Origin of the sequence: Streptomyces ficellus (genome assembly GCF_030406405.1) — a bacterium.
Taxonomy (GTDB): Bacteria; Actinomycetota; Actinomycetes; order Streptomycetales; family Streptomycetaceae; genus Streptomyces; species Streptomyces ficellus_B.
In genome coordinates this window covers 1-57101 of sequence record NZ_JAUEPL010000009.1, presented here as the reverse complement: position 1 = coordinate 57101, position 57101 = coordinate 1, and the positions used below count along the sequence as shown (strand labels likewise).

49 protein-coding genes and 3 pseudogenes (1 of these 52 running past the window's edge) are annotated in these 57101 nt (G+C 71.8%); 34 read left to right on the top strand and 18 right to left on the bottom strand.

Features of this window, described 5'->3' with window-relative positions:
- The 3 genes from dprA to QWM81_RS09215 all read left to right on the top strand — a co-directional run.
- Window positions 1-478, top strand: the end of a protein-coding gene (gene dprA, locus QWM81_RS09225; protein WP_290111264.1) for a DNA-processing protein DprA. The gene continues 692 nt to the left of window position 1, outside the view; only the last 478 of its 1170 coding nucleotides appear in the window; the start codon falls outside the window, past its left edge; the stop codon is at window positions 476-478.
- Between the two features lie 277 nt (window positions 479-755).
- Window positions 756-1592, top strand: coding sequence for an RNA polymerase sigma factor WhiG (whiG, locus tag QWM81_RS09220; RefSeq protein WP_290111263.1), 837 nt, complete (start codon window positions 756-758; stop codon window positions 1590-1592).
- Window positions 1593-1645: 53 nt separating this feature from the next.
- A complete protein-coding gene (locus QWM81_RS09215) occupies window positions 1646-2206 on the top strand; it encodes a TetR/AcrR family transcriptional regulator (RefSeq protein WP_290111341.1) in 561 nt (186 codons plus the stop codon).
- 156 nt (window positions 2207-2362) lie between these two features.
- On the opposite strand, the gene QWM81_RS09210 is transcribed toward QWM81_RS09215, so the two are convergent.
- Window positions 2363-2893 (bottom strand): murein hydrolase activator EnvC family protein, encoded by a 531-nt coding sequence (locus QWM81_RS09210; RefSeq protein WP_290111262.1) that lies wholly within the window; start codon window positions 2891-2893, stop codon window positions 2363-2365.
- A 252-nt stretch (window positions 2894-3145) separates the two neighbouring features.
- Between QWM81_RS09210 and rpsB the strand changes: the two genes are divergently transcribed.
- The 9 genes from rpsB to QWM81_RS09165 all read left to right on the top strand — a co-directional run bounded on the left by rpsB (window position 3146) and on the right by QWM81_RS09165 (window position 13014).
- On the top strand, window positions 3146-4066 hold the full coding sequence (rpsB, locus tag QWM81_RS09205; protein ID WP_290111261.1) for a 30S ribosomal protein S2: 921 nt from the start codon (window positions 3146-3148) through the stop codon (window positions 4064-4066).
- 99 nt (window positions 4067-4165) lie between these two features.
- Window positions 4166-5002 (top strand): translation elongation factor Ts, encoded by an 837-nt coding sequence (gene tsf / locus QWM81_RS09200; protein ID WP_290111260.1) that lies wholly within the window; start codon window positions 4166-4168, stop codon window positions 5000-5002.
- 159 nt (window positions 5003-5161) lie between these two features.
- Entirely contained in the window at window positions 5162-5944 is a 783-nt protein-coding gene (gene pyrH / locus QWM81_RS09195; RefSeq protein WP_290111259.1) for a UMP kinase, read from the top strand.
- 136 nt (window positions 5945-6080) lie between these two features.
- Window positions 6081-6638: a ribosome recycling factor gene (gene frr / locus QWM81_RS09190; RefSeq protein WP_290111258.1), complete on the top strand. Its 558-nt coding sequence runs from the start codon at window positions 6081-6083 to the stop codon at window positions 6636-6638.
- Window positions 6638-7798 (top strand): phosphatidate cytidylyltransferase, encoded by a 1161-nt coding sequence (locus tag QWM81_RS09185; RefSeq protein WP_290111257.1) that lies wholly within the window; start codon window positions 6638-6640, stop codon window positions 7796-7798. Before frr ends, QWM81_RS09185 begins: the two co-directional genes overlap by 1 nt.
- Window positions 7799-7936: 138 nt before the next feature.
- A complete protein-coding gene (rlmN, locus tag QWM81_RS09180; protein ID WP_290111256.1) occupies window positions 7937-9049 on the top strand; it encodes a dual-specificity RNA methyltransferase RlmN in 1113 nt (370 codons plus the stop codon).
- Between the two features lie 217 nt (window positions 9050-9266).
- Window positions 9267-10361: a thiamine ABC transporter substrate-binding protein gene (locus QWM81_RS09175; protein ID WP_290111255.1), complete on the top strand. Its 1095-nt coding sequence runs from the start codon at window positions 9267-9269 to the stop codon at window positions 10359-10361.
- A 26-nt stretch (window positions 10362-10387) separates the two neighbouring features.
- Window positions 10388-11995: an ABC transporter permease gene (locus tag QWM81_RS09170; RefSeq protein WP_290111253.1), complete on the top strand. Its 1608-nt coding sequence runs from the start codon at window positions 10388-10390 to the stop codon at window positions 11993-11995.
- A 2-nt stretch (window positions 11996-11997) separates the two neighbouring features.
- On the top strand, window positions 11998-13014 hold the full coding sequence (locus tag QWM81_RS09165) for an ABC transporter ATP-binding protein (RefSeq protein WP_290111252.1): 1017 nt from the start codon (window positions 11998-12000) through the stop codon (window positions 13012-13014).
- A 101-nt stretch (window positions 13015-13115) separates the two neighbouring features.
- On the opposite strand, the gene QWM81_RS09160 is transcribed toward QWM81_RS09165, so the two are convergent.
- From QWM81_RS09160 to QWM81_RS09130, 7 genes and pseudogenes are all read right to left on the bottom strand, one after another.
- On the bottom strand, window positions 13116-14321 hold the full coding sequence (locus QWM81_RS09160; RefSeq protein ID WP_290111251.1) for a sensor histidine kinase: 1206 nt from the start codon (window positions 14319-14321) through the stop codon (window positions 13116-13118).
- Between the two features lie 37 nt (window positions 14322-14358).
- Window positions 14359-15270: a DMT family protein gene (locus tag QWM81_RS09155; RefSeq protein ID WP_290111250.1), complete on the bottom strand. Its 912-nt coding sequence runs from the start codon at window positions 15268-15270 to the stop codon at window positions 14359-14361.
- A 92-nt stretch (window positions 15271-15362) separates the two neighbouring features.
- Entirely contained in the window at window positions 15363-16478 is a 1116-nt protein-coding gene (locus tag QWM81_RS09150) for an LOG family protein (protein ID WP_290111249.1), read from the bottom strand.
- A 213-nt stretch (window positions 16479-16691) separates the two neighbouring features.
- Window positions 16692-17870 (bottom strand): hypothetical protein, encoded by a 1179-nt coding sequence (locus QWM81_RS09145; protein ID WP_290111248.1) that lies wholly within the window; start codon window positions 17868-17870, stop codon window positions 16692-16694.
- Window positions 17852-18496 (bottom strand): annotated as a pseudogene (locus tag QWM81_RS09140) (ABC transporter ATP-binding protein); the annotation flags it as partial. The pseudogene QWM81_RS09140 and the gene QWM81_RS09145, both read right to left, overlap by 19 nt.
- Before the next feature lie 316 nt (window positions 18497-18812).
- Window positions 18813-20192 carry an aspartate aminotransferase family protein gene (locus tag QWM81_RS09135; protein ID WP_290111246.1) on the bottom strand — a complete coding sequence of 460 codons (1380 nt, stop codon included), beginning with the start codon at window positions 20190-20192 and terminating at the stop codon, window positions 18813-18815.
- Window positions 20177-20683, bottom strand: a complete 507-nt coding sequence (locus QWM81_RS09130) for an Lrp/AsnC family transcriptional regulator (protein ID WP_290111245.1) — start codon at window positions 20681-20683, stop codon at window positions 20177-20179. Before QWM81_RS09130 ends, QWM81_RS09135 begins: the two co-directional genes overlap by 16 nt.
- Window positions 20684-20864: 181 nt before the next feature.
- Between QWM81_RS09130 and QWM81_RS09125 the strand changes: the two genes are divergently transcribed.
- Both QWM81_RS09125 and QWM81_RS09120 read left to right on the top strand, forming a co-directional pair.
- Window positions 20865-22301 (top strand): gamma-aminobutyraldehyde dehydrogenase, encoded by a 1437-nt coding sequence (locus QWM81_RS09125; protein WP_290111244.1) that lies wholly within the window; start codon window positions 20865-20867, stop codon window positions 22299-22301.
- Window positions 22302-22422: 121 nt separating this feature from the next.
- Window positions 22423-22656 carry a hypothetical protein gene (locus QWM81_RS09120; RefSeq protein ID WP_290111243.1) on the top strand — a complete coding sequence of 78 codons (234 nt, stop codon included), beginning with the start codon at window positions 22423-22425 and terminating at the stop codon, window positions 22654-22656.
- A 247-nt stretch (window positions 22657-22903) separates the two neighbouring features.
- On the opposite strand, the gene QWM81_RS09115 is transcribed toward QWM81_RS09120, so the two are convergent.
- From QWM81_RS09115 to QWM81_RS09105, 3 genes are read right to left on the bottom strand one after another with little or no spacing between them, the layout of a single operon-like run.
- Window positions 22904-23689 (bottom strand): SAM-dependent methyltransferase, encoded by a 786-nt coding sequence (locus QWM81_RS09115; RefSeq protein WP_290111241.1) that lies wholly within the window; start codon window positions 23687-23689, stop codon window positions 22904-22906.
- Window positions 23686-24378 (bottom strand): glycerophosphodiester phosphodiesterase, encoded by a 693-nt coding sequence (locus QWM81_RS09110; protein WP_290111240.1) that lies wholly within the window; start codon window positions 24376-24378, stop codon window positions 23686-23688. Before QWM81_RS09110 ends, QWM81_RS09115 begins: the two co-directional genes overlap by 4 nt.
- A complete protein-coding gene (locus tag QWM81_RS09105; RefSeq protein ID WP_290111239.1) occupies window positions 24378-25403 on the bottom strand; it encodes an adenosine deaminase in 1026 nt (341 codons plus the stop codon). The genes QWM81_RS09110 and QWM81_RS09105 overlap by 1 nt, the downstream gene beginning before the upstream one ends.
- Before the next feature lie 87 nt (window positions 25404-25490).
- On the opposite strand from QWM81_RS09105, the gene QWM81_RS09100 reads away from it, so the two are divergent.
- Window positions 25491-26168 carry a DUF4190 domain-containing protein gene (locus QWM81_RS09100; RefSeq protein ID WP_290111238.1) on the top strand — a complete coding sequence of 226 codons (678 nt, stop codon included), beginning with the start codon at window positions 25491-25493 and terminating at the stop codon, window positions 26166-26168.
- 59 nt (window positions 26169-26227) lie between these two features.
- On the opposite strand, the gene ybiA is transcribed toward QWM81_RS09100, so the two are convergent.
- Complete coding sequence (gene ybiA, locus QWM81_RS09095) at window positions 26228-26779, bottom strand: riboflavin biosynthesis intermediates N-glycosidase (protein ID WP_290111237.1); 552 nt, start codon at window positions 26777-26779, stop codon at window positions 26228-26230.
- A gap of 175 nt (window positions 26780-26954) precedes the next feature.
- On the opposite strand from ybiA, the gene QWM81_RS09090 reads away from it, so the two are divergent.
- The 7 genes from QWM81_RS09090 (at window position 26955) to QWM81_RS09060 (ending at window position 34813) form a co-directional block, all read left to right on the top strand.
- On the top strand, window positions 26955-28460 hold the full coding sequence (locus tag QWM81_RS09090; RefSeq protein WP_290111236.1) for a gamma-aminobutyraldehyde dehydrogenase: 1506 nt from the start codon (window positions 26955-26957) through the stop codon (window positions 28458-28460).
- A 105-nt stretch (window positions 28461-28565) separates the two neighbouring features.
- Window positions 28566-29813 carry a polyamine ABC transporter substrate-binding protein gene (locus QWM81_RS09085; RefSeq protein WP_290111235.1) on the top strand — a complete coding sequence of 416 codons (1248 nt, stop codon included), beginning with the start codon at window positions 28566-28568 and terminating at the stop codon, window positions 29811-29813.
- Window positions 29814-29853: 40 nt separating this feature from the next.
- Entirely contained in the window at window positions 29854-31011 is a 1158-nt protein-coding gene (locus QWM81_RS09080) for an ABC transporter ATP-binding protein (protein WP_290111234.1), read from the top strand.
- The gene (locus QWM81_RS09075) at window positions 31008-31934 is read left to right on the top strand and encodes an ABC transporter permease (RefSeq protein WP_290111233.1); all 927 of its coding nucleotides are present in this window, start codon (window positions 31008-31010) and stop codon (window positions 31932-31934) included. The genes QWM81_RS09080 and QWM81_RS09075 overlap by 4 nt, the downstream gene beginning before the upstream one ends.
- A complete protein-coding gene (locus tag QWM81_RS09070) occupies window positions 31934-32731 on the top strand; it encodes an ABC transporter permease (RefSeq protein WP_290111232.1) in 798 nt (265 codons plus the stop codon). The genes QWM81_RS09075 and QWM81_RS09070 overlap by 1 nt, the downstream gene beginning before the upstream one ends.
- 22 nt (window positions 32732-32753) lie before the next feature.
- Window positions 32754-34172, top strand: coding sequence for an NAD(P)/FAD-dependent oxidoreductase (locus QWM81_RS09065; RefSeq protein WP_290111231.1), 1419 nt, complete (start codon window positions 32754-32756; stop codon window positions 34170-34172).
- Between the two features lie 185 nt (window positions 34173-34357).
- Window positions 34358-34813, top strand: a complete 456-nt coding sequence (locus QWM81_RS09060) for a hypothetical protein (protein ID WP_290111230.1) — start codon at window positions 34358-34360, stop codon at window positions 34811-34813.
- A gap of 85 nt (window positions 34814-34898) precedes the next feature.
- On the opposite strand, the gene QWM81_RS09055 is transcribed toward QWM81_RS09060, so the two are convergent.
- Both QWM81_RS09055 and gabT read right to left on the bottom strand, forming a co-directional pair.
- Window positions 34899-35660, bottom strand: coding sequence for a phosphatase PAP2 family protein (locus QWM81_RS09055; protein WP_290111229.1), 762 nt, complete (start codon window positions 35658-35660; stop codon window positions 34899-34901).
- Window positions 35661-35763: 103 nt separating this feature from the next.
- Window positions 35764-37098 (bottom strand): 4-aminobutyrate--2-oxoglutarate transaminase, encoded by a 1335-nt coding sequence (gene gabT, locus QWM81_RS09050; protein ID WP_290111228.1) that lies wholly within the window; start codon window positions 37096-37098, stop codon window positions 35764-35766.
- A 288-nt stretch (window positions 37099-37386) separates the two neighbouring features.
- Here gabT and QWM81_RS09045 point away from each other — a divergent pair, with 288 nt between their 5' ends.
- The 12 genes from QWM81_RS09045 (at window position 37387) to QWM81_RS08990 (ending at window position 54622) form a co-directional block, all read left to right on the top strand.
- Window positions 37387-39429, top strand: coding sequence for a type IV secretory system conjugative DNA transfer family protein (locus tag QWM81_RS09045; RefSeq protein ID WP_290111227.1), 2043 nt, complete (start codon window positions 37387-37389; stop codon window positions 39427-39429).
- A gap of 108 nt (window positions 39430-39537) precedes the next feature.
- The gene (locus tag QWM81_RS09040) at window positions 39538-41100 is read left to right on the top strand and encodes a PucR family transcriptional regulator (protein ID WP_290111226.1); all 1563 of its coding nucleotides are present in this window, start codon (window positions 39538-39540) and stop codon (window positions 41098-41100) included.
- 176 nt (window positions 41101-41276) lie between these two features.
- On the top strand, window positions 41277-42233 hold the full coding sequence (locus QWM81_RS09035; protein WP_290111224.1) for an EamA family transporter: 957 nt from the start codon (window positions 41277-41279) through the stop codon (window positions 42231-42233).
- Between the two features lie 108 nt (window positions 42234-42341).
- Entirely contained in the window at window positions 42342-43784 is a 1443-nt protein-coding gene (locus tag QWM81_RS09030; protein WP_290111223.1) for an aldehyde dehydrogenase family protein, read from the top strand.
- A gap of 161 nt (window positions 43785-43945) precedes the next feature.
- On the top strand, window positions 43946-45874 hold the full coding sequence (locus tag QWM81_RS09025; protein WP_290111221.1) for an acyl-CoA dehydrogenase family protein: 1929 nt from the start codon (window positions 43946-43948) through the stop codon (window positions 45872-45874).
- Window positions 45875-46007: 133 nt separating this feature from the next.
- Window positions 46008-47237 (top strand): 3-phosphoshikimate 1-carboxyvinyltransferase, encoded by a 1230-nt coding sequence (gene aroA, locus QWM81_RS09020; RefSeq protein WP_290111219.1) that lies wholly within the window; start codon window positions 46008-46010, stop codon window positions 47235-47237.
- Between the two features lie 47 nt (window positions 47238-47284).
- On the top strand, window positions 47285-48535 hold the full coding sequence (gene dxr / locus QWM81_RS09015; protein WP_290111218.1) for a 1-deoxy-D-xylulose-5-phosphate reductoisomerase: 1251 nt from the start codon (window positions 47285-47287) through the stop codon (window positions 48533-48535).
- Window positions 48532-49833, top strand: a complete 1302-nt coding sequence (locus tag QWM81_RS09010; RefSeq protein WP_290111217.1) for a M50 family metallopeptidase — start codon at window positions 48532-48534, stop codon at window positions 49831-49833. The genes dxr and QWM81_RS09010 overlap by 4 nt, the downstream gene beginning before the upstream one ends.
- 177 nt (window positions 49834-50010) lie before the next feature.
- On the top strand, window positions 50011-51165 hold the full coding sequence (ispG, locus tag QWM81_RS09005; protein ID WP_290111216.1) for a flavodoxin-dependent (E)-4-hydroxy-3-methylbut-2-enyl-diphosphate synthase: 1155 nt from the start codon (window positions 50011-50013) through the stop codon (window positions 51163-51165).
- 120 nt (window positions 51166-51285) lie between these two features.
- A complete protein-coding gene (locus QWM81_RS09000) occupies window positions 51286-52131 on the top strand; it encodes a GNAT family N-acetyltransferase (protein ID WP_290111215.1) in 846 nt (281 codons plus the stop codon).
- 29 nt (window positions 52132-52160) lie between these two features.
- A complete protein-coding gene (locus QWM81_RS08995) occupies window positions 52161-52697 on the top strand; it encodes a GNAT family N-acetyltransferase (protein ID WP_290111214.1) in 537 nt (178 codons plus the stop codon).
- A 230-nt stretch (window positions 52698-52927) separates the two neighbouring features.
- On the top strand, window positions 52928-54622 hold the full coding sequence (locus QWM81_RS08990) for a proline--tRNA ligase (protein ID WP_290111213.1): 1695 nt from the start codon (window positions 52928-52930) through the stop codon (window positions 54620-54622).
- 125 nt (window positions 54623-54747) lie between these two features.
- Here the strand turns inward: QWM81_RS08990 and QWM81_RS08985 are convergent, their stop codons facing one another.
- From QWM81_RS08985 to QWM81_RS08975, 4 genes and pseudogenes are all read right to left on the bottom strand, one after another.
- Complete coding sequence (locus QWM81_RS08985) at window positions 54748-55734, bottom strand: SPFH domain-containing protein (protein ID WP_290111212.1); 987 nt, start codon at window positions 55732-55734, stop codon at window positions 54748-54750.
- A 100-nt stretch (window positions 55735-55834) separates the two neighbouring features.
- Window positions 55835-56728, bottom strand: coding sequence for an aminoglycoside phosphotransferase family protein (locus QWM81_RS08980; protein WP_290111210.1), 894 nt, complete (start codon window positions 56726-56728; stop codon window positions 55835-55837).
- A gap of 167 nt (window positions 56729-56895) precedes the next feature.
- Window positions 56896-56973 (bottom strand): annotated as a pseudogene (locus QWM81_RS29095) (DUF4439 domain-containing protein); the annotation flags it as partial.
- 1 nt (window position 56974) lies between these two features.
- A pseudogene (locus tag QWM81_RS08975) lies at window positions 56975-57101 on the bottom strand (SDR family NAD(P)-dependent oxidoreductase); the annotation flags it as partial.

Genomic DNA, 57101 nt, shown 5'->3' with positions numbered 1-57101 from the left:
CGCGCTGACCCGGGGCACGGTCGTCGTCGAGGCCGAGTACCGCAGCGGCTCCCTGGTGACCGCCCGTGCCGCCCAGCAGCTCGGCCGGTTCACCATGGGCGTGCCCGGCCCGGCCACCAGCGGGCTCTCCGCGGGCGTGCACGAACTGCTGCGCGGCGAGGCGGTGCTGGTCACGGACGCGGCGGAAGTCGCCGAGCTGGTCGGTGACATCGGCGACCTCGCCCCGCCACGGCGCGGCCCCGTCCTGCCCCGGGACCTGCTCGACCCGGCCAGCGCACGTGTGCTCGAAGCCCTGCCGGCGCGCGGCAGGTCAGCCACGGGTAGCGACATCGCGCGAGACGCCGGTGTCACCGTTGACGAAGCCCTCGGCAGGCTGTACGAACTCCACTCCCTCGGGTTCGTCGAACGCCACGGCGAGGACTGGCAGTTGACGACCGGCGCCATACGCCGCCCGAACGCCCGGCGAGGCGGTACTTGACCTGGAGCATTCGGGTGAAAAGGTGATGCCCGATGACTTGGCAGCTCTTCCGGCGGCATCCGAGGGGCCGACGTGTGAGCAGTCGGCCCCTTGGGCCCCATTCGAAGATGCGGCCGATGGCACGCCCGCGAGGAGTCACGATCCAGCGGCCTTCGCTCACTGCAACTCCTCAGTCACGCTACGCTCACCAGAATTACCCCCTCCGCATACCCGAACCCACCCTCCGACCCCATCCCCCGTCCCCCTCACACCCCAGCAGAACGGCTCAAGACGACGCATGCCCCAGCACACCTCCGGGTCCGACCGGGCAGCGGTGCCCCCCGCTGCCCGGGGCACCATGCGCCCGGCCGCACCTTCGTCGCTCGACGAGTTGTGGCGGTCGTACAAGGACACGGGCGACGAGCGGCTGCGGGAACAGCTGATCCTGCACTATTCGCCGCTGGTGAAGTACGTCGCGGGCCGGGTGAGCGTCGGTCTGCCGTCCAATGTGGAGCAGGCGGATTTCGTGTCGTCCGGGGTCTTCGGACTCATCGACGCGATCGAGAAGTTCGACATCGAGCGGTCGATCAAGTTCGAGACGTACGCCATCACCCGGATCCGTGGCGCGATGATCGACGAACTGCGCGCCCTCGACTGGATCCCGCGCTCGGTACGGCAGAAGGCGCGGGCCGTGGAGCGCGCGTACGCCACGCTGGAGGCCCAGCTGAGACGCACCCCCTCGGAAGGCGAGGTTGCCACGGAGATGGGCATCGCCCTGGAGGAACTGCACGCGGTTTTCAGCCAGTTGTCGCTGGCGAACGTGGTGGCCCTGGAGGAGTTGCTGCACGTCGGCGGCGACGGCGGCGACCGGCTCAGCCTCATGGACACCCTGGAGGACACCGCGGCGGACGACCCGGTCGAGGTCGCCGAGGGCCGCGAGCTGCGGCGGCTGCTCGCCCGCGCCATCAACACACTGCCCGAGCGGGAGAAGACCGTCGTCACGCTCTACTACTACGAGGGCCTGACCCTGGCCGAAATCGGCAACGTGCTGGGAGTCACCGAGAGCCGGGTCAGCCAGATCCACACCAAGTCGGTGCTCCAGCTGCGGGCCAAGCTGGCCGATGTAGGACGCTGACGTCGCACAGGCGGTCGTAAAGTGGAGCCGTGCCCAGGATTCGAGCGGCCTCCGTGGCCGAGCACCGGACCATGCAGCGCGGCGCCCTGCTGGACGCCGCGCGTTCCCTGCTGTCGGAAGGCGGCACCGAGGCGCTGACCTTCCCCGCCCTCGCGGAGCGCACCGGCCTGGCCCGGTCGTCCGTGTACGAGTACTTCCGCTCCCGCGCCGCCGTGGTCGAGGAACTGTGCGCGGTCGACTTCCCCGTGTGGGCGGCGGAGGTCGAGGCGGCGATGCAGCGGGCGGACACGCCCGAGGGCAAGGTCGAGGCGTACGTGCGGCAGCAGCTGGAACTCGTCGGCGACCGGCGCCACCGGGCGGTCGTCGCCATCTCCGCGAGCGAGCTGGACGACGGAGCGCGCGAGAAGATCCGCGCGGCACACGGCGGGCTCGTCGCCATGATCGTCGAGGCGCTGGCGGAGCTGGGTCAGGAGCAGCCGCGGCTGGCCGCGATGTTCCTCCAGGGCGTGGTCGACGCGGCGGTGCGGCGGATCGAGCTGGGCGCGGCGGAGGACCCGTCGGCCATCGCGGACACGGCGGTGTCCATGGCCCTGCACGGCGTCCGCGGCGCGTAGCTCTCGCGGGCCGGCCCTCGGGGGTGCCCTCGCCGGTGCGGGCGTTGCCGCGCGGGGCCCGGCGTACGGCTGCACGCTCATGGTCCCGGTGCGCCCACCTGCCCCGCCCTGCGGAACGACTGCCCGCACCGGGTGGGGCGTGCTGCGCGCTGATGGTCACGGTGCGCCCACCGCACCGGGTGGGGCATGCCGCACGGCTTGGCCGTCCGGGAGCGGCAGGAGGCGGGACGGGGGGCGGTCCAGGAGGCGCGGGGGGAGCAGCGACAGCGGGTTGAGGTAGGTGTCGCCCCGGCGCAGGCCCCAGTGCAGACACGTCGGCACGTCGCAGTGCGACCCGGCGCCCGTCACTTCCGCCACCACCTGTCCCGCCGTGACCTCGGTGCCCGCAGGGACCAGGGCGCGGACCGGTTCGTAGGTGGTGCGCAGCGGCGGGCTGCCCGTGGCCGGGTGGGTGATCGACAGGACACCCCGGCCCGCCACGGGGCCCGCGAACGACACCCGGCCGGCCGCCGCCGCGCGGACCGGGGTGCCCGGCGGGGCGGCCAGGTCCACGCCCCGGTGGCCGGGACCGTACACCGAGACCGGGGGCTCCCAGCCCCGGACGATCGCCGGGCGCGGCGGGCCCACCGGCCAGGCGGCGGCGGTGAGAAGAGTCAGCGTCATCAGCGCGAGAACGGGAAAGTGCATGCGCGGAATGTGACGCAGGCGGGCCCAACCGCGCTGATCATGAGCCGGATCTGTGGACTACCGGACGGTTGTGGACAGCGCCGTCACCCACCGCTGCCAAGGTCCCGTACACTTCTTCTGGCGATCCGGGTCACCGGGTCGACTTCGCACGCCCCGCCACCACCCTCAAAGGTCGTGGCAGCGCTTTTCGGTCCCCTGTGGCACAGCGCGTCGGGGCGTCAGGACATAACCGAGAACCAAGGAGATACGGCCATGGCCGTCGTCACGATGCGGGAGCTGCTGGAGAGCGGCGTCCACTTCGGTCACCAGACCCGTCGCTGGAACCCGAAGATGAAGCGCTTCATCTTCACCGAGCGCAACGGCATCTACATCATCGACCTGCTCCAGTCGCTGTCGTACATCGACCGCGCCTACGAGTTCGTCAAGGAGACCGTCGCGCACGGCGGCTCCATCATGTTCGTCGGCACGAAGAAGCAGGCGCAGGAGGCCATCGCCGAGCAGGCGACCCGCGTCGGCATGCCGTACGTCAACCAGCGCTGGCTGGGCGGCATGCTCACCAACTTCTCGACCGTCTACAAGCGCCTGCAGCGCCTCAAGGAGCTCGAGCAGATCGACTTCGAGGACGTCGCGGCCTCGGGTCTCACCAAGAAGGAGCTCCTGGTCCTCTCGCGCGAGAAGGCCAAGCTGGAGAAGACCCTCGGTGGTATCCGCGAGATGCAGAAGGTGCCCAGCGCCGTCTGGATCGTCGACACCAAGAAGGAGCACATCGCCGTCGGTGAGGCGCGCAAGCTCCACATCCCGGTCGTCGCGATCCTCGACACCAACTGCGACCCCGACGAGGTCGACTACAAGATCCCGGGCAACGACGACGCGATCCGCTCCGTCACCCTGCTCACCCGCGTGATCGCCGACGCCGTCGCCGAGGGCCTCATCGCCCGCTCCGGCGCCGCCACCGGCGACCAGAAGCCGGGCGACAAGGCCGCCGGTGAGCCGCTCGCCGAGTGGGAGCGCGACCTGCTCGAGGGCGAGAAGAAGGCCGACGAGGCGGAGAAGCCGGCCGAGGCCGCCGCCGACGCTCCGGCCGCCGAGGCCGCTGAGGCCCCCGCCGCCGAGGCCCCCGCCGAGGAGGCCCCGGCCGCCGAGGCTCCGGCCGCGGACGCCGAGCAGGCCTGACCTTTCACGGTTCGGATGACGGCGGGGGCGCGCGTTGCCCCCGCCGTCCACCCGTAGATCTTCGTAGATCTTCCAGACTTCGAGAGAGATTCACAGATCATGGCGAACTACACCGCCGCTGACGTCAAGAAGCTCCGCGAGCTCACCGGCGCCGGCATGATGGACTGCAAGAAGGCGCTGGACGAGTCCGACGGCAACGTCGACAAGGCCGTCGAGGCCCTGCGCATCAAGGGCCAGAAGGGCGTCGCCAAGCGCGAGGGCCGCTCCGCCGAGAACGGCGCCGTCGTCTCCCTGATCGCCGACGACCACACCTCCGGTGTCCTCGTCGAGCTGAAGTGCGAGACGGACTTCGTCGCCAAGGGCGAGAAGTTCCAGAGCGTCGCCAAGGCCCTGGCCGAGCACGTCGCCAAGACCTCCCCGGCCGACATCGACGCGCTGCTCTCCTCCGAGATCGAGCCCGGCAAGACCGTGCAGGCGTTCGTCGACGAGGCCAACGCCAACCTCGGTGAGAAGATCGTCCTGGACCGCTTCGCGCAGTTCTCCGGCGGTTACGTCACGGCGTACATGCACCGCACCATGCCCGACCTCCCCCCGCAGATCGGTGTCCTCGTCGAGCTCGACAAGGAGAACGCCGAGGTCGCCAAGGGTGTCGCGCAGCACATCGCCGCCTTCGCCCCGAAGTACCTCTCCCGCGAGGACGTCCCGGCCGAGGTCGTCGAGGCCGAGCGCCGCGTCGCCGAGGAGACCACGCGCGCGGAGGGCAAGCCCGAGGCCGCCCTCCCGAAGATCGTCGAGGGTCGCGTCAACGGCTTCTTCAAGGAGGCCACCCTCCTCGGCCAGCCGTACGCGCTCGACAACAAGAAGTCCGTCCAGCAGATCCTGGACGAGGCCGGTGTCACCCTGAAGCGCTTCGCGCGCATCAAGGTCGGCATCTGAGCCGGTACGCGATCGACGCGGGAGCCCGATAGGGTTTTCCCAGCGGACGTCGAGCGCGCACGCGCCGGACAGCCGCAGATCTGACGAGGAGGCCATTGCCGCAGGGACACCAGCACCCACCGGCAATGGCCTTCTTCGTATGTGCACGAGGAGATCTCCATGAACAAGGGCGCCGCACAGGGCGACGACAACACCGGTAAAGACCATCACACCGGTAAAAAGGCCGGCCGCTTCATGCTGAAGCTGTCCGGCGAGGCGTTCGCCGGCGGTGGTGGCCTCGGCGTCGACCCCGACGTCGTACACGCCATCGCACGCGAGATCGCCGCGGTCGTCCGCGACGGCGCGGAGATCGCGGTCGTGATCGGCGGCGGAAACTTCTTCCGGGGCGCCGAGCTTCAGGTACGCGGCATGGACCGGGCGCGCTCCGACTACATGGGCATGCTCGGTACGGTCATGAACTGCCTCGCCCTCCAGGACTTCCTGGAGAAGGAAGGCATCGACTCACGCGTCCAGACCGCCATCACCATGGGCCAGGTCGCGGAGCCGTACATCCCGCTGCGCGCCGTGCGCCACCTGGAGAAGGGCCGCGTCGTCATCTTCGGCGCGGGCATGGGCATGCCCTACTTCTCCACCGACACCACCGCCGCCCAGCGTGCCCTGGAGATCGACGCGGAAGCGCTCCTCATGGGCAAGAACGGCGTGGACGGTGTCTACGACTCCGACCCCAAGGCCAACCCGGACGCGGTGAAGTTCGACGCGCTGGAGTACGGGGAGGTGCTCGCCCGCGACCTCAAGGTCGCCGACGCCACCGCCATCACCCTCTGCCGCGACAACAACCTGCCGATCCTCGTCTTCGAGCTGCTCGCGGAGGGCAATATCGCGCGAGCGGTACGGGGTGAGAAGATCGGCACTCTCGTGAGCGCCCAGGGCACCCGCGCCTGAGCCGGGTGCCCCCGCGAGGGGATGGACAAAGTCCTGCCGGTCGGACACCGTGCAGGAACGTGCAGGAAACAGACGCGACGCAGGTTCCGCAGCCCTTTGTACGCCGGGCCTACTCATAGACACGCAGGAGCAAGTGGTGATCGAAGAGACCCTCCTCGAAGCCGAGGAGAAGATGGAGAAGGCCGTCCTGGTCGCCAAGGAGGACTTCGCCGCGATCCGTACCGGACGTGCGCACCCGGCCATGTTCAACAAGATCGTGGCCGATTACTACGGCGCCATCACGCCGATCAACCAGCTGGCGTCGTTCTCCGTGCCGGAGCCGCGCATGGCCGTGGTGACCCCGTTCGACAAGAGCGCGCTGCGCAACATCGAGCAGGCCATCCGCGACTCGGACCTCGGCGTCAACCCGAGCAACGACGGCAACATCATCCGGGTGGTGTTCCCCGAACTGACCGAGGAGCGCCGCCGCGAGTACATCAAGGTCGCCAAGACCAAGGGCGAGGACGCCAAGATCTCGATCCGCTCCGTGCGCCGCAAGGCCAAGGAGGCCATCGACAAGTTCATCAAGGACGGCGACGTCGGCGAGGACGAGGGCCGCCGTGCGGAGAAGGAGCTCGACGACACCACCGCGAAGTACGTCACGCAGGTGGACGAGCTGCTCAAGCACAAGGAAGCCGAGCTGCTCGAGGTCTGATGAACGACTCTTCCTGGGGGGCCCCGCCGAGAGGCGGTTACTGGGGTCCGCCCGACCAGGGATTCGACCCGGGGCTCGCTCCGGCCGCCCCGGCGGGTCCCGCCTACGACGGGCATGAGGCACAGCAGACTCGGCCCATGCCCATCGTGCCCGACGTTCCCACCGGTGGAGACAACGGTGGAGACCAGGACGGCCGCGACCGGGGGACCGCTCCGCAGAGCGGTCCCCCGTTCCGTGACCAGACGCCGCAGGAGCCGCAGGAGCCCATGCCCAGCCCGCCGCACTCGGGAGCGCCGCAGCCTCCGGACCAGCCGGCCGCGCAGCCCGCGTCGGCCCCGCAGAAGAAGCGGGCGGGCCGGGACCTGCGGGCCGCCATAGGGGTCGGCATCGGCCTCGGCGGGGTGATCGCCGCGTCCCTCTTCATCGTCAAGGCCGTGTTCGTCGGCGTGATAGCGGTCGCGGTCGTGGTCGGGCTGTGGGAGCTGACCTCCCGCCTGGAGGAGCGCAAGTCCATCAAGGCCCCGCTCGTGCCGCTCGCGGTCGGTGGCACGGCCATGATCGTGGCGGGGTACGTACGCGGCGCGGAGGGCGCCTGGGTCGCCATGGCGCTCACCGCGCTCGCGGTGCTCGTCTGGCGGATGACCGAACCGCCCGAGGGTTACCTCAAGGACGTCACGGCCGGCGTGTTCGCCGCGTTCTACGTGCCGTTCCTGGCGACGTTCGTGGCGCTGATGCTCACCGCCGACGACGGCCCGTGGCGGGTGCTCACCTTTCTCGTGCTCACCGTGGTCAGCGACACCGGCGCGTACGCGGTCGGCTGGCGCTTCGGCAAGCACAAGCTCGCGCCGCGCATCAGCCCCGGCAAGACGAGGGAGGGCCTGGGGGGCGCGGTGGCGTTCGCGATGGCGGCGGGCGCGCTGTGCATGGAGTTCGCCATCGACGACGGCACCTGGTGGCAGGGCCTCCTGCTGGGCCTCGCGGTCGCCGCCAGCGCCACGCTCGGCGACCTCGGCGAGTCGATGATCAAGCGCGACCTGGGCATCAAGGACATGGGCACCCTGCTCCCGGGTCACGGCGGCATCATGGACCGCTTGGACTCGCTGTTGCCGACGGCGCCGGTGGTGTGGCTGCTGCTCGTGGTCTTCGTCGGAACAGGCTGAGGCCCGATCCGGTTACCCTGGAAAGGCTCGTCGCGCCGTCGCGGTGAGCCCTTTCGGTCCCGCGTCCCGCGGGGATCATCCGGTGAGGTCTCCCGGCTCAGGTACCGCGGCCTCGTCTTTACTGAGGAGAACCAGGTCATGGCACGCCCCGCCCCGGGAGAACTGACATTCGTCGCGCCTCGCGGAGCCACGAAACCGCCACGGCACCTCGCCGACCTCACGCCCGCCGAGCGCAAGGAAGCCGTCGCCGCGATCGGTGAGAAGCCGTTCCGCGCCAAGCAGCTGTCCCAGCACTACTTCGCGCGGTACGCCCACGACCCGGCCCAGTGGACCGACATCCCCGCCGCGTCCCGCGACAAGCTGGCCGCCGAGCTGCTGCCCGACCTGATGAAGGTCGTACGGCACATCTCGTGCGACGACGACACCACCCGTAAGACCCTGTGGCGACTGCACGACGGAACGCTCGTCGAGTCCGTGCTGATGCGCTACCCGGACCGCGTGACGATGTGCATCTCGTCGCAGGCCGGCTGCGGCATGAACTGCCCGTTCTGCGCCACCGGACAGGCCGGGCTCGACCGGAACCTGTCGACCGCCGAGATCGTGCACCAGATCGTGGACGGCATGCGGGCGCTGAGGGACGGCGAGGTGCCGGGAGGTCCCGCGCGGCTTTCCAACATCGTCTTCATGGGCATGGGCGAGCCGCTCGCCAACTACAAGCGCGTCGTGGGGGCCATCAGGCGGCTGACCGACCCCGAGCCGGACGGGCTCGGGCTGTCGCAGCGCGGCATCACCGTCTCCACCGTGGGCCTCGTCCCCGCGATGCTCCGCTTCGCGGACGAGGGCTTCAAGTGCCGCCTCGCCGTCTCGCTGCACGCCCCCGACGACGAGCTGCGCGACACCCTCGTACCCGTCAATACGCGCTGGAAGGTCCGGGAGGTCCTGGACGCCGCCTGGGAGTACGCGGAGAAGTCCGGGCGCCGGGTCTCGATCGAGTACGCGCTGATCCGGGACATCAACGACCAGGCCTGGCGTGGCGACCTGCTCGGCAGGCTGCTGAAGGGCAAGCGGGTGCACGTCAACCTGATCCCGCTCAACCCCACCCCCGGCTCGAAGTGGACCGCTTCCCGCCCCGAGGACGAGAAGGCGTTCGTCGAGGCGATCGCCGCCCACGGTGTGCCGGTCACGGTGCGTGACACGCGCGGGCAGGAGATCGACGGTGCCTGTGGACAGCTCGCGGCGGCGGAGCGCTGACCTTGTAGTCTGGGCTCGAACACACCTGCATATTCCGACAGGGGAGCGCCACAGCGCTGAGAGTGCGGCAACCGTCAGGCCGCAGACCCTCTGAACCTCGCCCAGGTCATTCTGGGTAGGAAGTTCGGTCGTTACTCAAGCTGTTGCGCCCTGCCCGCCGTGCGAACGCGGCGGGCAGGGCCGCGTCTCTTCCTGGTCATACCCAGGAGGAATCTCAGTGAGCACCACCAAGAAGATCACGGTCGGCGCCCTCGCCGCCGCGCTGGGCGTCACGACGCTCACCGCCTGCGGCGGCGGAGCGGACAAGTCGTCCGAGGGCGGCGGTACGGAGTCGAAGACCGTGACCCTCGTCAGCCACGACTCCTTCAACGCCTCCCCGGCCGTCCTGAAGGAGTTCACCCGGCAGACCGGCTACACCGTCAAGGTCCTCAAGAGCGGCGACGCCGGTGAGGCCGTCAACAAGGCGATCCTCACCAAGGGCGCCCCCCAGGGCGACGTCTTCTTCGGCGTCGACAACACCCTCCTCTCCCGGGCGCTCGACAACGGGCTCTTCGAGCCGTACGAGGCCAAGGGCCTGGACCGGGTTCCTGACTCCGTGGAGCTCGACAAGGGCGAGCACCGCGTCACGCCCATCGACACCGGCGAGATCTGCGTCAACTACGACAAGAAGTTCTTCGCCGACAGGAAGCTGGCGCCGCCGCAGACCTTCGACGACCTCGCCAAGCCGGCGTACAAGAACCTCCTCGTCGTCGAGAACCCCGAGCGGTCCTCGCCCGGCCTCGGCTTCCTGCTCGGGACGGCCGCGAGGTACGGGGACGACGGCTGGCAGGACTACTGGAAGAAGCTGAAGGCCAACGGCGTCAAGGTGGTCGACAGCTGGGAGCTGGCCTACAACCAGGAGTTCTCCGGCTCCGCCGGCGGCAAGAAGGCCAAGGGCGACCGGCCGCTGGTCGTCTCGTACGCCTCCAGCCCGCCCGTCGAGGTGCTGTACGCCCAGCCGCAGCCGAAGGAGGCGCCGACCGGGGTCGCCACCGGGACGTGCTTCCAGCAGACCGAGTTCGCGGGCCTGCTGACCGGGGCGCGGAACAAGGACGGCGGCAAGGCCCTCATCGACTTCCTGATCAGCAAGAAGTTCCAGGAAGACATGCCGCTGCAGATGTTCGTGAACCCGGTCGCCGAGGACGCCGAGCTGCCGGAGCTGTTCACCAAGCACGGCGCGAAGGTCGACAAGCCGTACACCCTCGCCCCCGAGAAGATCGCCAAGAACCGTGATCAGTGGATCCAGTCGTGGTCCTCGCTCGTCCTGAGGTAACGTGCGGCGCGCTGCGGGTGGGGCTGATGGTCCTGCCCGTGGCGTTCTTCGCCGTCTTCTTCGCCTACCCCGTCGCCGCGATCGTCGGGCGCGGCCTGAAGAGCGACGGCATCTGGCAGTTCGGGCGCCTCGGCGAGGTGCTGAGCCGCCCGGACATCCTGGACGTGCTGTGGTTCACCACCTGGCAGGCGCTCGCCTCGACCGCGCTCACCCTGCTGATCGCGCTGCCCGGCGCGTATGTCTTCGCCCGCTTCGACTTCCCCGGCAAGCAGGTGCTGCGGGCCGTCGTCACCGTGCCGTTCGTGCTGCCGACCGTCGTCGTCGGCACGGCCTTCCTCGCGCTGGTCGGGCGGGGCGGGCTCACCGACGAGCTGTGGGGACTGCGCCTGGACACCACCGTGTGGGCGATCCTCCTGGCGCACGTCTTCTTCAACTACGCGGTCGTCATACGCACCGTGGGCGGCCTGTGGTCACAGCTCGACCCGCGCCAGGAGGAGGCGGCGCGGGTACTGGGAGCCTCGCGGTTCGAGGCGTGGCGGCGGGTGACGCTGCCCGCGCTCGCCCCCGCCGTGGCGGCGGCCGCGCTGATGGTGTTCCTCTTCACGTACACCTCCTTCGGTGTCGTCCAGATCCTCGGCGGCCCGGCGTACACGACGCTGGAGGCGGAGATCTACCGGCAGACCGCGCAGCTGCTCGACCTGCCGACGGCTGCCGTGCTGACGCTGGTGCAGTTCGTGGCCGTGGCCGCCATCCTCGCCGTCCACGCCCGGACGGTACGCAGGCGGGAGACCGCGCTGAAACTGGTCGACGCGGCGCAGACCGCCCGGCGGCCGCGCGGGGCCGGGCAGTGGGCGCTGCTCGGCGCCGTACTGCTCACGGTCGTCCTGCTGCTCCTGCTGCCGCTGGGTGTGCTGGTCGCCCGGTCCTTCGGCGGAGCGGACGGCCTGGCGTACTACCGGGCGCTCCAGGACGCGGGCGCGGGCGGCGGGACGTTCCTGGTGCCGCCGGTCGAGGCGATCGGGAACTCCCTTCAGTACGCGCTCGCCGCGACCGGGATCGCCCTGCTGATCGGCGGGCTCGCCGCCACCGCGCTCACCCGGCGCGCCGGGCGGCTCGTACGCGGCTTCGACGCGCTGCTGATGCTGCCGCTCGGCGTGTCCGCCGTGACCGTCGGCTTCGGTTTCCTGATCGCGCTGGATGAGCCGCCGCTCGACCTGCGCTCGTCGTGGATCCTGGTGCCGCTCGCCCAGGCCCTGGTCGGCGTCCCCTTCGTCATACGGACCATGCTGCCCGTCCTGCGGGCGGTGGACGCCCGGCTGCGCGAGGCGGCGGCGGTGCTCGGGGCGTCGCCGTGGCGGGTGTGGCGCGAGGTGGACCTGCCGCTGGTGCGGCGAGCGGTGCTGGTGGCGGCCGGGTTCGCGTTCGCCGTGTCGCTGGGCGAGTTCGGGGCGACGGTGTTCATCGCCCGGCCCGACAACCCCACCCTGCCGGTGGCCGTGGCGCGGCTCCTCGGACGGCCGGGCGAACTCAACTACGGCCAGGCCATGGCCCTTTCGACGATCCTCATGGCGGTGTGCGCGGTGGCGCTGCTGCTGCTCGAACGCATCCGCACCGACCGCTCCGGGGAGCTCTGACCATGCTGCGTCTTGACGGCGTGACCGTACGCTTCGGGGCCCGCGTGGCGGTGGACGCGGTGTCGCTGGACGTCGCCGACCACGAGATCGTGTGCGTGCTCGGGCCGAGCGGCAGCGGCAAGTCGACGCTGCTGCGGGCCGTCGCCGGGCTCCAGCCGGTGGATGCCGGGCGGGTGCTGCTGGACGGCGCCGACCAGGCGGGCGTGCCGGTGCACCGGCGCGGGCTCGGGCTGATGTTCCAGGACCACCAGCTGTTCCCGCAGCGGGACGTGGGCGGCAACGTCGCCTTCGGGTTGCGGATGCGGGGCGTGTCCCGGAAGGAGCAGGCCGCGCGGGTGGCGGAGTTGCTGGACCTCGTCGGGCTGCCGGGCGCCGAGCGGCGGGCGGTGGCCGCGCTGTCCGGCGGCGAGCAGCAGCGCGTGGCGCTCGCCCGGGCGCTGGCACCCAGCCCCCGGCTGCTGATGCTGGACGAGCCGCTCGGCCAGCTGGACCGGGGTTTGCGCGAGCGGCTCGTGGTCGAGCTGCGGCACCTGTTCGGGCGGCTCGGTACGACGGTGCTCGCCGTGACGCACGACCAGGGCGAGGCGTTCGCGCTCGCCGACCGGGTCGTGGTCATGCGCGACGGGCGCATCGCGCAGAGCGGTACGCCGCTGGAGGTGTGGCGGCGCCCCGCCTCCGAGTTCGTCGCCCGTTTCCTGGGCTTCGACAACGTGGTCGAGGCGACCGTCAGCGGGGAGGCCGCCGACACGGTGTGGGGCAAGGTCCCGGTGCCGGCGGGGTCCCCCCAGGGCGGGCGCCAGGTGCTGGTGCGGCCCGCCGGGGTCCGGCTCGGCGACCCGGCGGACGGGCTGCGGTGCACGGTCGAGGCGCGGACGTTCCGGGGCCACCACGTGGCGGTACGGCTCCGCCCCGACGCGGGCCCACCCCTGGAGGCCGAGTGCGCACTGCGCGACGCACCCGACGAGGGCGCGGTGGTCGGCGTGACCTTCACCTCGGACGAGGTCGTGGTGCTGAGCTGAGCGGGCCGGGGCCTATGGGTCGGCCGGGGCCGGGCGGAGCGGGTCGGGCCCCGCGGGTGCGCCGGGGCCGCCGGGGCGGGCCGAGCCGGTCGGTGCGGGGCCTACGGGCCGGTCTGGTCCGCCGGGGACGGGCGTACCGAGGGGGACAGGTCCAGGACCGCGCAGGCGCCGCCGTCCTCCGGGTTCGTGAACGTCAGACGGGCGCCCAGTACCCGTGCCTGGCCGGCCGCGATCGTCAGGCCGAGCCCCAGGCCCGTACCGACCGCGCTGGTGTGGAAGCGCTGCGGCCCGTGCGCCAGTAGGTGCGCGGGGAAGCCGTCCCCCTCGTCGCGGACGCGCACGACACCGCCCTCGACCTCGACGACCACCGGCGGGGCGCCGTGCCGCAGGGCGTTGCTGACCAGGTTGGTCAGGACCCGCTCGACGCGCCGCGCGTCGGTCTCCACGAACGCGTCGGCAACGAGGTCAAGGCGTACCCCGGAGTCCTCCACCGCGCGTACCGCCCGGCGGGCGAGCGTGCCCAGCTCCACCAGCCGGACGTCGGCCTCCTCACCGCCGTTGTCGAGGCGGGCCACCTCCAGGACGTCCTCCATCAGGTCCCGCATCCGCGCGGCCCGTTCCTTGACCATCGACTCCGCCTTGCCGTCCGGCAGGAGCCCGGCCGCGGCGACCAGCCCGGCGACGGGCGTGCGCAGCTCGTGCGCGATGTTCGCCGTCACCTCGCGCTCCGCGCGCAGCCGCCCCGCCAGCGCGTCCGCCATGGTGTTCACGGCCCGGGTGAGGGTCGCGATCTCGTCGCGCCCCGCCTGGGGGAGCCGGGCGTCGAGGTCGCCGCCCGTGATCTGCTCCGCCCGCCGGGCGGACAGGCGCAGCCGGCGGCCGAGCCGGGTGGCGAGCAGCAGCCCGATGAGCGTGGCCACCGCCGTACCCACCAGGCCCGCCCGGAGCATGCCCGTCTGAAGCTCGTCCGACAGCGGGTCCTCGAACTGCTTGAGCGCCAGAACACGGCCGCCCGCGTACGTGGCGGCCCAGATCTGCCGGCGTTCACCGTTCACCTGCACATAGGTGGCGCGCCGCCCCTGAAGAACCGTGTGCCGCAGCTCATCGGGCACATTGGGGGGATCGACCCTGAGCCCGAAGCGCGCCTGCCCGTCCTCCACGTAGATCCGCTCCGCGGCCAGCAGCCGTTCCATGGCCTGGTCGCGGCTCCGGTCCTCCAGCAGCCGCGGTACCTGCACACCCGTCACCAGCGCGGCGAGCGCCGCGGTCGCGGCGATCGTGGCGCCTATCTTGAGCCGTAGCCCCATGTCTCATCTCCCTGCCGGGAGTGTACGAGGGGGCCATTCAGCCGATGCGGGCGAGTTCGCGCGGCTCTTCGCGCTCCGGGTCCGGCTCCCCCTCCGGCGCGCCGAACCACGCCACCGCGACCGCGCCCGCCACCGCCAGCACGAACCCCACCACCGCCAGCCACGCGAACCCCGGCCGCGACGCGTCCCCCAGCCACAGCACGCCGATCATGCCGGGCAGCACGGTCTCGCCGACCACCAGCGCCGCCGTCGCCCCGTTCACGGAGCCGATCTGCAGCGCGACCGTGTGCAGGTACATCCCGCCGACGCCGGCGACGAGGATCGCGTACAGAGCCGGATCCCCGAGCAGCGCGCCCGGGTCGAACGGGTCGATGCCGTTCAGTACGCGGACACCGACGCCCAGCGCTCCGAAACCGAGGCCCGACAGCAGGCCGGCCAGGATCGCCGCCCTCGCCCCCAGCAGCCGCACCACGACCGTGCCACCCACCATCAGCAGCAGCGACACGGCCAGCAGCCACCAGTGCGTGGCGATCGGCGTGTGCCCGCTGCCCTCCGGGCCCGCCGCCGTGGCCAGCAGCACCAGCGCCGAGCAGACGACGCCGATCGACGTCCACTCGGCGCGGGTCAGCCGGATGCCGAGGAGCTTGACACTCAGTACGGCGGTGACCACCAGGTTCGCGCTGATCACCGTCTGGGACAGGAACAGCGGCAGCATCCGCGCGGCCAGCGCGCCGAGCCCGAAGCCGACGAAGTCGAGGACCGTACCGACGATGAACTCCCAGGTCATCGCCGCCTTCGCAGTGGAGGACAGCGACGGCCCGCCGTGCTGGGTGGTGAGCCCGGCGGCCGCCTCGCGCCGGGCCGACTTGCGGGAGCCGACGGCCTGCAGGACCGAGCCCGTTCCGTAGCAGATCGAGGCCGCGACGGCCGTCAGCAGTCCTATGAGCACGTCCGGCTCCGTTCGGTGGGGTGCTGTTTACACCTGCCAGACGTGACTTCGGGCCCGGACGTTGCCTCTCAGCCGTGGGTACGCGGACCCGCCTACTGGGCGGCCAGCCGTCGCAGCGCCTCGGGGGCCTCCTCCACGCTGTCGACCAGGGCGATGCGCGGCTCCATGGAGCGGCGTGCGGCGAGGGCCTGGAGGAGGGGCCAGGCGGGCAGGTGTTCCGTCCAGTGGGTGCGGTTCACCAGCACCATCGGGGTGGGTTCGCCGCGCGATTCGTAGTAGTTGGGGGTCGCGTTGTCGAAGATCTCCTGGACGGTGCCGGCCGCGCCCGGCAGGAAGATCACGCCCGCGTTGCAGCGGGCCAGCAGGCCGTCCTCGCGGGTGGCGTTGGCGAAGTACTTGGCTATGTGCGCCGCGAACGCGTTCGGCGGCTCGTGCCCGTAGAACCAGGTCGGGATGCCCACCGAGTCGCCGCCCCGCGGCCAGCGGGAGCGCACCTCGAAGGCCGCCCGCGCCCAGTCGCCCACCGAGGGGACGAACGAGGGCTCCTTGCCGAGCAGCCGCAGCGCGTCGTCCAGCATCGCGTCGTCGTGCGGTGCGGCGTACGCGCCCAGGTTGGCCGCCTCCATGGCGCCGGGCCCGCCGCCCGTCGCCACGGTCAGCCCGGCGCGGGCGAGGCTCCGGCCGAGGCGGGCGGCACCGGCGTACGCGTCCGTGCCGCGTGCCATGGCGTGCCCGCCCATCACGCCCACCACGCGCGCCCGGTGGAGGTGCTCGTCCAGCGCGTCCGAGACGGCGTCGTCGTGCACGGCCCGCAGCATCGACGCGAAGACGTCACCGTCCGCCTTGGTCCGCTGGAACCAGGCGTAGGTGAGCGCGTCCGGAGTCCGCTCGTACCCCTGCTCGGCGAGGCCCGCGAACAGCTCGTCGGGGCAGTAGAGCCGCCCCCGGTACGGGTCGAACGGCAGATCCGGTACGGGCGGGAAGACGAGCGCCCCATCGGCCCGCACCTTGGCGGCCGCGTCGGGCCGCATCGGGCAGCCGAGGAAGACGGCGCCCGTCGTCGGCACGGAGACCAGCGCCGGCGTACGGCCGGTCAGGTCGACGGACTGGACGCGATGGCCGACCAGACTGCCGCGCGCGACGGCCGCGTCGAACTCCTGGAGCGTCTCGATCTCGCGGTCGTGGCCGTGCCGGGGGGAGTGCGCCATGCGGCCACGATATCCACCACGTCCCGCCCCGGCCGCCGCCCCCGGGGTGCCGGGCACAGGCGGTGCCCGGGACGGCGGTCACGGGTGCCGCCCGTGGTGCCGCCTCGTGGCGGCACCCCGTCGCGGGACCTCGTGGCGGGACCCTGTGGCGGCGCCCCATGGCGGCGCCCATGGCGGAAACGTTCCGCCCAATCCCTGTCCGCAGGCCGCGCGTCAGCGCCGCAGCGGCAGGGCCGCCAGCTCAGCCACCGCCCACGTCAGGGGCACGAACATGGCCAGCAGCGACAGGGCTCGCAGCGCCACGGCCATCCGCAGCAGCCCGGCCGAGGCGCCCAGCCGCAGCAGGGCGTCCTTCGTGGTGACGCGGGTCTGCCGCGACTCCAGCGCCGAGGTCAGCAGCGTCGCGGCGGCGCACGCCATGACCAGCGCCGCCCCGAGCCCGGTCAGCGGACCGAGGGGACGGGCGCCCCCCTGCTCGTACAGCCTCGTCGCCGCGATCGTCGCCGACGCCACCGCGCACGCCACGCCCAGCGGCCGGCCGATGCGCCGCGCCTCGTCCATCAGCGCGCGCCCCGCCAGCAGCCGCACCACACCGGGCCGGAACGTCTGGAGCAGCCGCCCGCACAGGTGCGTGAGCCCCGGCCCGGCGACGGCGAGGCCGAGCGCGGTGAGCGCCCAGCCCACCAGGACGCCCGCCGGGGTGCCGCCGAGGCCGCCCGGCAGCGTCAGGGCCGCCGCGCCGGTCGCGCCCGTGGGGCGTGCGCTCGTGTACGTCTCGACGGCCAGGCCCAGCGCCAGCAGCGCCACGCCCCACGGCAGCCCGGTCGGGGCGGTGGCCGCGGCGGGCTCGGCGGCGTCCGGGTCGTCGTCCAGGACCGGCTTGCGGCGCGGCCGCAGCGCCAGGGCGGCCGCCCCGGACGCGACGGCCGGCGTGATGGCGAGCAGGGTGAGCGCGCCGGCCAGCGGCAGCGGCCGGCCCGCCGCCAGCAGCTCGGCGGCCGCCCCGTCGAACGGCAGGCCCGTGAGGTCGCCGCGCAGGTGCAGGAAGACCAGCAGGGCGACCATCGAGCCGAGTGTGCACGACACGGCGGTCGACGCTGCCGCGATCGCGGCCAGCCGGGCCGGGCCCAGGCCGATCGCCGACAGGCCGGGGCGCGGCCGCGTGGCCGGATCGGTACGGGCGACGGCGACCGCGAAGTGCACGGTCGCCGCGAGCGGCAGCGCGCACCACGCCAGGCGCAGCAGGGACGTCCGTGACTCGCCGGGGTGCCCGATGGCGTACCCCAGGGTGCACAGCAGCAGGAAGCCGACCCCGGCCGACGCGGCCGCGACGAGCAGCCGGCGCAGCAGCACCAGGGGGTGGGCGCCGCGGGCTAGACGGAGAGCGAGCACGCGTCGCGGCCCTCCGCTCCATCGAGGTGTACGGAGTTGACGCGCCGCCCGTCGAGCAGCTGCACCGTGCGGTCGGCGAGTGCCGCCACGTCCGGGTCGTGCGTGGCGATCAGGACGGTGATGCGGTGCGAGCGGGCGGCCGCGGTGAGGGTCCGCAGCACCTGGGTGCCCTCGGCGCGGTGCAGCGTCGCGGTGGGCTCGTCGGCGAACAGCAGCGAGGGCATGGTCACCAGGGAGCGGGCGATGGCGATGCGCTGGCGCTGGGCCTGGAGGAGGTCGCGGGGCCGCTTGCGCGCGCAGTCGCCGATGTCGAGCCGCTCCAGCCAGTCCAGGGCCGCCGACTTGGCGGCGCGGCGGGAGGAGCCGCGCAGCAGCAGGGGCAGCGCGGTGTTCTCCCAGGCGGTCAGCTCGGGGACGAGGTCGGGGCGCGGGCCGATCCAGCCGAACCGGTCCCGGCGCAGCCGTTCGCGCTGGAGCGGGGTCATGGTGTGGATGGGGGCGCTGTTGTACCAGACCTCGCCCTCGCGGGGGACGAGCTGGCCGGACAGGCAGCGCAGCAGTGTCGTTTTGCCGCAGCCGCGCGGCCCGCTCACGGCGAGGATCTCTCCCTCGCGTACCCCGAGGGAGACACCGCTGAGCGCGGGGGAGCCGTTGTGGGAGTGGTGCAGGGCGCGAGCCCAGAGCACGTCGTTGTCCGGCGGGGCCACCATGGCGTACACCTCGGTATCGGTTCTGATGTGTCGTCCCCCCGTACCTTCCCCGTACGTTCCCCGTACGTTGTCCCCCGGATGGGCGAACGAAGGCGGGGCCGATCGGTCACTCGAACCGTAGGGATTGGGAAGCGGGGTGTCCGGACAGCACACGGCCCGGGCCCGCCCATCTCACTCGGATGGGGCAGGACCCGGGCCGCGTTCAGCCTACGATCGGACGATCACGCCGAGGTTACAGCTTCGTCCAGGCCTCGGTGAGGGTGGCCCGGAGGATCTGCTCGATCTCGTCGAACGTGGACTGGTCGGACACCAGCGGCGGCGCCAGCTGGACGACCGGGTCGCCGCGGTCGTCGGCGCGGCAGTACAGGCCGTTGTCGAACAGCGCCTTGGAGAGGAAGCCGTACAGGACGCGCTCGGTCTCGTCGTCGTTGAACGACTCCTTGGTCGCCTTGTCCTTGACGAGCTCGATGCCGTAGAAGTACCCGTTGCCGCGCACGTCGCCGACGATCGGCAGGTCGAGCAGCTTCTCCAGCGTGGCGCGGAAGTTGCCCTCGTTGTCCAGCACGTGCTGGTTGAGGTTCTCGCGCTCGAAGATGTCGAGGTTGGCCAGGCCCACGGCCGCGGAGACCGGGTGGCCGCCGAAGGTGTAGCCGTGCAGGAAGGTGTTGTCACCCTTGTAGAACGGCTCCGCCAGGCGGTCGGAGATGATGCACGCGCCGATCGGGGAGTAGCCCGAGGTCATGCCCTTGGCGCAGGTGATCATGTCCGGTACGTAGTCGAACTTGTCACACGCGAACATGGTGCCGAGGCGGCCGAAGGCGCAGATGACCTCGTCGGAGACGAGCAGCACGTCGTACTGGTCGCAGATCTCGCGCACGCGCTGGAAGTACCCGGGCGGCGGCGGGAAGCAGCCACCGGCGTTCTGCACGGGCTCCAGGAAGACCGCGGCGACGGTCTCCGGGCCCTCCATGAGGATCTGCTGCTCGATCTGGTCGGCGCACCAGCGGCCGTAGGCCTCCGGGTCGTCGCCGAAGAGCGGGGCGCGGTAGATGTTGGTGTTCGGCACCTTGTGCGCGCCCGGGACCAGCGGCTCGAACGGGGCCTTCAGGCCCGGCAGGCCGGTGATGGACAGCGCGCCCTGCGGGGTGCCGTGGTAGGCGACCGCGCGCGAGATGACCTTGTACTTGGTGGGCTTGCCGACCAGCTTGAAGTACTGCTTGGCCAGCTTCCAGGCGGTCTCGACCGCCTCGCCGCCACCGGTGGTGAAGAAGACCTTGTTCAGGTCGCCCGGCGCGTGGTGGGCCAGGCGCTCGGCCAGCTCGACGGCCTTCGGGTGGGCGTAGGACCACACCGGGAAGAAGGCGAGCTCCTGGGCCTGCTTGTAGGCGGTCTCGGCGAGTTCGGTACGGCCGTGGCCCGCCTGGACCACGAACAGGCCGGCGAGGCCGTCGAGGTAGCGCTTGCCCTTGTCGTCGTAGATGTAGGTGCCCTCGCCGCGGACGATGGTCGGGACGGGGCTGTTCTCGTACGACGACATGCGGGTGAAGTGCATCCACAGGTGGTCGTAGGCGGTCTTGGAGAGGTCCTTGCTCACGGCTATCGGGTTCCCCACATATAGGTCTGCTTCTTGAGCTTGAGGTAGACGAAGCTCTCGGTGGAGCGCACGCCGGGGAGAGTGCGGATGCGCTTGTTGATCACATCCAGGAGGTGGTCGTCGTCCTCGCAGACGATCTCCACCATCAGGTCGAAGGAGCCCGCGGTCATCACCACGTACTCGCACTCGGCCATGGCCGTCACAGCGTCCGCCACCTGCTCCACGTCGCCCTCGACGTTGATGCCGACCATCGCCTGCCGCCGGAATCCCACGGTGAGCGGGTCGGTGACGGCGACAATCTGCATGACGCCCTGATCGAGGAGCTTCTGGACGCGCTGGCGCACGGCCGCCTCCGACAGGCCCACGGCCTTGCCGATCGCGGCGTACGGACGGCGTCCGTCCTCCTGGAGCTGTTCGATGATCGCCAGGGAGACGGCATCGATCGTCGGGGACGATCCGTTCCCTGGTCTGGACTCTGCGCTTCGACTGGCCACGTCTTCACTGTGCACCGAGTCTCGTCAGTCGCGCAACCCCAGATCGAGGAAATCCGTTGTTACGGAGATCGAATCCCACTGAATCCGAAGTTGTGGAGCGTCGGGCCTGTCGGAATCGTCGCCTCAGCGATTAGGGTTGGGGTGTCTCACCGACTGGGACACCGAGACACACCGAGATCGACAGGAGGGGTGGCAAGTGACCACCGAGCTGCGTCGTCTGCGCAACTACATCAACGGGGAGTTCCGGGACGCCGCCGACGGACGGACCATCGACGTGGTCAACCCGGCCACCGGCGAGGTGTACGCCACTTCTCCGCTCTCCGGGCAGGCGGACGTCGACGCCGCCATGGAGGCCGCCGCGGCCGCCTTCCCGGCCTGGCGCGACACGACGCCGGCCGAGCGCCAGAAGGTCCTGCTGAAGATCGCCGACGCCTTCGAGGAGCGCGCCGAGGACCTCATCGCCGCCGAGTGCGAGAACACCGGCAAGCCGATCGAGCTCACCCGCAGCGAAGAGATCCCGCCCATGGTGGACCAGATCCGGTTCTTCGCGGGCGCCGCCCGGCTGCTGGAGGGCAAGTCCGCCGGCGAGTACATGGAGGGGATGACCTCGATCGTCCGCCGTGAGCCGGTCGGTGTCTGCGCCCAGGTCGCGCCGTGGAACTACCCGATGATGATGGCCGTGTGGAAGTTCGCCCCGGCCCTCGCCGCGGGCAACACCGTCGTCCTCAAGCCCTCGGACACCACCCCCGCCTCCACCGTGCTGATCGCTGAGATCATCGGCTCGATCGTGCCCAAGGGCGTCTTCAACGTCCTGTGCGGCGACCGCGAGACCGGCCGCGCCATGGTCGAGCACCCGGTCCCCGCGATGGCCTCCATCACCGGCTCCGTACGCGCCGGCATGCAGGTCGCCGAGTCCGCCGCCAAGGACGTCAAGCGCGTCCACCTGGAGCTGGGCGGCAAGGCGCCGGTCGTCGTCTTCGAGGACACCGACATCGCCAAGGCCGTCGAGGACATCTCGGTCGCGGGCTTCTTCAACGCCGGCCAGGACTGCACCGCCGCAACCCGCGTCCTCGTCCACGAGTCGATCCACGACGAGTTCGTCAGCGCCCTCGCCAAGGCCGCAGCCGATACCAAGACCGGCCGGCCGGACGACGCGGACGTGCTGTACGGCCCGCTCAACAACGCCAACCAGCTGAAGCAGGTCAGCGGCTTCATCGACCGCCTCCCCGCCCACGCCAAGGTCGAGGCGGGCGGCCACCGGGTCGGCGAGAAGGGCTACTTCTACGCCCCGACCGTCGTCTCCGGCCTCAAGCAGGACGACGAGATCGTCCAGAACGAGGTCTTCGGCCCGGTCATCACCGTCCAGTCCTTCACGGACGAGGACCAGGCCGTCGCGTACGCCAACGGAGTCGAGTACGCGCTGGCCTCCTCCGTCTGGACCAAGGACCACGCCCGCGCGATGCGCATGTCCAAGAAGCTGGACTTCGGCTGCGTCTGGATCAACACCCACATCCCGCTGGTCGCGGAGATGCCGCACGGCGGCTTCAAGAAGTCCGGTTACGGCAAGGACCTCTCGGCGTACGGCTTCGAGGACTACACGCGCATCAAGCACGTGATGACCTCGCTGGGCTGATCACCGTCGCACCACCCACGGGCGGGCCGGGTTTTCCCGGCCCGCCCCTTTGTCGCGCGCTACTCCCGGGGCGTATGGGCAGGCGGGGCGCGGGTACCCGGACGCCGACCCGGGAGGTGACATGAACGACAAGACCCCACAGACGCCACAGTCCCAGCAGACCCCGCAGGACCGCGCCCGCAAGCGGGCCGAGGAGGAGCCCGGAGCCCACTCGGGCGCCGAGCGCCAGGCCGGCCGCCGCACCGTCCCCGGCACGGCGAGTGCCGCGGAGGGCTTCCGCCCCGACGAGGGAACGCAGGGCGGTGAACCGCTCAAGGGCGTGGAGGCCGACGAGAACGACGCCCACGGCCAGTAGCCGCGCCCATCCGAGGCGCGGGGGCGCGGGGGCGCGGTAAAGGGTCGTAAACCCCTGCGCACGCTGCGGACATGCGCGAGACCAGCGCCCTACTGCGGCGCACCGGTGACCATGGTCGCCCGCATGTGCTGCCTCCTGACGTGCCGCATATGACGGCCGGCGGCCTGCGGGCGTGCGGGTTTGTGGTCCTGCGGGCCTGCGGGCCTGCGGGCCTGCGGGCTTGTGGGGTCCTGCGCGCGCGTTGGGCTTACGGCTTGCGGGCGACCGCGCCGAACTGCGCGAGCTCCCTCGGCGCCGGCGACCGCCAGCTCGCGCATGACACGATGCCCGGCTCCAGGATCTCCAGGCCGTCCAGGAACGACGCGATCTCCTCGCGGCTGCGGGCGGTGATGGGCGGCGTGGCGTTCTTGTTCCAGAACTCCATCGCCTCCGCGTTGCCCTCACCACCCAGCTCCAGGGTCGGGTGGGTCAGGACGAGGTGGCTGCCGGACGGCATCGCGGCCATCAGCGTCCGTACGATCGACCGGGCCTCGTCAGTGTCGAGGACGAAGTTGAGGATGCCGAGCATCATCACGGCGACCGGCCGGCTCAGGTCGAGGGTCGGCTCGATGGCCGCGAGGATCCGGTCCGGGTGGTGCGCGTCCGCGTCGATGTACTCGGTCACGCCCTCGGCGGAACCGGTGAGCAGCGCGCGGGCGTGGGCGAGGACGATCGGGTCGTTGTCGACATACACGACCCGGGAGCCGGGCGCGATGCGCTGGGCGACCTCATGGGTGTTGTCGGCGGTGGGCAGGCCCGTGCCGATGTCCAGGAACTGCCGTACGCCCGCCTCGCCCGCCAGGTACGTCACGGCCCGGCCGAGGAACGCCCGGTCGGCGCGGGCCACTTCGCCGATGCTCGGGTACATGCTGACGACCTGGTCGCCGACCGCGCGGTCGACCGGGTAGTTGTCCTTGCCGCCGAGCCAGTAGTTCCAGACGCGGGCGTTGTGCGCGATGTCGGTGCGGATACTGCCGGTGCTGCCTGCCGTCACGTGCGTGTCCCCTTCAGTACGTCGCTCAGCGTGTCCACGCGATTGGTGGTGATCGCGTCCACCCCGCTCGCGATCAGCCTACGCATGGTCCTGCGGGTGTCGGCGGTCCAGGCCGAGACCAGTAGCCCGTCCTGGTGGACCCGGTCGGTCAGCGCCCGACTCACCAGCCCGAAGCGGTAGTTGAGCCAGCGCGGGGCGACCGCGTCGAGCAGGGCGGGACGGGGCGGCGCGAGCGTCGTCCAGGTGAGCGCGATCTCGGCGCCCGGGTCCGCGGCACGCACCAGCAGCATGGCGGCGCCACTGGAGCAGTAGTACACGCGGTCGCGGGCGCCGCAGTCGTGGACGGTGCCGACGATGGTGCGCACCGACTCCCCGGTGGCGCCCGGCAGGTCGATCATCACCCGGCGCTCGCCGGCGGCCAGCAGCGCGTCCTGCAGCGTCGGCACGCCCTCCGCGCCGGTCAGCTCCCGCACCTCCGCCAGGGTGAGGTGCGCGAGCGGCCGGTCCACGCCCCACAGCCGCTTGAGGGTGTCGTCGTGCAGGAGGACCGGGACGCCGTCGCGGGTGAGGCGTACGTCGATCTCGACCGCGTCCGCGCCGCGCCCGTACGCCGAGCGGATCGAGGCGAGTGTGTTCTCCCGGACGCGGTAGGGGTCCCCCCGGTGTCCCACGACGGTGACGGCGGACATCAGCGCCTCAGCCACTCGGTGGTGTAGCTGTCGATCTCGGCGGTGATCCTGGCCTTGCCCGCCGGGTCGAGGAACGACGCCTCGACGGCGTTCTTGGCGAGGGCGGCGACGCCCCGCTCGTCCAGGCCGAGGAGGCGGGCGGCGATCTCGTACTCGTGGTTGAGGTCGGTGCCGAACATCGGCGGGTCGTCGGAGTTGATGGTGACCAGCACGCCGGCGTCCACCATCTCCCTTATGGGGTGCTCGTCGAGGCGCGCCACGGCGCGGGTGGCGATGTTGGAGGTCGGACACACCTCCAGCGCGATGCGGTGCTCGGCCAGGTGCGCCAGCAGCTCCGGGTCCCGCGTGGCGCTGGTGCCGTGGCCGATGCGCTCGGCGCGCAGCTCGGTCAGGGCGTCCCAGACGGTCTGCGGGCCGGTGGTCTCCCCGGCGTGCGGGACGGAGTGCAGCCCGGCCGCGATGGCCCGGTCGAAGTATGGCTTGAACTGCGGGCGGGGCACACCGATCTCGGGGCCGCCGAGACCGAACGACACCAGGCCCTCGGGCCGCAGGTCCACCGCGAGCCGCGCCGTCTCCTCGGCGGCCTCCAGACCGGCCTCGCCGGGAATGTCGAAGCACCAGCGCAGGATCACGCCCAGCTCGGTCTCGGCCGCGAGGCGGGCGTCCTCGATGGCCGCCATGAACGCCTTCTCCTCGATACCGCGCCGGGTCGAGCTGAACGGCGTGACGGTCAGCTCCGCGTACCGGATGTTCTGCCGGGCCATGTCGCGGGCGACCTCGTACGTCAGCAGCCGCACGTCCTCCGGGGTGCGGATCAGGTCCACGACGGAGAGGTAGACCTCGATGAAGTGGGCGAAGTCGGTGAAGGTGAAGTAGTCGACCAGCGCCTCGGGGTCGGTGGGGACCTTCGAGTCGGGGTGGCGGGCCGCCAGTTCGGCGACGATCCGGGGAGAGGCGGAGCCCACGTGGTGGACATGCAGTTCCGCCTTGGGCAGCCCGGCGACGAAGGGGTGCAGATCGGTCATCGGTGTCCTCCGTATATGCGCGGCCGGGCTGGTCAGGGATCATCGTAGGGCGGCCGTTAGCATGAACGGACACGATGGGGGAGGCTCATGCCAGAGAAGAGTGATCCGAACGATCCGTGGGCTCCGCCGGAGAGCAGGCCGCCCCAGGACCGGGTCCCGCCGCAGCCCTACCCGACTGAGCCCTACCCGACGCAGCCGCCCCGGCCGGGTGTGCACGACCAGCCGACCATGACGTCGATGCCGGGCGGCGGACCCGGCGGTGAGGTCCCGCCGCCCCCGATCGCCCCGGGCGGCCCCGCACAGCCCACGCCGGGCACCTACGGCTACCCGGCGCCGACGCAGCCCACCGGGGCCTACGGCTACCCGGGCTACCCCGGCTACGGCACCGGTTACCAGACCGGATACAGCTCCTACGGTCAGGGCGGCTGGCAGCAGGCCCCGTCCAACGGCATGGGCATCACCGCGATGGTGCTCGGCATCGTCTCCCTCGTCCTGTTCTGCCTGTGGGGCCTGGGCATCATCCCCGGCATCATGGCGCTGATCTTCGGCATCATCGGTCGCAAGAAGGCCCAGCGCGGGGAGGCCGACAACAGCGGCATGGCGCTGGCGGGCATCATCCTGGGCTCGGTGGGCATCGCGGTCAGCGCCGCGTTCCTGAGCTTCCTGGTCTGGGCGGTCACCAACGAGGACTACCGGGACACGTACGAGGACGACCACAACTCGGACCCGTACAACACCTCCCTGGTGGTCACCACCCACCGCTGAGCCGCTGCACGGCGCCCTGTCCGGTGAAGCCGGTGGGGCGCCGCGCGCGGGCGGGGCCCTCAGGCGGTGACCCGCAGGCGCGTGCGGGCTTCCATCAGGGCGAAGCCCAGCAGGTTCAGGCCCCGCCACTGGGACGGGTCGTGCGCGCGGGCGTCGTCGGCGGCCAGGCCGATGCCCCAGACGCGGTCCACCGGGCTCGCCTCGACCAGCACCCGGTCACCCGTCGACAGCAGGAACGCCCGCAGCTGCGGATGCGCGGCGAACTTGTGCTCGCTGCCCGCCACCACGATGCCGAACCGCTCGCGCTCCCATATCGCCTCGTCGAAGCTGCGCACCAGCCGCCCCGCCTTCTTGGCGAGCGCCGGGTTCGGCGCCTCGACGGCCTGCCGCTCGGCGTCCGCGTCGCCGAAGAGCCGCGCCTTGGACGCCATCATCCAGTGCTCCGCCGTCGCGTACTCCACGCCGCCGACCGTGAACGGCGACGGCCACCACTGGCTCAGGCAGCTGGCACCGACCGTGCCGTCCCGCTTCGGTGTGTGGCCCCAGAAGTGCAGGAACTTCACGCGCTCGCCCCTGCTGACCTGCTCGATCAACTCGTCAATGCTCCCCATGCACGCCAGTCTGGCGGTCACCACTGACACTCCGTACGGAGATACCGGCGCCCACCCGACACATGGTCGACCGATTCCGTCGCGTAACCAAAAGGCAACAACGGAATCACTTGTTGCTCCTGGCTGGCTCTGTCAGGATCGGCACTCAATTCGAGCTGGGACAACGGAGAGCGTCATGGGCAACCGCTTCCAGGGACTGGACCGCTTCGCGGCCGGGGCGCAGTACATCGGCGGGCGGCTGCGGCCCGGTACATCGGGGCGCGGCCATACCGTCGTCGACCCCGCGACCGGCGACGACGTCCTCACGTACGCACTCGCCGGCAGCGCCGACGTGGACGCGGCCGTCGCCGCCGCCCGTGACGCGTTCCCCGGCTGGGCGGGTGCGACGCCCGCCGAGCGGTCGGAGGCGATGCACCGGTTCGCCGCCCGACTGGCGGAGCGCGCGGAGGAGTTCGCGCAGGCGGAGTCCCTCCAGTGCGGTAAGCCCATCAAGCTGACGCGCGAGTTCGACGTGCCCGGCACGGTCGACAACACCGCCTTCTTCGCCGGGGCCGCGCGCCACCTCCAGGGCCAGTCGGCCGGCGAGTACAGCGGCGACCACACCTCGTACATCCGCCGCGAACCCATCGGCGTCGTCGGTTCCATCGCGCCCTGGAACTATCCCCTCCAGATGGCCGCCTGGAAGGTCCTCCCGGCCATCGCCGCCGGCAACACCATCGTTCTCAAGCCCGCCGAACTCACCCCGCTCACCTCGCTGTTGTTCGCCCAGGCGGCCACCGAAGCCGGCATCCCGGACGGCGTCGTCAACATCGTCACCGGGGCGGGGAAGGAGGCGGGGGAGCACCTCGTCGGGCACCCGGCCGTCGCCATGACGTCGTTCACCGGCTCCACCGCCGTCGGCAAGCGGGTCGCCGAGATCGCCACCGCGACCGTCAAGCGCCTCCACCTCGAACTGGGCGGCAAGGCCCCCTTCGTCGTCTTCGACGACGCCGACCTGGAGGCCGCCGCCCACGGCGCGGTGGCCGGTGCCCTGATCAACACCGGCCAGGACTGCACCGCCGCCACGCGCGCGTACGTCCAACGGCCGCTGTACGACGCGTTCGTCACCGCCGTCGCCGACCTGATGGCGACCGTCCGCCTCGGCGACCCCTTCGACGAGAGCACCGACCTGGGCCCGCTCATCAGCCACGCCCAGCGTGACCGCGTCGCCGGCTTCGTGGACCGGGCCCGTTCGTACGCCACCGTCGTCACCGGCGGCGTCGCACCCCACAACGACGGCGCCTACTACCGGCCCACCCTCATCACGGGCGCCGCCCAGGACAGCGAGATCGTGCAAGCAGAGATCTTCGGCCCCGTCCTCGTCGTACTGCCCTTCGACAGCGACGAGGAGGGCCTGGCCCTGGCCAACGACACGCCCTACGGCCTCGCCGCCTCCGCCTGGACCCGTGACGTCTACCGCGCCGGCCGCGCCACCCGGGAGATCAAGGCGGGCTGCGTCTGGGTCAACGACCACATCCCGATCATCAGCGAGATGCCACACGGCGGCTACAAGGCGTCCGGCTTCGGAAAGGACATGTCGACGTACTCCTTCGAGGAGTACACGCAGGTCAAGCATGTGATGTACGACAACACGGCGGTCGCCAGGAAGGACTGGCACCGCACCGTCTTCGGCGACCGCTGACCCGCGACCGCTGACCCGCGACCGCTGACCCGCGACCGACAGCCCCGACCCGCCGCCGCCGAAAACAGCCGGCCCCGCACCCGCCCGCACCGAAAGGCACAGCGCATGGAGCAGTACGAGCCCGACAGCCTCTCCGCGGCACAGCTCGCCGCGATGCGGCGCAGCCTGACGAACGGCAGGGGAGCCCTCACCCGCCGCTCCCTCCTGCGCGCCTCGGGCGTCGGCGCGCTCACGGTCGGCGGGCTCGCCTCCTTGAGCGCCTGCGGCATCCCGCCCGCCAAGCGGGAGGGCGAGGGGCCCGCCTCCACCGACTACTCGGCCAGGGAGAAGCAGCTCAACTTCTCCAACTGGACGCAGTACATCGACATCAGCGACGACGAGAAGCACCGCCCCACCCTGGAGGCGTTCACCAAGCGCACCGGCATCCAGGTCAAGTACACCGAGGACATCAACGACAACGTCGAGTTCTTCGGCAAGATCAAGCCTCAGCTCGCCGCGGGCCAGGACACCGGACGCGACCTGATCTGCGTCACCGACTGGCTCGCCGCCCGCATCATCCGGCTCGGCTGGGCCCAGAAGCTCGACCCGGCCAACCTCCCCCACGCCTACGCCAACCTCTCCGCCCAGTTCCGCCGCCCCGACTGGGACCCGGGCCGGGCCCACTCGTACCCCTGGACCGGCATCTCCACGGTCATCGCGTACAACACCAAGGCCACCGGCGGCCGCAAGGTCGACTCCGTCACGCAGCTGCTCGACGACCCCAAGCTCAAGGGCCGGGTCGCGTTCCTGTCGGAGATGCGCGACTCGGTCGGCATGACCCTCCTGGACATGGGCAAGGACCCCGGGACGTTCACCGACGCCGACTTCGACGCGGCGGTCGGCCGCCTCCAGAAGGGTGTCGCCACCCAGCAGATCCGCCGCTTCACCGGCAACGACTACACCGGCGACCTCAACAAGGGCGACCTGGCCGCCTGCCTCGCCTGGGCCGGTGACGTCATCCAGCTCCAGGCCGACAACCCCGACATCCAGTTCGCGATCCCGGCGGCCGGCTACATCACCTCCAGCGACAACCTCCTCGTCCCCGCCAAGGCCCGGCACAAGACCAACGCCGAAAAGCTCATCGACTACTACTACGAGCTCCCGGTCGCCGCCCGGCTCGCCGCGTACATCAACTACGTCTGCCCGGTCGAGGGCGTACGCGAGGAACTCGCCAGGATCGACCCGGCGCTGGCCTCCAACACCCTGATCCTCCCGGACAAGGCGATGGCCGCGAAGTCGCGCGCCTTCCGCTCCCTCAGCAGCGAGGAAGAGACCGCGTACGAGGAGAAGTTCGCCAAGCTCATCGGTGCCTGAGCCGCCGTCCACACCCCCCGAGAACCTGGGATCGCAACCCATGACTGACACGAACACCGGCGGCGACGTCCGTCTCACCGGGATCAGCAAGACGTACGGCTCCTTCACCGCCGTCCACCCCCTCGACCTGACCGTCCCGCAGGGCTCCTTCTTCGCCCTCCTCGGCGCCTCCGGCTGCGGCAAGACCACCACCCTGCGGATGATCGCCGGGCTCGAGGAACCCACCACGGGCACCGTCTTCCTCGGCGACAAGGACGTCACCGACCTCCCCCCGTACAAGCGGCCCGTCAACACGGTCTTCCAGTCCTACGCCCTCTTCCCGCACCTCGACATCCACGAGAACGTCGCCTTCGGCCTGCGCCGGCGCGGCGTCAGGTCCGTGGAGAAGCAGGTCGGCGAGATGCTGGACCTCGTCCAGCTCGGCGACTACGCCAGGCGCAAGCCGCACCAGCTCTCCGGCGGCCAGCAGCAGCGCGTCGCCGTCGCCCGCGCGCTCATCAACCACCCCCAGGTGCTGCTGCTCGACGAACCGCTCGGCGCCCTCGACCTCAAACTGCGCCGCCAGATGCAGCTGGAGCTCAAGCGCATCCAGACCGAGGTCGGCATCACCTTCATCCACGTCACCCATGACCAGGAGGAGGCCATGACCATGGCCGACACGGTCGCGGTGATGAACGGCGGCCGGGTCGAGCAACTGGGCGCACCCGCCGAGCTCTACGAGAACCCGCGCACCACCTTCGTCGCCAACTTCCTCGGGACGTCGAACCTCATCGAGGCAGCGGTGGCCGAGGGGCGCGGGGCGGCGTCCGACATCGTCGTGACGGCCGGCGGCGGCACGCTGCGGCTGCCCGCCGACCGGTGCGGCGCCCCCACCACCACCGGCGGCAAACTGCTGGTCGGCGTCCGCCCGGAGAAGATCTCGCTCGTCCACGCCGACGACGCGGGCGCGATCGCCGCCGGACGCAACCAGGTCACCGGCCGGATCGTCGACACCTCCTTCTTCGGCGTCTCCACGCAGTACGTCATCGACAGCCCCGCCGGCTCCGGCCTCCAGGTGTACGAGCAGAACATCGAGCGCGACTCCCGCCTCGCCCCCGGCGCCGAGGTCGTCCTGCACTGGAACCCGGCGCACACCTTCGGGCTCGACGCCGCCCAGGACATCCAGGCGGGCGTGGAGACGGTGGAGGACGCCACATGACCGCGACCCTGACGGCCGCCGAAAAGACCGCCGCAGAGCCCGTCGTCCGCACGACAGCGACCCGCAAGCGGCTCGTCCCGTACTGGCTGCTCCTGCCCGGCGTCCTCTGGCTGCTCGTCTTCTTCGCGCTGCCGATGGTCTACCAGGCCTCGACCTCCGTACAGACCGGTTCCCTGGAGCGGGGATTCGAGGTCACCTGGCACTTCTCGACCTACTGGGAGGCCCTGGCCGACTACTGGCCGCAGTTCGTCCGGTCCCTGCTGTACGCCGGCACCGCCACCGTGCTGTGCCTGATCCTCGGCTACCCGCTCGCCTACCTCATCGCCTTCAAGGCGGGCCGCTGGCGCAACCTGCTGCTCGTCCTCGTCATCGCGCCGTTCTTCACCAGCTTCCTCATCCGTACGCTGGCGTGGAAGACGATCCTCGCGGACGGCGGCGCGGTCGTCGGCGCCCTCGACGCGCTGCGCGTGCTCGACGTCACGACCGCGCTCGGCTGGACCCAGGGCGACCGCCTGCTCGCCACGCCCCTGGCCGTCGTGTGCGGCCTCACGTACAACTTCCTGCCGTTCATGATCCTGCCCCTCTACACCTCCCTGGAGCGGATCGACGGCCGGCTGCACGAGGCCGCCAAGGACCTGTACGCCTCCCCCGCCACCACCTTCCGCAAGGTGACCTTCCCGCTGTCCATGCCGGGCGTCGTCTCCGGCACGCTGCTCACCTTCATCCCGGCGAGCGGTGACTACGTCAACGCCGAGCTGCTCGGCTCGACCGACACCAAGATGGTCGGCAACGTCATCCAGTCGCAGTTCCTGCGGGTGCTGGACTATCCGACGGCGGCCGCGCTGTCCTTCATCCTGATGGCGATCGTGCTGATCATGGTCACCGTCTACATCCGCCGGGCCGGAACGGAGGACCTCGTCTGATGGTTCGTTGGATACGGCGCAATCTGGTCGTCCTCGCGGGGCTGCTGACCCTCGCGTACCTGGTCCTGCCGAACGTCATCGTGATGGTGTTCTCGTTCAACAAGCCGGCGGGGCGTTTCAACTACACCTGGCGGGAGTTCTCCACCGACGCCTGGCGCGACCCCTGCGGCGTCGCCGACCTGTGCGGCTCGCTCACGCTGTCGCTCCAGATCGCCGCCTGGGCGACGCTCGGAGCCACCGTCCTCGGCACGATGATCGCCTTCGCGCTGGTCCGCTACCGCTTCCGGGCGCGCGGCGCGGTCAACTCGCTGATCTTCCTGCCGATGTCCATGCCGGAGGTCGTCATGGCCGCCTCCCTGCTCACGCTCTTCCTCAACATGGGCGCCGAGCTGGGCTTCTGGACCGTGCTCATCGCGCACATCATGTTCTGCCTGAGTTTCGTGGTCGTGGCCGTCAAGGCGCGCGTGATGTCCATGGACCCGCGCCTGGAGGAGGCCGCGCGCGACCTGTACGCGGGACCGGCGCAGACCTTCCTGCGGGTCACCCTGCCGATCGCCGCGCCCGGTATCGCGGCCGGCGCGCTGCTCGCCTTCGCCCTGTCGTTCGACGACTTCATCATCACCAACTTCAACGCGGGCTCCACCGTCACCTTCCCCATGTTCGTGTGGGGCTCGGCGCAGCGCGGCACCCCCGTACAGATCAACGTCATCGGCACGGCGATGTTCGTCATCGCGGTCCTGGTGGTCGTCGCCGGGCAGGTCGCGGCCGGCCGCCGGAAGCGCGACACCGTCCGTTGAGTTCCTGAAGGAGTGGGAAACCATGGCCGCAGCCGCCATGCGTACCGTCGCACCATCACTCATGGACGCCCAGCCCGTCCCCTTCTGGCTGGACGACCCCGGCAAGCCCGGGGCGCTGCCCGCGCTCACCGGAACCGAGCACTGCGACCTGCTGGTCGTCGGCGGCGGTTACAGCGGCCTGTGGACCGCGCTCCTCGCCAAGGAGCGCGACCCCGGGCGGGACGTCGTCCTGATCGAGGGGCGGGAGGCGGGCTGGGCCGCCTCCGGCCGCAACGGCGGCTTCTGCGCCGCCTCCCTCACCCACGGCTTCGGCAATGGACTGGCCCGCTGGCCCGACGAGCTGGCCAGGCTCGAAGAGCTGGGCGGAAAGAACCTCGACGCGATCGAGGCGGCCGTCGCCACGTACGGCATCGACTGCGACTTCGAGCGCACCGGCGAGATCGACGTCGCCACGCAGCCGCACCAGATGGCGGAGCTGAAGGAGATGCACGAGGCGGCCGACCGGCTCGGTCTCGCGGACGGGCTGGAGCTCCTCGACCGGGACGCCGTCCGCGCCCAGGTCGACTCGCCGACCTTCCTCGGCGGGCTGTGGGACCGGCGCGGCGTCGCCATGCTCAACCCCGCCAAGCTGGCGTGGGGCCTCAAGCGGGCCTGCGTCGAGCGGGGCGTACGGATCTACGAGAACACCCGGGGCCTGGAGCTGGCGCGCGCGGGCGCGGGCATGGCCGTCCGCACACCCTACGGGCGGGTCTTCGCCCGGCACGTCGCGCTCGGCACCAATGTGTTCCCGTCGCTGGTCAAGCGGGTGCGCCCCTACACGGTCCCGGTGTACGACTACGCCCTGATGACCGAGCCGCTGACGGATGAGCAACTGGAGTCCATCGGCTGGAAGAACCGCCAGGGCCTCGGCGACAGCGCCAACCAGTTCCACTACTTCCGGCTCAGCGCCGACAACCGCGTCCTGTGGGGCGGTTACGACGCGGTCTATCCCTTCGGCGGCCGGATGCGGGCCGAGCTGGACCACCGCCCGGAGACCTACCTCAAGCTCGCCGAGCACTTCTTCCGCTGCTTCCCGCAGCTGGAGGGCCTGCGGTTCAGCCATGCGTGGGGCGGCGCGATCGACACCTGCTCGCGCTTCTCGGCGTTCTTCGGTACGGCCCACCGGGGCAGGGTCGCGTACGCGGCGGGCTTCACCGGCCTCGGCGTCGGTGCCACGCGCTTCGGCGCCGAGGTGATGCTCGACCTGCTGTCGGGCGAGAGGACCGAGCGTACGGAGCTGACGATGGTGCGCTCCAAGCCCCTGCCGTTCCCGCCGGAGCCGATCGCCTGGGCGGGCATCGGGCTGACCACGTGGTCGCTGGCCCGCGCCGACGCCCATGGTGGCCGGCGCAATCTGTGGCTGAGGACGCTGGACCGGCTGGGGCTGGGTTTCGACAGCTGAGGGCGGCCGGTGCCTCCGGTGCGGCGCTGTTCACTGGGTGCGCCGGGTGCGCGCCCCCTGGCCGACCCTTCGCACCACCGTGGCACGGCCGAACCCGCGTAACGATCCGTCTCGTCCCCGCTCTCCCCGTGTGAACGCACTGCCCGCCCGGGCAGTCACCGACACGGACATGGAGGCGACGGGCGATGACTGGTTCGGGGGCCAAGGCGGCGGTGGAGTGGCTGGCAGCGGTGGCGCCGGATCCCGACGCCTGCCGGTGGGAGTGGGAGCGCAGCCCCCTGGGCGTGGCGCTCCTGCCCGCCGGCCGGCGCTGGGACGTGCTGATCGTCCAGGCGGAGCTCGGCTACCCGGCCCTCGACGTGCTGGCGCGCCTCGTCGACCGTCCCGGCCCGGTCCTCGCCGATGCCGGTGACGCGCGCATGGGCTTCTTCGTCCCGGCGGGCACCGCCGCGCGCTGGGTAGGCACCGGCATGCGGGCCGCCGGGCGCGGCACCTGGATCGCCGTCCCCTACCCGGGCCGGGTGACCGGCGCGGCCCGCTGGCTCGTCCTCCCGGACGGCACGGGCACGCTGACCGCCCCACCGCTGCTGGAGCTGGCCCTGCACGAGGCAGCGGCGCACCTGGCGAAGCGCCGGGAGTGAGGCGACGGGGACGGTCAGTGGCCGGGGGGTGGGGGAGGGGACCGAGGGCCGTCACCGGCCGCGCGGGGAGGAGACCGAGGCGGCGTCAGCGGGTGCGGGGGCCGGTCGCCAACAGCAGCACGAGCAGCAGGCACAGGCACCCGCTGCCCAGCACATCCAGCGGCCAGTGGTAACCGCGCAGCACGAGGCCGGTGCCCGTGGCCACCGTCAGCAGGGCGGCGAGCGGCACCAGGCGCCGGTGGACCAGCAGCGCCGCGCCGCAGTACGCCACCATCGCCGTGGCCGTGTGCCCCGACGGGTAGTAGCCCGTCTCGGGCGTCAGCGGCCCCGGGCGGTCGATCAGCAGCTTGAGCGGGACGACCAGCGCCGGTACGAGGGCCATGGCGAGCCCCGCGTACAGGGCCTGGGCGCGGCGGCCGCGCCACACCGCGTACGCCATCGCGACGGCCAGGACGGGGACGGCGACCTGCGTGTTGCCGAGGTCGGCGAGGAACTCCGTGAGGGGTGTGGGCCCGCGGCCCGCCAGCGCGCGGCTCGCACGCTCGTCCAGCCGGGCGAGGGGCCCGGCGACGAGCACTTGCCAGGTGACGACCGCGAAGAGAGCCGTGGCGGCCGCGGGGAGGAGGAAAACCGGCCGCCCCGGAACAGGGGGGGTTGTTCCGGGGCGGCCGTCCGGACCGGTGTGCCGCGCGCCCCGGGGGGTGTGGGGCGGGCGACCGTCCGATCGGTGAGGAGTGCCAGAGCCGGAGGCTCCAGTGGTGTGCGCGAGGGCACGACCAGGACGACGCTGGGGAAGCTCCGCCCTGGAGTCGCCCGCAGTCCCCTGCGGGCGGGGTGTTTCTCTCATCTGCGGAAGACCGTACGACAGAAGCCGGGGGGCCAACAGCCGGATCTCCATCCCGCCATTGGCCCCCCACCGCTTCTTCACAACCGGTCGCGCCGCGTCAGCGTCACAGGCGGGCGAACGCGGTTTCGATGATGTCCAGGCCCTCGTTGAGGAGGTCCTCGCCGATGACCAGCGGCGGCAGGAAGCGCAGGACGTTGCCATAGGTGCCACAGGTCAGGACCAGCAGCCCCTCGGCGTGGCAGGCCTTGGCCAGCGCGCCGGCGGCCTCCGGGTTCGGCTCCTTGGTCGCCGGGTCCTTGACCAGCTCGATCGCGATCATGGCGCCACGGCCACGGATGTCACCGACGATCTCGAACTTCTCCCGCATGGCGGAGAGACGGCCCTTCATGACCTCCTCGATGCGCTTGGCCTTGCCGTTGAGGTCCAGCTCGCGCATCGTCTCGATGGCGCCGAGCGCACCGGCGCAGGCCACCGGGTTACCGCCGTACGTGCCGCCCAGGCCGCCACCGTGCACGGCGTCCATGATCTCGGCGCGGCCGGTGACGGCGGCGAGCGGCAGACCGCCCGCGATGCCCTTGGCCGTGGTGATCAGGTCCGGGACGATGCCCTCGTCCTCGCACGCGAACCACTGGCCGGTACGGCAGAAGCCCGACTGGATCTCGTCCGCGACGAAGACGATGCCGTTGTCCTTGGCGAACTGGCTGATCGCGGGCAGGAAGCCCTTGGCCGGCTCGATGAAGCCGCCCTCACCGAGCACCGGCTCGATGATGATCGCGGCGACGTTGTCGGCGCCGACCTGCTTGCTGATCTGGTCGATCGCCTGCGCGGCGGCCTCGGGCCCGCAGTTCTCCGGGCCGGTCGGCCAGCGGTAGCCGTAGGCGACCGGGACGCGGTAGACCTCGGGCGCGAACGGCCCGAAGCCGTGCTTGTACGGCATGTTCTTGGCGGTCAGCGCCATCGTCAGGTTCGTACGGCCGTGGTAGCCGTGGTCGAAGACGACGACGGCCTGGCGCTTGGTGTACGAGCGGGCGATCTTCACCGCGTTCTCGACGGCCTCGGCACCGCTGTTGAACAGCGCCGACTTCTTGGCGTGGTCGCCCGGCGTCAGCTCGGCGAGCTGCTCACAGACCTCGACGTAGCCCTCGTACGGCGTGACCATGAAACACGTGTGCGTGAAGTCCTGGAGCTGGGCGCTCGCCCGGCGTACGACCGCCTCGGCGGACGCGCCGACCGAGGTCACGGCGATGCCGGAACCGAAGTCGATGAGGCGGTTGCCGTCGACGTCCTCGATGATGCCGCCACCGGCGCGGGTCGTGAAGACCGGCAGCACGGAGCCCACACCACCGGCGACCGCGGCGGTACGGCGGGCCTGAAGCTCCTGCGACTTCGGGCCGGGAATGGCGGTGACGACGCGGCGCTCCTGCGGGATTTCGGTCATGCGGGGCTCCTGGGTGGGGTCTTTCGGACGCTGCTTGCCTTTCTTCCGCAGGCTAGGCGGGGTGAAGGGGTGCGGGCATGCTCCGTTAGGGAGTGGTGGGGGGTGTGTCCTTGTCCGGGACGGACATAGGACGGTGCGTTCGCGTGGGCCGGGTGCCGGTCGTCTGCTGCCGGTGGGTGGGGGACCGCATGGCGCCCGCGGGCAGGACGTTCCCGCAACACGCGGGCGCGGACACTACATTGACGGGGCACGGACGCGCGGACCTGGCTGGTCAGGGGGCAGGGGTTCATGGACACCGACGGTACGTACGAGGCACGGCGCAGCCACGTCGAGAAGCCGCCCGTGCCGCCCCCGCCCCGGCACGCCCCCGCGCCCGCCACCGGCGGTACCGCGCAGTGGCTGCGCACGCCGCGCCCGGCGGCCGAGCCCGGGGTGTGGCGGTTCGGGCACCGGCCGCGTCCGGCGGAGGAGCCGGAGACGGTGCCCGCGCGGCGGCTGTTCGCCGGGGCGGTCATCACCCTGCTCAGCGGCTGGCTCCTGTGGTCACTGCTCTGGAACGGGTACCTGGGCCACTACTGGCTCTGGCCCCTCCTGGTGCTCACCCCGGACGAGTGGCGTACGCAGCCGGGTACGTGGGCCACGGCCAGCTACGTGTACTACGCCGTCGTCGGCGGCGGCCTGCTGGTGTTCTTCGCGCGGATCGGCCACGTCCCCGAGATCTGGCGCCGGTACGCCAAGAAGAAGGACGCCCCGCCCCCGCCGCCACCCCCCGGCGCCGACCCCGTCGACTGGCCCGAGCTGCGGGAGGCCGGGCTCACCGAGGCCGCCGCACGGCTCGCCGAGGCCACCCGCTCCGGGGCGCTGCGCGATGTGGACTACGCCCGCATCCGGCGGGCCTGGCAGGGCGTACGGACGCACCCGGAGCGGCTCGCCGCGTTCACCGACGCCGTGCGCGCCCAGGGGCCCGCCGCGTGCGCCCACCCCTCGGGCGTCCGCGACCTGCCGGTGCGCACCGCCGCGCACGACCTGGCCACCGCCCAGGTGCGGATCGGCACGGCCGCCGACCACCCCCGTAACCCCTACTCCCGGCGGACGACCGGCGTCGCGCTGGGGCCGGACGTGCTCGGAACCTCCCTGCTGGCCGTGGGACCGGCCGGGTCGGGCAAGACCGTGCGGCTCACCCGGCCGGTCACCGAGTCGCTGTGCCTCCAGGCGCTCGCCAACCGCGCGGCCGTCGTCGCGGTGAGCGCGCAGGGCACGGCGCTGGCGCCCGACGAGGCGTTCGACGTCGTCGTACGGGTCGGCCGGCCCGACTCGACGCACGACCTCGACCTGTACGGCGGCGCCGACGACCCGGACGAGGCCGCCCGGATGCTCGCCGAGGCCCTGGTCGGCGACCTGGTCCCGGACAGCCGCCGCGCCGCGACCGCGCTGGCCCAGCTCATCGGCCCCTACCGCGCCGCCCACGGCCACTTCCCCGCCGTACCGGAGCTGCGCGAGCTGCTCGGCGGGGCGCCCAAGGCGCTGGCCGAGCTGCGCGAAGCCGTCGCCGGTGACCCGGCGCAGCTGCGTGAGCTCGACGCACGGCAGCGGCAGGCCGAGCGCGGCGATGACGTCGGGATGCTGCTCGCGGAGCGGATCGCGTTCCTCGACCGCCCCGCGTTCGCCCGGTTCTTCCGCACGGACGGGGTGGGGCGGCGGTTCTCGCCGCGGGCCATCGAGCACCCGCTGCGCGTGCGCGTCGACCTGCCCGAGCGGGGTCACGCCGAGGCGTCCCGGATCGTGGCGCGGCTGCTGCTCGCCCAGTTCACCGAGGCGGCCCTGACCCGCGCGGACCGCTCGCTGTTCGCCTGCCTGGTGCTGGACGACGCGACGTACACGGTCACCGCCGACTCCGTACGCGCCATTCAGCGGCTGCGCTCCGCGCACGCGGGGGTCGTGCTGGCGCTGCGCACCCTGGAGGACGTGCCGGAGGCGCTGCGCGGGCCGCTGCTGGGCGCGGTCGGGTGCCGGATGGCGTTCGCGGGGATCGGGTCCTGGGACGGCGGGCGGTTCGCGGAGACGTGGGGCACCGAGTGGGTGCAGACCCGGGACGTCACCAACCGGCAGATCATCTCCGACGAGCCGCTCACCAAGGCGCTGCACTTCCTGCGCCGCCTGGTGACCGGCCGCGCGGCCACGGCCGAGGCCGTGACGGTACGGGAGGTCGAACGGCAGCGCTGGTCCGCGTCGGATCTGGCGCACGCGGTGCCCGCCGGGCATGCCGTACTGTCCCTGACCGACGTACGGGGGGAACACGCCCCTCCGCTTCTGGTCGACCTGAAGACCTGAGCGACGGCCGGGACGTGACGTGCCGGGACGTGACAACCTGGCAGAATTGAGGGGAGCCGTTCATACGGGACGGCGAAATTCCCCTCCCGAAAGTCCGACGGTCCCGCCATGCCGCTCACGCTCGCCTCGCTCGTCCAGCACTCGGCGCTGAAGCTCACCGTCCGCGCCGGGGAGGACCGCCTCGACACGCCCGTCCGCTGGGCCCATGTGAGCGAACTCGCCGACCCCGTCCCGTACATGGAGGGCGGCGAACTGCTCCTGGTCACCGCCATGAAGCTGGACGCCGAGAACCGCGAGGCCATGCGCCGTTACGTGAAGCGGCTGGCCGGCGCGGGCGTCGTCGGGCTCGGGTTCGCGGTGGGCGTCAACTACGACGACATCCCGCAGGCACTGGTGGACGCGGCGCGCGAGGAGGGCCTGCCGCTGCTGGAGGTGCCGCGCCGTACGCCCTTCCTGGCCATCTCCAAGGCGGTGTCGGCGGCGCTCGCGGCCGACCAGTACCGTGCGGTGACGGCCGGTTTCGAGGTGCAGCGGGAGCTGACCCGGGCGGCGCTGGCCGAGGGCCCGGACGCGGTGGTGGCCCGGCTCGCCGCCCATGTGGACGGCTGGGCGGCCCTGTACGACGCGTCCGGCGCCGTCCTGGCCGCAGCGCCCGAGTGGGCGGCGCGCAGGGCGGCCCGGCTCACCCCCGACGTCGAACGGCTGCGTGAGCGCTCCGCCCCCGCCAGCGCGGTCGTCGGCGGCACCGAGGACCGGGTCGAGCTCCAGTCGCTGGGCACCGGGCGGCGGGTACGGGGCGCGCTGGCGGTCGGCACGGGCGCGCCGCTCGGAACGGCGGAACGTTACGCCGTCCACTCGGCCATCGCCCTGCTCACGCTCACCACCGAGCGGTCGCGCTCCCTCCAGGCCGCCGAGCAGCGGCTGGGCGCCGCGGTGCTGCGGATGATGCTGGCGGGCCAGCCGGACCACGCCCGCGCCGTGGCGGGCGACCTGTACGGCGGGCTGCTCGACGCCCCGTTCCGGCTGCTGATCGCCGAGCCGGCGCCGGGGGAGCGCGACCCGGCCGCGGAAGCCCCGCTCCCGGCGCTCGCCGAGTCCCTGGAGACGGCGGCCGCGCGCGCCGGGGAAGCGGTGCTGGCGGTGCCGGAAGGGGAGGAGCGGCTGGTGGTGCTGGCCGGCGACGGCGGCGCGGTGGTCGCGGCGTGCGGGGCGTACGCGGAGAAGGAGGCGGAGGAGACGGAGGTCGTCATCGGCCTGTCGGCCCCGACCGGCCCGATCGCCGCGGCCGCCGCGTACAAGCAGGCCGAGCAGGCCCTGTCGGTGGCCCGCCGGCGCGGCCGGGCCATGGTCGAGCACGAGGAGCTGGCGGCGGGGTCGGTGCTGCCGCTGCTGGCGGACGACGCGGTACGGGCGTTCGCGGACGGCATGCTGCGGGCGCTGTACGAGCACGACGCGACCGGCCGCGGCGACCTGGTGGCCTCGCTGCGCGCCTGGCTCTCGCGCCACGGCCAGTGGGACGCGGCGGCGGCGGACCTGGGCGTCCACCGGCACACGCTGCGGTACCGGATGCGCCGCGTGGAGGAGATCCTCGGCCGCTCGCTGGACGACCCGGACGCGCGCATGGAGCTGTGGCTGGCCCTGAAGGCCACCGGCGAGACGCCGGCGACGTAACGCGCACGGTGTGGGCGGAGTCGAACACGCCGGAGGCCCGATCTGCCGCGTATGGGTGTCCCGCACCGCCCACAACTCCCGCCCTCCGCCCCATCGCTCGCGCCACACCCGCCGATCCTGCCCGGACTCGGGCAAATTTCTGGTGACCGCGGCGGCGTATCCGTACCCTCCTGCTCATGACAAGCCCTCCCGTCGAACCGACGCCCGCGACCCGCGTCCGTACCCGCCGCCCCGCACCGCCCATCCGCCGGATCACCGGCGCCGTGTGGGCCGCGCTCGTGATCGTGTACGTCGTGTGGGGCTCCACCTACCTCGGGATCAGGGTCGTCGTCGAGACGATGCCGCCCTTCCTCTCCGCGGGGGCCAGGTTCGTCGCCGCCGGACTGCTCCTCGCCGCCCTGCTGGCCTGGCGCAAGGGCGCCGCCGTCCTCAAGGCGACCCGCGCCCAGCTCGCCTCCGCCGCCCTCGTCGGACTGCTGCTGCTCGTCGGCGGCAACGGCCTGGTCGTCCTCGCCGAGGTATCCGTACCGTCCGGGCTCGCCGCCCTGCTCATCGCCGTCGTCCCGGCCTGGGTCGTCCTGCTGCGCACCGCCTTCGGCGAGCGCCCCGGGGCCGGCGCGTACGTGGGCGTCCTGCTGGGCCTCGCCGGGCTCGCCGTCCTCACGCTTCCCGGCCTCAGCGGGGAGGTACGCATCGGTGGCGTCCTCACCGTCATCGTGGCGACCGTCATGTGGTCGGCCGGCTCGTTCTCCGCCTCCCGGATACCGCTGCCCGCCAACCCCTTCACCGCCAGCACGTACGAGATGATCGCCGGAGGCCTCGGCTGCCTGCTCGTCGGCGTGGTGCGCGGCGAACAGCGCGGCCTGGACGTGTCGGCCTTCTCCGGCCGGTCCTGGACCGCCCTCGCCTACCTCGTCGTCTTCGGCTCGCTGCTCGCCTTCACCGCGTACGCCTGGCTCCTGCAGACCGCCCCGCTCTCCCTCGTCGCCACCTACGCCTACGTCAACCCCGTCGTCGCCGTCGTCCTCGGCGGGCTGATCCTCGACGAGGCGCTGACCTGGCCGCTCGCCCTCGGTGGCGCCGTCGTCGTGGCCGGGGTGTGCCTGATCGTCAGTACGGAACGGCGAAACTGACGCGCCCCACCACTCCATCCCGGACAAACCACAGCCCAGCTCCCCGGCCCTACCGTGTGACGAGAGAGAACCCCACCTCCGCACAGCTTCGAAAGGGCCGGGATTCGCATGACTGCCACCGCCTTCTGGCTCGCCGGCCGCCAGGCCACCGGCGAGACCGCCTTCGACGTCACCTCCCCCTGGGACGGCCGCCTCGTCGGCCGGGTCAGCGTGCCCACGGAGGCACAGGTCGAAGAGGCCGTGGCCGCCGCGCACGCGGTGACCGACGAGTTCGCCGCGACCCCCGCCCACGTCCGCGCCACCGCCCTCGACCACGTGTCGAAGCGGCTCGCCGAGCGCACCGAGGAGATCGCCCAGCTGATCTCCGCCGAGAACGGCAAGCCCATCAAGTGGGCCCGCGGCGAGGTCGGCCGCGCCGTCTCCGTGTTCCGCTTCGCCGCCGAGGAGGCCCGCCGCTTCAACGGCGGCGAGGCCCAGCGCCTGGACACCGACGCCGGCGGCACCGGCCGCCTCGGCCTGACCCGCCGCTTCCCCAAGGGCGTCGTCCTCGGCATCGCGCCGTTCAACTTCCCGCTGAACCTGTGCGCCCACAAGGTCGCCCCGGCCATCGCCGTCGGCGCGCCCATCATCCTCAAGCCGGCCCCGGCCACGCCCCTGTCCGGCCTGATCCTGGGTGAGCTGCTCGCCGAGACCGACCTGCCGGCCGGCTCCTGGTCGGTCCTGCCGGTCACCAACGACCGCATGCCCGCCCTCGTCAAGGACGAGCGCCTGCCGGTGATCTCCTTCACCGGCTCGGACAAGGTCGGCTACGCGATCCAGGAGTCCGTGCCGCACAAGCACTGCACCCTGGAGCTGGGCGGCAACGCCGCCGCCGTCGTCCTCGGCGACTGGTCGTCCGAGGAGGACCTGGACTGGGCGGCGACCCGGATCGCCACCTTCTCCAACTACCAGGGCGGCCAGTCCTGCATCTCCGTCCAGCGGGTCATCGCGGACGCCTCCGTCTACGACCGCCTGGTCGCCAAGGTCGTCGAGGCCGTCGAGAAGCAGGGCACCGGCGACCCGTCGGACGACGCCACCGACGTCGGCCCGCTGGTCAGCGAGGACGCCGCCAAGCGCGTCGAGGCCTGGGTGGACGAGGCCGTGGGCGCCGGCGCGAAGCTCCTGACCGGCGGCAAGCGCGACGGCGCCACCTACGCCCCCACCGTGCTGGAGAACCTGCCCGGCGACACCACCCTCGCCTGCGAGGAGGTCTTCGGCCCGGTCCTGACCCTGCACAAGGTCAACGGCGAGGCCGAGGCCTTCGCCACGGTCAACGACTCCAAGTTCGGCCTCCAGGCCGGTGTGTTCACCCACGACATCCAGACCGCCTTCCGCGCCCACCGCGCCCTGGAGGTCGGCGGCGTGATCATCGGCGACGTCCCGTCCTACCGCGCCGACCAGATGCCGTACGGCGGCGCCAAGCAGTCCGGTGTGGGCCGCGAGGGCGTGCGGTACGCGATGGACGACTACACCTACGAGCGCGTGCTGGTCCTCACGGGCCTGGCCCTCTGACGACACGTCACTCGTACGGCCCAGACCGGCGGCCGGAGCCCACTGTGCGGGGGCTCCGGCCGTCTTTTCGTACCCGCCGTAATCGGGTAATACGGTCGAGTAGCACCGACCGGTACGACCACCGGCCGGCCGCCCCCGAACAGCGGCGAGGTGAGCTCACCATGTCCGGCAAGCCCAAAGTCTCCGAGCGCGAAGCACGCCAGGTCGCCGAGGCCGCCCGCGAACAGGACTGGCGCAAGCCCAGCTTCGCCAAGGAGCTGTTCCTGGGCCGCTTCCGGCTCGACCTGATCCACCCGCATCCGCTGCCCGCCACCGAACACGTACAGCGCGGCGAGGAGTTCCTCGCCAAGCTCCGCGACTTCTGCGAGACGAAGATCGACGGCGCCCTGATCGAGCGCGAGGCCCGCATCCCCGACTCCGTCATCGACGGGCTCAAGGAGATCGGCGCCCTCGGCATGAAGATCGACACCAAGTACGGTGGACTGGGCCTCACCCAGGTGTACTACAACAAGGCGCTCGCCCTGGCCGGTTCCGTGAGCCCCGCCGTGGGCGCCCTGCTCTCCGCCCATCAGTCGATCGGCCTACCGCAGCCGCTGAAACTCTTCGGCACGCCCGAGCAGAAGGAGACCTACCTCCCGCGCCTGGCCCGTACCGACATCTCCGCCTTCCTGCTGACCGAGCCGGACGTCGGCTCCGACCCCGCGCGCCTGGCCACCACCGCCGTACCGGACGGCGACGAGTACGTCATCGACGGCGTGAAGCTGTGGACCACCAACGGCGTGGTCGCCGACCTGATGGTCGTCATGGCGCGGGTACCGAAGTCGGAGGGCCACAAGGGCGGCATCACGGCCTTCATCGTCGAGGCCGGTTCGGACGGCGTCACCGTCGAGAACCGCAACGCCTTCATGGGCCTGCGCGGCCTGGAGAACGGCGTCACCCGCTTCCACCAGGTCCGTGTCCCGGCCGCCAACCGCATCGGCCCCGAGGGCGCCGGCCTGAAGATCGCGCTCACCACCCTCAACACCGGACGGCTGTCCCTGCCCGCCATGTGCGCCGGCGCCGGCAAGTGGTGCCTGAAGATCGCCCGCGAATGGTCCGCGGTACGCGAACAGTGGGGCAAGCCGGTCGCCCACCACGAAGCCGTCGGCGCGAAGATCTCCTTCATCGCCGCCACCACCTTCGCCCTCGAAGCCGTCCTGGACCTGTCCAGCCAGATGGCCGACGAGGACCGCAACGACATCCGCATCGAAGCCGCCCTCGCCAAGCTGTACGGCTCGGAGATGGCCTGGCTCATGGCCGACGAACTGGTCCAGATCCGCGGCGGCCGCGGCTACGAGACCGCCGAATCGCTCGCCGCCCGCGGCGAGCGTGCCGTCCCCGCCGAGCAGCTCCTGCGCGACCTGCGCATCAACCGCATCTTCGAGGGCTCCACCGAGATCATGCACCTGTTGATCGCCCGCGAGGCCGTCGACGCCCACCTCGCGGTCGCCGGCGACATCATCGACCCGGACAAGTCGCTGGGCGACAAGGCGAAGGCAGGCGTCCAGGCAGGCGCGTTCTACGCCCGCTGGCTGCCGAAGCTGGTCGCCGGACCGGGCCGGCTGCCGCGCTCGTACGGCGAGTTCCACCCCGCCGGTCACGCCGACCTGTCCACCCACCTCCGCTACGTCGAGCGCGCCTCCCGCAAGCTGGCCCGCTCCACGTTCTACGCCATGTCCCGCTGGCAGGGCCGCATGGAGACCAAGCAGGGCTTCCTCGGCCGGATCGTCGACATCGGCGCCGAGCTGTTCGCGATGAGCGCCGCCTGCGTACGGGCGGAACTGCTGCGTACGACGGAGGCGCACGGCCGCGAGGCGTACCAGCTGGCGGACGCGTTCTGCCGCCAGTCCCGCATCCGGGTGGAGGAGCTGTTCGGCCGGCTGTGGACCAACACCGACGACCTCGACCGCAAGGTCGTCAAGGGCGTCCTGTCGGGCACGTACACCTGGCTGGAGGAGGGCATCATCGACCCCAGCGGCGACGGCCCCTGGATCGCCGACGCCACCCCGGGCCCGTCGACCCGGGAGAACGTCCACCGTCCTATCCGTTGAGGGCCGTGGGGCCCGTTGTGCCCGCCCGGCGGGCCGCCGGTCACCGATACGCCCGCCCCGGGGGCCTCGCGGGGACGTCCACGCAGCGGACGCCGCGACCCCCGGGGCGCCCGGGACCGGCAGGATGGGCGCCGTGACCGTCATCGACATCCCCGGCTCCAAGTCCGTCACGGCCCGCGCGCTCTTCCTCGCCGCCGCCGCGGAGGGCACCACCACGCTCGTCCGCCCCCTCGTCTCCGACGACACCGAAGGGTTCGCCGAGGGCCTCACCGCCCTCGGGTACGAGGTCGAGCGCGGCCCCGGCGCGTGGCGCGTCCAGGGCCGCCCCGCCGGGCCCGCGGCCTCCACCGCCGATGTCCACTGCCGTGACGGCGCCACCACCGCCCGGTTCCTGCCCACGCTCGCCGCCGCCGGGCACGGCGACTTCCGGTTCGACGCCTCCGCGCAGATGCGCCGCCGCCCGCTCGGCCCGCTCACCGCCGCGCTGCGCGCCCTCGGCGTGGACCTCCGCCACGAGGAGGCCAAGGGCCACCACCCGCTGCGGATCGCCGCCTCCGGTGTCAAGGGCGGCCGGCTCACCCTGGACGCCGGGCAGTCGTCCCAGTACCTCACCGCCCTGCTGATGCTGGGCCCGCTCACCGCCGAGGGCCTGACGATCACCGTCACGGACCTGGTCTCGGAGCCGTACGTCGAGATCACGCTCGCCATGATGCGCTCCTTCGGCGCCCAGCCCACCCGCGAGAACGACGTCTTCACCGTCCCGCCCACCGGCTACCGCGCCACCACGTACGCCATCGAGCCCGACGCCTCCACCGCGAGCTACTTCTTCGCCGCCGCCGCCCTCACCGGCCGGGAGGTCACCGTCCCCGGCCTCGGCACCGGCGCCCTCCAGGGCGACCTCGCCTTCGTCGACGTCCTCGGCCGCATGGGCGCCGACGTCGCCGTCACCGCCGCCGGCACCACCGTGCGCGGCACCGGCCGCCTCCACGGCCTCACCGTCAACATGCGTGACATCTCCGACACCATGCCCACCCTCGCCGCCCTCGCGCCCTTCGCGGACGGCCCGGTCCGCATCGAGGACGTCGCCAACACCCGTGTCAAGGAGTGCGACCGGCTGGAGGCCTGCGCCCAGAACCTGCGGCGCCTCGGCATCCCCGTCACCACCGGCCACGACTGGATCGAGATACGTCCCGCCACCCCGCGCCCCGCCGAGATCGCCACGCACGGCGACCACCGCATCGTGATGTCCTTCGCGGTCACGGGCCTTCGCACGCCGGGCATCGGCTTCGACGACCCCGGCTGCGTACGCAAGACGTTCCCGGCGTTCCATCAGGTCTTCCAGGACTTCCGCGCAACCGCCTGAGGGACGCCGGGTCCGGGCACACCGCGGATGCGGCAAGAATGGGGGGTATGAGCGACAGCCCAGCCCCCCTCGCAGACCCGCATATCGCCTTCGATCCATCCGAAGGCCGCCGGGACATCGTCGTCCTCGGCTCCACCGGGTCCATCGGCACCCAGGCCATCGACCTGGTGCTGCGCAACCCCGACCGCTTCCGCGTCACCGCCCTGTCCGCCGCCGGCGGCCGGGTGGAGCTGCTCGCCGAGCAGGCGCACCGGCTGCGGGTCCGTACGGTGGCGGTGGCGCGCGAGGACGCGGTGCCCGCGCTGCGGGAGGCGCTGACGGCGCGGTACGGCTCCGAGCCGCTGCCCGAGATCCTCGCCGGGCCCGACGCCGCCACCCACGTCGCGGCCTCCGCATGCCACACCGTGCTCAACGGCATCACCGGTTCCATCGGCCTCGCGCCCACCCTCGCCGCCCTGGAAGCGGGGCGCACCCTCGCCCTGGCCAACAAGGAGTCGCTCATCGTCGGCGGCCCGCTGGTCAAAGCGCTCGCCAAGCCGGGCCAGATCATCCCGGTCGACTCCGAGCACGCGGCGCTCTTCCAGGCGCTGGCTGCCGGCACCCGCGCCGATGTCCGCAAGCTGGTCGTCACCGCCTCCGGAGGCCCCTTCCGCGGCCGTACACGGCAGGAGCTCGCCCAGGTCACCCGCGAGGACGCCCTCGCGCACCCGACCTGGGCCATGGGCCCGGTGATCACCGTCAACAGCGCCACCCTGGTCAACAAGGGGCTCGAGGTCATCGAGGCGCACCTGCTCTACGACATCCCCTTCGACCGCATCGAGGTCGTCGTGCACCCGCAGTCGTACGTCCACTCGATGGTGGAATTCACGGACGGCTCGACGCTCGCCCAGGCCACCCCGCCCGATATGCGCGGACCGATCGCCATCGGCATCGGCTGGCCCGAGCGGGTACCGGACGCGGCCCCCGCCTTCGACTGGTCCACGGCGTCCACCTGGGAGTTCTTCCCCCTCGACACCGAGGCCCTCCCCTCGGTCGGCCTCGCCCGGCACGTCGGCGAGCTGGGCGGAACGGCCCCGGCGGTGTTCAATGCCGCCAACGAGGAGTGCGTGGAGGCGTTCCTCGACGGGCGGCTGCCGTTCACCGGGATCATGGACACGGTCACGGCGGTCGTCGCGGAGCACGGGACGCCCGGCCGGGGAACCCCACTCACGGTGCCGGACGTCCTGGAGGCGGAGACCTGGGCACGCGCCCGGGCCCGCGAACTGGCAGCGAAGGCGACCGCGGAGGCTCGCGCATGACGATTCTGTTGACGATCCTCGGCATCGCGCTGTTCGCCGTAGGGCTGCTGTTCTCCATCGCCTGGCACGAGCTCGGCCACCTCTCCACGGCCAAGCTCTTCGGCATCCGCGTCCCGCAGTACATGGTGGGCTTCGGCCCGACCATCTGGTCGCGGCGCAAGGGCGAGACCGAGTACGGCATCAAGGCCATCCCCGCGGGCGGCTACATCCGCATGATCGGGATGTTCCCGCCCGGGCAGGACGGCCGGATCGAGGCCCGGTCCACCTCGCCGTTCCGCGGCATGATCGAGGACGCGCGCTCGGCGGCGTACGAGGAGCTCCAGCCGGGCGACGAGACGCGGCTGTTCTACACGCGCAAGCCCTGGAAGCGCGTCATCGTGATGTTCGCGGGCCCCTTCATGAACCTGATCCTGGCCGTCGCGATCTTCCTGGGCGTCTGCATGACCTTCGGCATGCAGACCCAGACCACCGAGGTCGCGGGCGTCCAGAAGTGCGTCATCGAGCAGAGCGAGAAGCGCGACAAGTGCGCCAAGGGCGACCCCGTCTCGCCCGCGCACGCGGCCGGGCTGAAGGAGGGCGACAAGATCGTCGCCTTCAACGGGGAGAAGGTCGGCGACTGGGCCACCCTCTCGCAGCGCATCCGCGACACCATCGGACCGGCCACCCTCACCGTCGTACGCGACGGCCAGGAGCTGACCCTCCACCCCACGCTCATCAAGAACGAGGTGGTCCAGAAGGACGCCGACGGCGAGGTGGTCCCGGACAAGTACGTACCGGCCGGCTACCTCGGCTTCGCCGCGAAGACCGAGATCCTGCCGCTCACCTTCGGCCAGTCCGTCGAGCGCATGGGCGACATGATCGAGAACGGCGTCGAGTCCGTCATCGCCCTGCCGTCCAAGGTCCCCGACCTGTGGGACGCCGCCTTCGGCGACGGTGAGCGCAAGGCCGACTCCCCGGTCGGTGTCGTCGGCGCCGCCCGCATCAGCGGCGAGGTGATGAACCTGGACATCCCGGCTCAGAACATCGTCGCCTCGTTCCTGATGGTGCTCGCCACCTTCAACCTGTCGCTGTTCCTCTTCAACATGCTGCCGCTGCTGCCCCTGGACGGCGGGCACATCGCGGGCGCGCTGTGGGAGTCCGTGCGCCGCAATGTGGCGAAGGTCTTCCGGCGGCCGGATCCGGGCCCGTTCGACGTGGCGAAACTGATGCCGGTCGCCTATGTGGTGGCGGGAATCTTCATCTGCTTCACACTGCTCGTGCTGGTCGCGGACATCGTGAACCCGGTGAAGATCTCCTAGCCGTACGTACGGAGCGGATCGTACGGACGCGTAGGGATCGTACGGACGCGTACGGACGCGTGAACGACGGCGGCCGGACCCCCTGGGTGTCCGGCCGCTTCACGCGGGGGCTGTAATCTCGAAGCCGGAGCCCGCCGATCTCGGGACCTCGATCCACACCTTGGGGTTGCACAGCAGATGACCGCGATTTCTCTCGGTATCCCTTCCGTTCCGACCAAGCTCGCCGACCGCCGGGTCAGCCGCAAGATCCAGGTCGGCTCGGTGGCCGTCGGTGGTGACGCCCCGGTGTCGGTGCAGTCGATGACGACGACGCGGACGTCGGACATCGGTGCGACGTTGCAGCAGATCGCGGAGCTGACCGCGTCCGGCTGCCAGATCGTGCGGGTGGCGTGCCCGACGCAGGATGACGCGGACGCGCTGGCGACGATCGCGCGGAAGTCGCAGATCCCGGTGATCGCCGACATCCACTTCCAGCCGAAGTACGTGTTCGCCGCCATCGACGCGGGCTGCGCGGCCGTGCGCGTCAACCCCGGCAACATCAAGCAGTTCGACGACAAGGTCAAGGAGATCGCCAAGGCCGCCGGGGACGCGGGCACCCCGATCCGGATCGGCGTCAACGCGGGTTCGCTGGACAAGCGGCTGCTGGAGAAGTACGGCAAGGCCACTCCCGAGGCGCTGGTGGAGTCCGCGCTGTGGGAGGCGTCGCTGTTCGAGGAGCACGGCTTCCAGGACATCAAGATCTCGGTCAAGCACAACGACCCGGTGGTGATGATCGCGGCGTACCGGCAGCTGGCGGCGGCCTGCGACTACCCGCTGCACCTGGGCGTGACCGAGGCCGGTCCGGCGTTCCAGGGCACCATCAAGTCGGCCGTCGCCTTCGGCGCGCTGCTGAGCGAGGGCATCGGCGACACCATCCGTGTGTCGCTGTCCGCGCCGCCGGCCGAGGAAGTCAAGGTCGGCATCCAGATCCTGGAGTCGCTCAACCTGCGCCAGCGCCGCCTGGAGATCGTCTCCTGCCCGTCGTGCGGGCGCGCCCAGGTCGATGTGTACAAGCTCGCCGACCAGGTCAGTGCCGGGCTTGAGGGCATGGAGGTGCCGCTGCGCGTCGCCGTCATGGGCTGCGTCGTCAACGGCCCGGGCGAGGCGCGCGAGGCGGACCTCGGCGTCGCGTCCGGCAACGGCAAGGGCCAGATCTTCGTCAAGGGCGAGGTCATCAAGACCGTGCCCGAGTCGAAGATCGTGGAGACCCTCATCGAAGAGGCGATGAAGATCGCCGAGCAGATGGAGAAGGACGGCGTCATGTCCGGAGAGCCCGAGATCTCCGTCAGCTGACCCCCGGCCCACCAGCCCCGCCGCCCCCGGGTGGCGGGGCTTCCCGCTGCCCTGACACTTCCCCGGCACCGGCAGGTACAGTGCCAGGACCCGTATGGAACGCATGGTGAGGCCCCCTTCGTGTTGACGCAGACCACCACCCGGGTCCTCGAACCCAGCGACCTCGGCGCCGCGCTCGCCGTCCTGGAGAGCGAGCCCGTCGCCAACGCGTTCGTCACCTCCCGCGTACAGGTCGCCGGGCTCGACCCGTGGCGCCTCGGCGGCGAGATGTGGGGCTGGTACGCGGACGGGCGGCTGCGCTCGCTGTGCTACTCCGGCGCCAACCTCGTCCCCGTCTGCGCCACGCCCGAAGCCGTTCGGGCCTTCGCCGACCGTGCCCGCAGGGCCGGCCGCCGCTGCTCCTCGATCGTCGGCCCCGCCGAACCGACCGCCGAGCTGTGGCGGCTCCTGGAACCCAGCTGGGGCCCCGCCCGCGACGTCCGCGCCCACCAGCCCCTCATGGTCACCGACCGGCCGGCCGCGGACGTCGAGCCGGACCCTCAGGTACGCCGCGTCCGCAAGGACGAGATGGACGTGATCATGCCGGCGTGCGTGGCCATGTTCACCGAGGAGGTCGGCATCTCGCCCATGGCCGGCGACGGCGGCCTGCTCTACCAGGCGCGCGTCGCCGAACTCGTCGGCGCGGGCCGCTCCTTCGCCCGCATCGAGGACGGCAAGGTCGTCTTCAAGGCCGAGATCGGCGCGGCGACCTCCCGGGCCTGCCAGATCCAGGGCGTCTGGGTCGCCCCCGAGTTCCGCGGCCGGGGCCTGTCCGAGACCGGCATGGCGGCCGTTCTGCGCTACGCGCTCGCCGACGTCGCGCCGGCCGTCTCGCTGTACGTCAACGACTACAACACCCCGGCCAGGGCGGCCTACCGCCGCGTCGGCTTCCGCGAGGTCGGAGCGTTCATGAGCGTGCTGTTCTGAGGCACAGCGCCCGCTTGTAGGGTTCGGCCATGGATGACGTCGTGGTCCAACCGGTCAACCTCGCCGAACGCGTGGACGCCGCCCTCGCCGTACAGGCCCTCGCCTTCGGGCTGACCGAGGACGAGATCGCCGTACGCCGCCACATCGTGCTGCGCCACCTGCAGAACCCCGGCGCCATCGCCTACGGCGCGACGACCCCGGCCGGGCGGCTCGTCGGCTTCGTGTACGGCATGCCCAACGACCGCGCCCACTGGTGGTCCACCGTCGTCGAACCGTACCTGCGGGGCACCGGCAACGACGACTGGCTCGACGACTCCTTCGTGATCACCGAGCTGCACGTCCACCCCGAGTACCAGGGGCGGGGCATCGGCCGCGAGCTGATCACCCGGATCACCGACCCCGTGGAGCAGCCGCGCTCCATCCTCTCGGCCATCGACGTCGAAAGCCCCGCCCGCAAGCTCTACCGGTCGCTCGGCTACCAGGACCTGGCACGCCAGGTCCACTTCCCCAGCGCCATGAAGCCGTACGCCGTGATGGGCGCGCCGCTGCCGCTGCGGCGGCGGTGAGGGTCTGCCGGGGGTCCGGGGGTTGTCCCCCGGGGGATGCGGCCCCAGCGCCATGAAGCCGTACGCCGTGATGGGCGCGCCGCTGCCGCTGCGGCGGCGGTGAGGGTCTGCCGGGAGTTGCCCCGCTGCGGCGGTGGTGAGGGGGACCACGGGCGGAACTGATTTCCGCCAGCACGTGCCCCGGAGCTAACCTCCTTGCCATCACACTTTTCACCGCAGGAGAGTTCCCCATGGCCCAGGTCCAGCGCATGTCCCGGTTGATGGTCAAGACACTGCGCGACGACCCGGCGGACGCGGAGACGCTCAGCCACAAGTTGCTCGTCCGCGCCGGTTACGTCCGCCGCAACGCCGCCGGCATCTGGTCGTGGCTGCCGCTGGGCATGAAGGTCCTGGAGAACGTGTCCCGCGTCGTGCGCGAGGAGATGGACGCGATCGGCGCGCAGGAGGTCCTGCTGCCGGCGCTGCTGCCCAAGGAGCCCTACGAGGCGACGGGCCGCTGGGAGGAGTACGGCGCCGAGCTGTTCCGCCTCAAGGACCGCAAGGGCGGCGACTACCTCCTCGGCCCCACGCACGAGGAGATCTTCACCCAGCTGGTCAAGGACCAGTGCACGTCCTACAAGGACCTGCCGGTGATCCTCTACCAGATCCAGAGCAAGTACCGCGACGAGGCCCGCCCCCGCTCCGGCATCCTGCGCGGCCGCGAGTTCCAGATGAAGGACTCGTACTCCTTCGACACCACGGACGAGGGCCTGGCCGAGTCGTACGCGCTGCACCGCGAGGCGTACATCAAGATCTTCCAGCGCCTCGGCCTGGAGCACAAGATCGTCTCCGCCGTCTCGGGCGCCATGGGCGGCTCCGCGTCGGAGGAGTTCCTCGCCCCGGCGGCGGCGGGCGAGGACACCTTCGTGTACTGCACCTCCTGCGACTACGCGGCCAACACCGAGGCCGTGACCTACCCGCTGTCCGAGGCCGACGCCTCCGCGCACGGACCGCTGGAGGAGCTGGACACCCCCGACACCCCCACCATCGAGACGCTCGCCGCGCACCTGGGCGTCCCGGCCTCCGCGACGCTGAAGAACCTGCTGGTCAAGGTGGACGGCGAAATCGTCGCCGTGGGCGTGCCCGGTGACCGTGAGGTCGACCTCGGCAAGCTGGAGGACCACCTGGCCCCGGCCACCGTCGAGGTCGTCACCGCGGACGACTTCACCGGCCGTCCGGACCTCGTCCGCGGCTATGTCGGCCCGCAGGGCCTGGACAAGGTCCGCTACATCGCCGACCCGCGCATCGCCCCCGGCACCGCCTGGATCACCGGCGCCAACAAGCCCGACACGCACGCGAAGAACGTCGTCGCGGGCCGCGACTTCGAGGTCGACGAGTACCTGGACGTCGTCGTGGTGGAGGACGGCGACCCGTGCCCCACGTGCTCCGCCGGCCTGAAGCTGGACCGCGCCATCGAGATCGGCCACATCTTCCAGCTCGGCCGCAAGTACGCCGACGCCTTCCAGCTCGACGTGCTGGGCCAGAACGGCAAGCCCGTCCGCGTCACCATGGGCTCGTACGGCATCGGCGTCTCGCGCGCGGTCGCGGCCCTGGCCGAGCAGCACGCCGACGAGCAGGGCCTGTGCTGGCCGCGCGAGGTCGCCCCGGCCGACGTCCACGTCGTCGCGGCCGGCAAGGCGCTGCAGACCGAGCTCGCGCTCGATGTCGCCGGCAAGCTCGGCGAGGCGGGCCTGCGGGTGCTGGTCGACGACCGGGCCGGGGTGTCGCCGGGGGTGAAGTTCACGGACGCCGAACTCATCGGCGTACCGAAGATCCTCGTCGCGGGGCGCCGCTCGGGCGAGGGCGTGGTCGAGCTGAAGGACCGCCGCACGGGCGAGCGCGAGGAGCTGACCGTCGAGGAGGCGATCGCCCGCCTCTCCGCGTAGCCGCGGTCCCGCACGGGCGGTCCTGCCCAGCGCGGTCCCGCACAGCTCGGTCCTGCCCAGCGCGGTCCCGCCCAGCGCGGTCCCGCACAGCTCGGTCCCGCCTAGCGCGGCCCTGCCCAGCGGGGTCAGATACAGCCCGCCGTACCGGTGTCGTCGTCCCGCACATGGGGTGGCGGCGCCGGTTCGCGTGACTGCGCGTGCGGTGGCTCGTGGCTGTAGGTGTCGTGCAGGTGCGGATCGTGCACATGCAGGGCCGGACGGGAAACGGGCGGTTGCTCGGGTTCCTGCCGGGCCGGTTGCTGGCCGGCCGATGCGACGGCGGGTTGGACACCGGGCTGACCGGCGGGCTGGTTCTGCGCGGCCCGCTCCAGGAAGCGCAGCAGCTCGACCGGGAAGGGCAGCACCAGCGTGGAGTTCTTCTCGGCGGCGACGGCCACCACGGTCTGCAGCAGCCGCAGCTGAAGCGCGGCGGGACTCTGGCCCATCACCGTCGCGGCCTCCGCCAGCTTCTTCGACGCCTGGAGCTCCGCGTCCGCGTTGATGACCCGGGCCCGCCGCTCGCGGTCGGCCTCGGCCTGGCGGGCCATCGAGCGCTTCATCGTCTCGGGCAGCGACACGTCCTTGATCTCCACGCGGTCGATCGTCACGCCCCACTCCACGGCGGGGTTGTCGATCATCAGCTCAAGGCCCTGGTTGAGCTTCTCCCGGTTCGACAGCAGGTCGTCCAGGTCGCTCTTGCCGATGATCGAGCGCAGGGACGTCTGGGCGATCTGGGAGACCGCGAAGCGGTAGTCCTCGACCCGGATGATCGCCGCCGCCGGGTCCACGACCTTGAAGTACACGACCGCGTCCACCCGGACCGTGACGTTGTCACGGGTGATGCCCTCCTGCGCGGGCACCGGCAGGGTCACGATCTGCATGCTGACCTTGTGCAGCCGGTCCACGAACGGGATCACCAAGGTGAACCCGGGCGACCGGATGCCGCTGCGGAGCCGCCCGAACCGCAGGACCACACCCCGCTCGTACTGCTTGATGATCCGTGCGGCGGCCGCCAGGTAGACCGCCCCTGCGGACCCAGTCGCCGCGGCGGCTGTGACCAGTTCCTCGACCATGACAACCCCCTGCCGTCGAAGCCGGGTGTTACGGGTGGGTTATGCCCAATATCCCACTCGCTGGGCCATCTGGGGAGGTTCTGGGCGCGCCGGACACGCCCTACAGCCAGCCCGCGAACTCCAGCAGCAGCTCGCCGTCCTGCCGCCGCCCCGCGGCCAGCGCCCGCGTCCCGGACTCCACCGCGCGGAACAGCGTCCAGCCGCGCAGCCGCTCACGGTCCACGTCGAGCGAGTCGGCCAGTTTGTTCACCCGCCGGCGCCCGGCCGCCGCGCCCGTCGCCGCGGCCACCAGGTCCTCGACCCGGTCACGGACCAGCCGGGCCAGGTCGTACGCGCGTTCGCCGACCAGCGGGTCGGGGCCCACCGCCAGCCAGGGCGTGCGGTCGCCGGCCAGGACCTTGCCCTGCCGGAAGTTGCCGTGCAGCAGCAGTTCCTCGGGGGCGTCCGCCACGAGCGCCTCGCGCGCGTCGAGTGCGGCCGACACCAGCTCGGCCGTCTCCGCGTCCTTCACCGCCCGCATCGCCTCGGCCTGCCGCGCGGTCCGCGTGGCGACCGACTCGAAGCCGTGGCCGGCGGGCGGTTCCACCCACAGCCGCCGTACCGTGCCCGCCGCCTCCAGCAGCGCCTTGGCCTCCGGCAGGGACCGCAGGCTCACCTCCGGGTGGAGCCGCTCCAGCAGCAGGTCGGGCCCCGCGGTGTCCAGCAGCCGCACCGCGCCCCAGCCGTCCCAGTGCGCGAGCGCGGCCCGCTCCAGGTCCGGCGCGGCGAAGGGCGGCGCGACCTTCAGGGCGGCGGGGGCGCCGTCCGGCAGCCGTACGAGGACGACGAGGCTGCTCCGGCCGCCCGGCACCACCACCCGTTCGACCGCCAGCGCCCGCAGGCCGACCGCCTCCTGGGCGAGCTCCGGAAGCCGGGCGAGCCAGTCGCCCGCGGCCGCGTCCCCGTATGTCTCGCCGAGCGCCCGCACCAGTCGTTGCGGCGGTTCAAAACCCATGCGTGCGTAGTTCCCTCTCAGAGCCGGGGCTCACAGTCCTTGCGATCGCGTTCCGCTTCACTTCTGCTCCGCTACCGCTTCAGGCAGATGCCGCCTTCGCCACGCGGCGCAGCCGCATATCGCGATGCGGCCAGGCGACCCCTGCCCTCCGCTACAGCTCAGCTCGCTCAGCTGCTCGATCGCTCGGCGAGCCCAGGAAAGGCTACGCCGCTGCCCCGCCACCGCACGGCCCGCACCGCGGCCTCCGTCGGACAGCCGCGCCTCCAGGGCCGCGATGCCGTCCTCCTCGGCCAGGTCGGCCGCCAGCACCTCGGCCTCGATCCCATGCCGGTCGTGCAGCTCGGTCGCCTGTTCCCGGAGCCGCTTCACATCC

Excerpts from the sequence above, each read along its gene's own strand:
- QWM81_RS09070 (WP_290111232.1), top strand. The coding sequence starts at position 31,934 with ATGGTTCGTTGGATACGGCGCAATCTGGTCGTCCTCGCGGGGCTGCTG.
- QWM81_RS09055 (WP_290111229.1), bottom strand. The coding sequence starts at position 35,660 with ATGAGAGAAACACCCCGCCCGCAGGGGACTGCGGGCGACTCCAGGGCG.
- QWM81_RS09165 (WP_290111252.1), top strand. The coding sequence starts at position 11,998 with ATGCTGCGTCTTGACGGCGTGACCGTACGCTTCGGGGCCCGCGTGGCG.
- QWM81_RS09040 (WP_290111226.1), top strand. The coding sequence starts at position 39,538 with ATGCCGCTCACGCTCGCCTCGCTCGTCCAGCACTCGGCGCTGAAGCTC.
- rpsB (WP_290111261.1), top strand. The coding sequence starts at position 3,146 with ATGGCCGTCGTCACGATGCGGGAGCTGCTGGAGAGCGGCGTCCACTTC.
- QWM81_RS09105 (WP_290111239.1), bottom strand. The coding sequence starts at position 25,403 with ATGACCGATCTGCACCCCTTCGTCGCCGGGCTGCCCAAGGCGGAACTG.
- QWM81_RS08995 (WP_290111214.1), top strand. The coding sequence starts at position 52,161 with ATGGATGACGTCGTGGTCCAACCGGTCAACCTCGCCGAACGCGTGGAC.
- QWM81_RS09060 (WP_290111230.1), top strand. The coding sequence starts at position 34,358 with ATGACTGGTTCGGGGGCCAAGGCGGCGGTGGAGTGGCTGGCAGCGGTG.
- QWM81_RS09075 (WP_290111233.1), top strand. The coding sequence starts at position 31,008 with ATGACCGCGACCCTGACGGCCGCCGAAAAGACCGCCGCAGAGCCCGTC.
- QWM81_RS09150 (WP_290111249.1), bottom strand. The coding sequence starts at position 16,478 with ATGGCGCACTCCCCCCGGCACGGCCACGACCGCGAGATCGAGACGCTC.
- QWM81_RS09035 (WP_290111224.1), top strand. The coding sequence starts at position 41,277 with ATGACAAGCCCTCCCGTCGAACCGACGCCCGCGACCCGCGTCCGTACC.
- QWM81_RS08985 (WP_290111212.1), bottom strand. The coding sequence starts at position 55,734 with ATGGTCGAGGAACTGGTCACAGCCGCCGCGGCGACTGGGTCCGCAGGG.
- ispG (WP_290111216.1), top strand. The coding sequence starts at position 50,011 with ATGACCGCGATTTCTCTCGGTATCCCTTCCGTTCCGACCAAGCTCGCC.
- QWM81_RS09110 (WP_290111240.1), bottom strand. The coding sequence starts at position 24,378 with ATGTCCGCCGTCACCGTCGTGGGACACCGGGGGGACCCCTACCGCGTC.
- dxr (WP_290111218.1), top strand. The coding sequence starts at position 47,285 with ATGAGCGACAGCCCAGCCCCCCTCGCAGACCCGCATATCGCCTTCGAT.
- rlmN (WP_290111256.1), top strand. The coding sequence starts at position 7,937 with ATGGCACGCCCCGCCCCGGGAGAACTGACATTCGTCGCGCCTCGCGGA.
- QWM81_RS09090 (WP_290111236.1), top strand. The coding sequence starts at position 26,955 with ATGGGCAACCGCTTCCAGGGACTGGACCGCTTCGCGGCCGGGGCGCAG.
- QWM81_RS09210 (WP_290111262.1), bottom strand. The coding sequence starts at position 2,893 with ATGCACTTTCCCGTTCTCGCGCTGATGACGCTGACTCTTCTCACCGCC.
- tsf (WP_290111260.1), top strand. The coding sequence starts at position 4,166 with ATGGCGAACTACACCGCCGCTGACGTCAAGAAGCTCCGCGAGCTCACC.
- QWM81_RS09025 (WP_290111221.1), top strand. The coding sequence starts at position 43,946 with ATGTCCGGCAAGCCCAAAGTCTCCGAGCGCGAAGCACGCCAGGTCGCC.
- QWM81_RS08990 (WP_290111213.1), top strand. The coding sequence starts at position 52,928 with ATGGCCCAGGTCCAGCGCATGTCCCGGTTGATGGTCAAGACACTGCGC.
- QWM81_RS09085 (WP_290111235.1), top strand. The coding sequence starts at position 28,566 with ATGGAGCAGTACGAGCCCGACAGCCTCTCCGCGGCACAGCTCGCCGCG.
- whiG (WP_290111263.1), top strand. The coding sequence starts at position 756 with ATGCCCCAGCACACCTCCGGGTCCGACCGGGCAGCGGTGCCCCCCGCT.
- QWM81_RS09120 (WP_290111243.1), top strand. The coding sequence starts at position 22,423 with ATGAACGACAAGACCCCACAGACGCCACAGTCCCAGCAGACCCCGCAG.
- QWM81_RS09185 (WP_290111257.1), top strand. The coding sequence starts at position 6,638 with ATGAACGACTCTTCCTGGGGGGCCCCGCCGAGAGGCGGTTACTGGGGT.
- QWM81_RS09100 (WP_290111238.1), top strand. The coding sequence starts at position 25,491 with ATGCCAGAGAAGAGTGATCCGAACGATCCGTGGGCTCCGCCGGAGAGC.
- QWM81_RS09170 (WP_290111253.1), top strand. The coding sequence starts at position 10,388 with ATGGTCCTGCCCGTGGCGTTCTTCGCCGTCTTCTTCGCCTACCCCGTC.
- QWM81_RS09045 (WP_290111227.1), top strand. The coding sequence starts at position 37,387 with ATGGACACCGACGGTACGTACGAGGCACGGCGCAGCCACGTCGAGAAG.
- gabT (WP_290111228.1), bottom strand. The coding sequence starts at position 37,098 with ATGACCGAAATCCCGCAGGAGCGCCGCGTCGTCACCGCCATTCCCGGC.
- QWM81_RS09160 (WP_290111251.1), bottom strand. The coding sequence starts at position 14,321 with ATGGGGCTACGGCTCAAGATAGGCGCCACGATCGCCGCGACCGCGGCG.
- QWM81_RS09010 (WP_290111217.1), top strand. The coding sequence starts at position 48,532 with ATGACGATTCTGTTGACGATCCTCGGCATCGCGCTGTTCGCCGTAGGG.
- QWM81_RS09065 (WP_290111231.1), top strand. The coding sequence starts at position 32,754 with ATGGCCGCAGCCGCCATGCGTACCGTCGCACCATCACTCATGGACGCC.
- pyrH (WP_290111259.1), top strand. The coding sequence starts at position 5,162 with ATGAACAAGGGCGCCGCACAGGGCGACGACAACACCGGTAAAGACCAT.
- QWM81_RS09080 (WP_290111234.1), top strand. The coding sequence starts at position 29,854 with ATGACTGACACGAACACCGGCGGCGACGTCCGTCTCACCGGGATCAGC.
- QWM81_RS09030 (WP_290111223.1), top strand. The coding sequence starts at position 42,342 with ATGACTGCCACCGCCTTCTGGCTCGCCGGCCGCCAGGCCACCGGCGAG.
- ybiA (WP_290111237.1), bottom strand. The coding sequence starts at position 26,779 with ATGGGGAGCATTGACGAGTTGATCGAGCAGGTCAGCAGGGGCGAGCGC.
- QWM81_RS08980 (WP_290111210.1), bottom strand. The coding sequence starts at position 56,728 with ATGGGTTTTGAACCGCCGCAACGACTGGTGCGGGCGCTCGGCGAGACA.